The sequence below is a fragment of the Sphingopyxis sp. DBS4 genome, assembly GCF_024628865.1.
Classification (GTDB): Bacteria; Pseudomonadota; Alphaproteobacteria; order Sphingomonadales; family Sphingomonadaceae; genus Sphingopyxis.
The window spans coordinates 469,640-526,584 of the sequence record NZ_CP102384.1 but is presented as its reverse complement, the minus strand read 5'-3'; the positions used below and the strand labels follow the sequence as shown (position 1 = coordinate 526,584).

Genomic DNA, 56,945 nt, shown 5'->3' with positions numbered 1-56,945 from the left:
CGCGACCCCGTCGGCACCCTGCTGTCGCCGGCCTATTTCACCTCGCGCTCGGTGGTGAAGTCACTCGCCGAGATGGAAGAGATCGCCAATGCCAATCTGGCGACCGGCGCGGCTTTCAAGCTCGGCTACAAGCGTAACCGCGCGACCTTCAAGGCCGGGATCGACTATCGCCTGACCGACGATGTGATGGTCTATGCGGGCTATAGCCAGGGTTACAAGGGCGGCGGCTTCGGCGCCCGGTCGGCGACGCCGACGACCGCCGGTCCGACGCAGGACAACACGTCCGAACTGTTCGAGGCCGGGCTGAAGGGCGATTTCTTCGACCGGCTGCTTCGCCTCAACCTCACCGGCTTCATCACCAGGTTCAAGCAGCTCGAATTCGGCGTCTTCTTCTCCAATCCCAACGTCGCCTCTGGCCAGGAAACCGCGCAGCAGAATATCGGCGCGGCGACGAGCAAGGGGATCGAACTGGAGGCAACGCTGCGTCCGACGCAGAATTTCCGCCTGTCGGCCAATGTCGGTTATCTCGACGCCAAATACACCGATTTCTGCGCCGACCTCGACGGCCCCGCAAGCTATTCGACAACGCCGACCTCGACCTGTGGCGACGTGACGGCGCTGCCGGGCGGCAAATATCTGGTGGACGAGGATTATACGAGCCTCAAGCTGGTGCGTGCGCCGAAATGGCAGACGCAGGCGACCGCCGACTATACGGTTCCGCTGGGCAGCGCGGGCAATCTGACCTTCCGGGCGGCGATGCTGTACCGCAGCCATTTCGAATCGACCGTGGTCAACGACCCCTTCGGCAAGACCGGGGATTTCATCCTCGTCGACGGCTCGCTCGGCTGGGAAAGCCAGGACGGGCGGTTCCGCGCGATGCTGTGGGGCAAGAATCTGACGAACAAGACTTATGTGTCGGCGCTGACCCCCACGTCGAACTATTTCACCCAGCGCTTCTATGGCGCGCCGCGCACCTTCGGGCTGACCCTCGGCGCCTCCTTCTGATCGCCCGCAAGGCAGTCCCGCGCCCTCGCTCCGCAAGGAGCGGGGGCGTTTTCATGGGCCCTCGCCGACCGTAAAGCTGGTTGACAGATAAACTTAAATATCTAAGTATTTTCGACCGATAAGACTCGCGCATTCGGGGAGAGATATGACCGAGGCCACCGCCCTCCGGGATACCGCCGCGCCCGGTAGCGGGCTCGCACTGCACCGCAATGTCGCGCTGGCGATGCTGTTCGTGGTCGGAACGATCAACTTTGTCGACCGCCAGCTGCTTGCGATGCTGATCGAACCGATCCGCGCCGATATCGCGTTGAGCGATACCCAGTTCGGGCTGCTGACCGGCCTGGCCTTTGCCCTGTTCTACGCGGGAATGGGCGTCCCGGTCGCCATCCTCGCCGACCGCTGGAATCGGGTCAGGCTGATCGGCATCGCCTGCATCCTGTGGAGCGGCTTCACCGCGGCGTGCGGGCTGGTATCCAATTTCTGGCAACTGGCGCTGATGCGCTTCGGCGTCGGAGCCGGCGAGGCGGGCGGCACCGCGCCGTCGGTGTCGGTTCTGGCCGACTATTATCCGCCCGACCGGCGCCCCGTCGCGATGGCGCTCTTCACCTGCAACGGCCCCTTCGGCGTGTTCGTGGGCGCGGCCTTCGGTGCCTGGGCCGCGGCGGCCATCGGTTGGCGCAATGCCTTTCTGGTGATCGGCGCAGTCGGCATCCTCGTCGGGCCGCTGCTGATCTGGCTGGTGCACGAGCCGGCGCGCGGGCAGATGGACCAAAGCGCAAACGACGATCCCGTGCCGTTCGCCCGGGCGCTGGGGCTGTTCCGCGAGCGGCGGTCGCTGATGCTGGTTCTGCCCGCGACGGCCTTTGCCGCCTTCGTGAGCTATGGGATGCTCAACTGGATTCCGGCCTATCTGATGCGCGTCCAGGCGATGCCGCTCGCGGCGATGGGGACGTGGTTCGCGCCGGTCGCCGGCATCACCTTCGCCGCCGGGACGCTCGGCGGCGGGTGGCTGGTGGCGCGCCTGTCGCAGCGTTCGCCGCGCGCCTATGGCCGTGTCCCCGCGATCGCCACCGCGATCCTGATCCCGTCGCTGATCGCCGCGCTGACGATCGATGGCTGGCCGGCGGCGCTGGCGCTGATGATCGTGCCGCTGACCGCCTGCACTTTCTATATCGCGCCGTCGCTGGCGTTGGTACAGAATCTGACCCCGCCGCGCGCGCGCGCTACCGCGACCGCGATCCTGATGCTGATGTTCAACATCGTCGGCCTGGGTTTCGGCCCGCTGTTCGTGGGCTTCGTCAGCGACATGCTGAAACCCGATCACGGCATCGAAAGCCTGCGCTGGGGATTGATGGCGCTCATTCCCTTCGCGGTGGCGGCCTGCGCCGTCCAGATCGCGATGATGCGCCACCTCGACCGCGATTTCGCCGCATGACCGCAAGGAGACGATGATGGCAGAGCAGGACGATATCCGCGCGATGGCGCAGCGCTTCTTCGACGCGATCGAGGCCGGCGACATCGCGACGATGCAAAACAGCTTCACGCCCGAGGCCGAGATCTGGCACAATACCGATGAAGCGATCGTCACCCCGGCGCAGACCGCCGAGACGCTGACCGGCATGGTCGCGCGCATCAAGGACCGCGAATATGCCGAGCGCCGCCTGACCGTCTTTCCCGGCGGCTTCGTCCAGCAGCATGTGCTGAAGGGCCGCCGCGTCCATGACGACGGCGAAGTCCGCCTGCCCTGCGCGATCATCTGCAAGGTGGAGAACGGCAGGATCACCCGGCTCGACGAATATTTCGACAGCGCCCATGTCGCCGAGTTCCGCAAATTCGCCAATAGCTGAGGAGTAATCCATGCCCGTCCTGCGCCAGGTTCCCCGTTCGGAAGTCACCGACGCGGTCGTCACCGCCTATTATGATCGCCTGTTCGGCGACCGCGACCCGGTCGCCGAGCCGGGCACCGCGACCGGCACGCCCGGCGACTGGTGGACCGTTTTCGCGCTCGCGCCCGATATCTTCAAACATGCCGTCGACGGCTTCGCGGTGTATCGCCACCCGGCACGCAAGATCGATCCGGTGCTGCGCGAGCTCGGCCAGACCCGCGCCGGATGGGTCAAGAGCAGCCAATTCGTCTTTTCGCAGCACTGCAAGTCGCTGCGCGGTCTCGGCGTCAGCGAGGAGAAGATCGCCGGCATCGCCTATTGGCAGGTCGCCGATTGCTACGACGAACAGGAACGCGCCGTCCTCGCCTATGCCGACTGTCTGAGCCAGGCCGGCGGCCGCGTCCCGCTCGCGATATTCGAAAAGCTCAAGAGCTTCTGGGACGACGAGCAGATTTTCGAATTCACCTACATCACCTGCCTTTACGACATGCACGCGGTGATCACGCGCGCTCTGCGCATGGAATATGACGCGCGCGAGGATCCGATCGTCGAGGTCGCGGCCCCCGAGGGCTTCAGCGCCGCCGACTTCCTCAGCGCGGCGCGCCCGAAAGCCGAAGAGTGAACCGTCAACTAAGTTGACGATTCACTCGGAAGATGCTATGAGACTCGGGAGAGGATAGGATGAAATTCTATAACAGCGTTGGCCCCAACCCGCGTGTCGTGACGCTGTTCATGGCCGAAAAGGGTATCGAACTTCCCGAGGTCACCGTTGACCTGCGCGGCGGCGAGAACCGGCGCCCGCCCTACAGCAGCGACGTCAACCCCGCGGGTCAGACCCCGGCGCTCGAACTCGACGACGGGTCGGTGCTGGCCGAGATCACCGCGATCTGCGAATATCTGGAGGAGCGCTTCCCCGCCCCCCCGCTGATCGGCACCACCGCCGGGGAGCGCGCAAACACGCGCATGTGGACGCGCCGCGTCGACCTCAAGATCTGTGAGCCGCTCACCAACGGCTTTCGCTTCGCCGAGGGCCTGCCGCTGTTCGAATCGCGCATGCGCTGCCTGCCCGAGGCGGCGGCGGGACTGAAGGCGGTCGCGCAGGACGGCATCCGCTGGCTCGACCCGTTGATCGCACGACGCGACTTCATCGCCGGCGACAGGGTGACGCTCGCCGACCTGATGCTCTTCGCCTTTCTCGATTTCGGCGCGGGCGTCGGCCAGCCCATCGATCCCGCGGCCACCAACGTTACGGCCTGGTACGACCGCATGAAGGCGCGCCCGAGCGCCACCCCCAATTGAACTGCGACAAAGGAGACGGATCATGACTGCATCCAACAAGGAGTTCGAGTTTCTCGGCGTCAATCACCTGGCGCTCGTGTGCAAGGACATGGCGAAGACGGTCGAATTCTACCGCGACGTCCTCGGCATGCCGCTGACCAAGACGATCGACCTGCCCGGTGGGCGCGGCCAGCATTTCTTCTTCGACATCGGCAACGGCGACAGCCTCGCCTTTTTCTGGTTCCCGAACGCGCCCGAGGCCGTCCCCGGCATCTCGGCCCCTGCGGCGCTGCCGACGAAGGGCAGCTTCGTGTCGGCGCACGGATCGATGAACCATATCGCGATCAACGTCCGCGCCGAGAAGTTCGATGACTATTACCAGCGCCTGGTCGCCAAGGGGGTCGAGGTCACGCCGATCCTCAACCACGACAATTCGCCGACCCAGTCGTCGGCCGAGCTGAACGACGACGTCTATGTCCGCTCGGTCTATTTCTTCGACCCCGACGGCGTCTGCCTCGAATTCGCGGCGTGGACGCGCGCACTCGACGAACGCGACATCGCGCACGACCCGGTACAGGCCGACGGCACCAAGCGCGAGGGCATGATCATGGGCCGGACGCCGGTGCCGGCCGAATAGACATTCCCAAGGGTACCACTGGGAACTCCTCTTGGCCCGGCTTTATGCCGGGCCTTTTTTTTTGGGGGGGGGGACGATTGATGGTCGGCAGGGACGGTCGACAGCCCGTCTCTTCATCGCCGTGCCGAGCCCGGCGCCTGCCCGATGATCCGGAGAGCTTCGTCCAATACGGTATCGCCGTCCGCCGTCACGGCAGGGCGTCCGATCGGAACGTCGGGCCGGACCCCGACGATCTCATCCTTGCCGTTCGGCCGGATGAAATGGCTTTTCGGATAGGTCACGACGATCCCGGTTCGCGGCAAGGTGAAATGTTGGACGGAAGCATAGTTGGACGCAACGTCGGCGGTTTCCTCGCCGAGGATCGTGCCAAAGCCATAGTCCTGCACCAGCGCCGCGACCGACGCGGCGTTCGAATAGCTGTGCCGGTCGACGAGTATCCAGACATGCCCGTGGAAACGGGGCTCGGCGCGCGGCGGGACCATCGGAAGATCGTAGCGATAGCGCGTCCCATTGGGCTGGCGGCCCTCCTCGTCCATCTGGCGGCGAAAGCCTGCGTCGATCGGAGCACCCGCCGCGCGCTGTCGGGCATAGTCGGCCTTCGTCGCGGCACTGGCCTTCAGCATGAAGGAAGAGGCGAAACGGAAAGGGCGATCGGCGAACCATGCCACCATCGGATCGCTGAAACTATTGTCCCCGCCCGGATTGCCCCGCAAATCGATCAAAAGATCGGTGGCCCCGCTGGCGAGAATCTTGTGAAAACTGTCGTCGATAAAGGCTCGAAACGATGAGGCTTCATATGAGGGTGCGGCTCCATCGGCGGGTTGCTCGATGTTGAAAAACGGGCCGGGACGCAGATAGGCGATGCCATCGGCCAAGGGACGATATTCCCTGGTCGCGAAATCAACCGGCGGTTTTGGCACGGGAAATTTGGTCCGGATCGCGGCGCGCTCGGCAAGCGTCAGGGCGCGGACCGGCGCGCTGACGATACGTCCGTCTCGTCTGGCCGTGACCGTCACCATGGGAAGATTCCCATGCTCGATCCAGAAAAGCGCGGGGAAACTCGCCTCCATCTGGGCATGCGCCATATAGGGGCGTTCGGCCGAGACATAAGCGGAAAGCCGTTCGAGCAGGTCATCGACCGGAACATCGTCGATCGCGAGAATTTCCGTTCCGGCGCGCAGCCTCCCCTCGCTGTCCGCGGTTTCGGTAAGCACCACCCGGCCCTCGTCGACGCGCAAAAACAGCGGAAGGAAGGTGCCGCCACCGCGCACATAGGCGACGAATGCGGCGACCGGTGCATCAATTCGGGCATGGCCGATCCGGCCATAGGCAACGAATTTCTGGAACAGGATCGCCACCGCCGCCGCGTCCATCGGTTCCTTCGTCGCGGCGAGCAAGGTGCGATAGAAGGCGTCGTAATCCGATCGGGAGCGGTGCGCATAAAGGTCGAAATGCGCTTCCCGCAAGGTTCGATAGAGAAAGACGAAATCGGATCGAACGTCTTCGGGGGTCAAGGCGGCCGGGGATACCGCTTGGGGCGCTTCCTCCGCGCGCAGTTGCAGCGGCGACCCCAGACCAGACAAGGCGGTCGAAAACAATGCCAGCAGAAGCCGCGTCTTCATCGCGGCGGTGAACCATGAATGCGCGCGCGGCGCAAGCCGAAGCGAACCGCCGCGGGCATCGCGGCCCTAGGGTCCTGACCCTATCCCACCGCGCGGTCGCGGCCTTCCCAATAGGGTGCGCGGAGCTCACGGCGAAGCACCTTGCCCGACGGGTTGCGCGGCAGCGCGTCGATGACGTCGACGCTCTTTGGCGCCTTGTAGGCGGCGATGCGCTCGCGCGCCCAGCCGATCACGGCGGCGGCGTCGATCTCGGCGCCGGGTGCGGGTACGACCAGCGCCTTGACCGCTTCGCCCCATTTGTCGTCGGGGACGCCGATCACCGCGACGTCGGCGATGCCGGGGCAGCCCATGATCGCGCTCTCGACCTCGGCCGGATAGACATTCTCGCCCCCCGACACGATCATGTCCTTGATCCGGTCGTGGACGAAGTAAAAGCCGTCGGCGTCGCGATAGCCGACGTCGCCGGTACGCAGCCAGCCTTCCACCACCGTCTCGGCGGTCGCTTCGGGGCGATGCCAATATTCCTTCATCACGATATCGCCGCGGATCGCGATCTCGCCGATCTCGCCGTCACCGAGCGGCCGGCCATCAGCGCCCAGGATCGCCATTTCGGTCTGCGGCCACGGCTGACCGCACGAAGTGAGCTTACCCGGCAGGTCGTGCGCGGTCGGCGAGAGATAGGAACCGCCGCCCGAACTTTCGGTCATCCCATAGAATTGCACGAAGTCGCAGCCGAAGACCGCGCGCGCGCGGCGCAGCACGTCCTCGGCGATCGGCGAGGCGCCATAGGCGATCGAACGGAGCTGCGAATAATCGCCCGCCTCCGCCCCCGGCTGCTGGAGCATCATCTGGATCATCGCCGGAGCGAGGAAGGCGTGCGCGACGCGCTCGTCGGTCATCATCCGGATAGCATCGGCGGCGGCGAAATCCTTGACCAGCACGAGCCGCCCGCCCTGCGCGAGGCCCGAAAAGCTGACATTGGTACCCGCGACGTGGAACAGCGGCATGACGATCATCACCGTCTCGTCCTCGCCATAAGCGAAGCCGTCGACTTCGGTCGCCATCTCGAGGAAGCGGCGGTAATTTTTGTTCGCAAGCACCACGCCCTTCGGCCGCCCCGTCGTGCCGCTGGTGTAGAGCTGAAGCACGTCGTCGCTGAGCTGCGGTTCGTCGGCGGGCGCGGTCGCCGCCGCCTCGCCGAGCCACGCATCGAGGCTCTCGAACGCCGGATGTTCGCCATAGAGCGCGACCAGCCGCGGCGGCGCGGCGAGATCGGCGACCGCCGCAAGCGCGAGGTCGAAGAAATCCTCCCCGACGAACAGCAGTTTCGGCGCGGCATCGCCGAGGATGAAGGCAATCTCCCCGGCCGCGAGCCGGCAGTTGACGGGGGCAAGGCAGGCGCGCGCCCGCGCGGTGCCGAAGAAGAGCGGATACCATCCGTCGTAATTCTTGCTCAGCACCGAAACACGGTCGCCGGGCACGACCCCCGAGGCGAGCAGCGCGTTCGCCACGCGGTTCGACCGCGCGTCGAGCTCGGCAAAGCTCGTTTCGCGTGTCCCGAATTTCACCGCGACCGCATCGCCGCGCTTCCGGGCCTGCGCCGCCGGAATGTCCGCCAAGGTCCGGATCGCGTCCAGATCGATCATTTCGCTCTCCCTCGCCGCTGTTTCGCTTGAATTAGATAGAATACTAAGTAAATATAGGCCAGCCCAAAAATCGAGAGGATTGGCCTTGTTCGACCACCCCATATTGCCCACGACGATCGTCGGAAGCTACCCCCAGCCCGACTGGCTGATCGACCGCGAGCGATTGAAGGCCAGCCTGCCCCCGCGCGTCCGCGCCGAGACGCTGTGGCGCATCCCCGAACCGTGGCTCGCGGATGCGCAGGAGGCCGCGACGCTGATGGCGATCCGCGATCAGGAAGAGGTCGGCATCGACATCGTCGGTGACGGCGAGATGCGCCGCGAAAGCTATTCGAACCGGCTCGCGACCGCCTTGTCGGGGATCGACACCGAGAAGCACGGCACCGCGATCGACCGCACCGGCAATGCCAATCCGGTGCCGCTCGTCTCGGGCCCGATCCGCCGCATCGCGCCGATCGAGGCGCAGGATGCCGCTTTCCTCCGCCGCCATTCGACCAAGCCGGTGAAGCTCACGCTGCCCGGCCCGTTCACGATGACGCAGCAGGCGGAGAACGGCTATTATCCCGACGCGCGGTCGCTCGCGATGGACTATGCCGACGCGGTCAATGCCGAGGTCAAGGATCTGTTCGCGGCGGGCGTCGATGTCGTCCAGCTCGACGAACCCTATCTTCAGGCGCGCGCGGCCGAAGCGAACAGCTATGCGATCGAGGCGATCAACCGCGCGCTCGACGGCGTGGGCGGCACGACGGCGCTGCACATCTGCTTCGGCTATGCGATGGTCCACCACGGCGCGGGCGCTACGGGGCCGAAACCCAAGGCCTATGACTTCCTCGCCGAGCTCGAGGCGTCGGCCATCGACGTGATCTCGATCGAGGCGGCGCAGCCGGGGCTCGACCCCGCGATCCTCGCCGAACTGCCGACCAAGACGATCATGTACGGCGTGCTTGACCTGTCGATCCCCGAGGTGGAAACGCCCGAGGTGGTCGCGGGCCGCATCCGCGAGGCGCTGCGCTACGTCGACGCCGAACGCCTGTGGATCGCCCCCGACTGCGGCATGAAATACCACAGCCGCGAACATTCGCAGGCAAAGCTGAAAGCGATGGTCGATGGCGCGGCGATTGTGCGGGCGGAGCTGAAGTAGCCGACGGCGGACCTAAAAAATTGCTTTGTCATCCCCGCGAAAGCGGGGACCCAGGGCTGGGTCAGCCGACGCACGCTCTGGGTCCCCGCTTTCGCGGGGATGACAAAGTTTATTCGTCGATAAAATCCGTCAGCAACGGCACCACCACCTCAGGCGCCTCGACCGTCGGCAGATGCCCGGCCCCCGGCACGAGCTCAAGCCGCGATCCCGGAATCGCTTCCAATATCTCGTCATGGTGCGCGCGGCTGGTGATGCCGTCCTTTTCGCCCCAAACCAGTAAGGTCGGCACCGCGATCTCGCTGAGCCGCGGGCGGCTGTCGATGCGCGCCATGATCGCGCGCTGCTGCGCCAGGAAAGTGTCCGCGCCGGTGTCGGCCGCCATAGCCCTCGCGATACCGAGCAGCCTCTCGTCCCCGCGCTTTTCCTCGGGGAAGAGGATCGGGATGCGCTCCTCGACGACCTGATCAAAGCGGCCGCTTTCGACCAGGTCGATATAGCCCTGCCGCCGCGCGGTCTGTGCGGGGCCGTCGGCCGAAGCGAGCGTCGCGATGAGCGCGAGCTTCGCGACCCGCTCGGGCGCGCGGCGCATCACCTCGAAAGCGACAAAGCCGCCCATCGCGTGACCGATCAGGACGAATTTCGGGGGGGCATTGTCGAGCAGGCGCTGCGCGAAGCCTTCGATGCTGTCATCGCTGCGATTGTCGGCAACGATCACCTCGCGGTCGCCCCACACATCGAGCAACGGTTGCCACACGGCGTCGGTCAGAAGTTGACCGGTGATGAGGACGATGGGGAGGGACATTAAACCACCTGATGCAACAGCGCTTCGCCTGCTCTCAGGCGACGACAATTTTCGTGCGCGACCGATAGGCTGCGCGCGAGCGTTTCGGGGGTCAGCCAGGCGATATGCGGCGCGAGCACCGCACCCGGCAGGCCGAGCAACGGGTTGCCGCGCGGCAGCGGCTCTTCGGCGAACACGTCGAGCCCGGCACCGCGCAGATGGCCCGACCCCAGCGCCTCGACCAGCCGCTCCTGATCGACGAGTTCGCCGCGCGCGGTGTTCACCAGCACCGCGCCTTTCTTCATCGCAAACGGATCGATCGACGCACGCGTCTCGTCGGTGAGGGGGATGTGGAGCGAGACGATATCGCTCTCCGCCAGCAGGCGATCGAGCGGCCAAAATTCATAAGGAACCTCGCGCACGCTCCGCGCGGTATAGACGACCCGCGCGCCCAGCGCGGCGAGCACCGGCGCGAGCAACTGCGCCGAATGGCCGAAACCGACGAGCCCGACGGTGCGCCCCGCCACCTCGCCCACGCTGTCGAGTTCGGACGGGTCGGCGGTCCATCCCTCCCCGGCTCGCGTCCGCGCGTCGAAGAAGCAGGTCCGGCGGAGCACCGCCATCATCAGCGACAGCGCCATTTCGGCGACCGCCTGGCTGTTGGTGCCGGGCATGTTGCACACCGCGACACCGTGCCCCTGCGCCGCGTCGAGCGCGATCGTGTTCACCCCGACGCCGAGCTTCTGGATCAGCTTGAGCTTCGGCGCCGAAGCGATGAAATCGGCCGTCACCGGCGTCAGCACATGAAGCAGCGCGGTGATTTCGTCCGTGACGCCATCGAGCGGTGCCGCCTCGTCAACATGGACGACGACGCCGGGGCCGAAGATCGCATCGACCGCCTCGCGGAAGCCGGGGCTCGGGCGGGCGTGAAGGACGATCATGCGGCGACAGTGCCGATCGGCGCGGCAAAGGCCGAGAAGCCCGCATATTCAGCATCGGCGCCCATCGCTTCCTCGATCCGCAGCATCTCGTTCCACTTCGCCATGCGCTCCGAGCGGGTGAAGCTGCCGACCTTCAATTGCCCCGCGTCCCAGCCGGTGGCGAGGTGCGCTATGGTGACATCCTCGCTCTCGCCCGAGCGCGCCGAGACGATCGCGCCCCAGCCCCGCGCCACCGCGGCGTCGAGCGCCGCCTTCGCCTCGGTGACGGTGCCGACCTGATTGACCTTGATCAGCGCCGCGTTGCACACCGCCGCCTCGCCTGCCCGTTCGACCCGCTCGGCATTTGTAACGAGCACGTCGTCGCCGATGATCTGCACCCGCTCGCCGATCGCCGCGGTGACCGCCGCCATCGCCGTCCAGTCGTCCTGACCCGCCGGATCCTCGATCGACAGGATCGGATAGGCCTTCGCCCATTCGACGATCCGCGCCGCCATCTCTTCGCTCGTGAGCTGGCCGTCGTCGAGCGCGAGGCTGTAGCCCGAGGCGTCGCCGAACTCGTTCGCCGCGATGTCGAGCGAGATGAACACCTCCTCGCCCGCGCGGTGTCCGCTCGCCTCGATCGCCTTGGTCAGCGTATCCAGCGCATCCTCGTTCGAGGCGAAATTCGGCCACCAGCCGCCCTCGTCGGCGACCCCCGACAGCGGCCCCTTCGCTTCCATCAATTTGCCCGCGGCGCGATACACATCGTCGGTGATTTCGAGCGCGCGGCGAAAACTGCCCGCCTTCGGGCACATGACCATGAAATCCTGCACGTCGGTGCGCCGCCCGGCGTGCGCGCCGCCGCCGAAAATCTGGATTTCGGGAAGCGGCACGCGCACTCTGCGTCCCCCCGCGAGATAGCGCCACAGCGGCTCGCGGACGTCCGCAGCGGCGGCGTGGAGCACCGCCATCGACACCGCAACAACCGCATTCGCGCCGAGCCGCGCCTTGTTCGGCGTATTGTCGAGCGCGCAGAGCGCCGCATCGACCGCCGCCTGCTCGCGCGCGTCCATCCCGGCGATCGCGCTGGCGATCTCCGATCCGATCCCGGCGACCGCGCGATTGACACCATAGCCGCCGAACGCCTCGCCACCGTCGCGGAGGTCGATCGCCTCATGCGCGCCGCGCGAGGCGCCCGCGGGCGCGATAGCGCGGCCGACCGCGCCCGATTCGAGCACGACCTCGGCCTCGACCGTGGGCCGACCGCGCGAATCCCAGAGCTGGCGACCGGTAACGGAAGCGATGCGCGAAGTCATGGAAGAGTCCTTTGCCAATGGGAAACGAGCGCGTCGAGCGGCGTCGGCGCGCGCAGCAGCGCGCGCGCCTGATCGCGCACGATGCGCCGATGGTCGGGGTCGGTCAGATAAGGAGCGGGAGATTTCCCCTCGACCCGCGCGAGCAACAGCGCGGCGGTCAAATGGCCGGACCGCAGCAGCAACGCCTCGGCATCCTCCCAGTCGATACCCCTTCGATAGGCGGCGACCAATGCAGCTGCGGCTTCCTGCAGGCGGGCATCGCCCGACCACACCGCCTTGAGCAGCAGATGGGTGGTACAGAAGGCCAGATCGAACGCGGGATCACCATAAACCGCGCATTCGGCATCGAGGAAGACAGGGCCGTCGGCGCTGACCAATATGTTCTTCGGACTGACATCGCCGTGGACGAGCGCGATCTTGCGCGCGGTCAGATCGTCGGCGAGCGCGTACAGGATCGGCGCCAGTTCCGCATCCCTCTGCGCGACATAAAGGAGGAAGGGATCGACGCGGAGCGCGCGAAACATCGCATCGTTGGGGAAATCGGCGCGGTCGCTGTCGCTATGCGCCGTGGCGGCGTGAACCGCCGCGATCCCCTGCCCCACTTGTGCGGCAAAGACCGGGTCGACCCGGCCCGCCATCAATTCATCCTTCCACACCGGGCAGCCGGGCAGGAAGCGCATCGCGAAAGCGTGTCCGACCGGCAGTTCGGCGAGCACTTCGGGCGCGATGCGCGCATCGACGCCGCGCGCGCGCCGCAGCCAGCGCACTTCGCTCTGCCCGCGCTCGACCGGCGCGTGCCATTCGGCAGCGACGCGCAATTGTTCGAGCGGGCGCTTGACGACGATCGGCCCGCCCGGCGTCTCGACCTTCCAGACATCGCATGACACGCCGCCGGTCAGCGGCTCGAGGACGACATCGCCCGCACCCACCAGACCGGCGTCGCGCAGCCCTGCAACAATCTCGGCATCCGCCGTCACGTCAGAGCTTCTCCCGGATCCACGCGCCGACGAGATCGGCGGCATTCTGGCGCTCTGCGATCGAATCCTCGAAATAATGCGCGCCGGTAATCAGTTCGAGTTTCTTGTCCTTCGACCCGAGGAAGTCGAATATTTTCCGCGCATCGCTGGGGAAGACGCCGGTGTCGGCCAGCCCCTGCACGACCAGCGCCGGCGTGTCGTGCTTGGCGAGATGCGGCTGGCCCTGGCACGGCGAGGTTTCGAGGCTCCACATATTGAGCCAGGTCTTGATCGTGTTGGCGCGCCCGATGCTCGGCGTGCGGTTCGCGATCTTGGGGTCGCCGCGATAGCACCAGTTGGGCTTGCGCTCCGACGGATCGATCGCCGGATCGACGCAGCGAATGTCGCCCCAGCAGCGGAACATCGGAAAGATGCGGTCGGGGATACCCGCCGCGTTCAGACGCTGAAGCTCGGCCTTCGCCCAGTCGGTGATGCGCTGGTTGCGGGCGCGCTGCGCGGCGCGATATTTGGCAATGAAGGCTTCCGAATAGGGTGGTCCGTTGTCGGGGTTGAACGGGTCGAGTTCGGGATCGGTCAGCGTCGGGTCATTCTCGTCGATCACCGATGCGTCCATCCAGTCGGTCAGCACTTCGGGGCGCCCCTGATGCGCGTTGAAGCTGATATAGAGGTCGCCCTTCACCAACCCGGCCAGCGCATCCTGCCCGACCGAAGGCAGGCGATCGGTCAGCGTCGGCGCGATCGCCTCGGCCTGATAGGCGCCCATCAGCGAGCCGCCGCCCGAATTGCCGAGAATGACGATCTGTTCGACCCCGGCCTCTTCCTTCAGCCATTTCATGCCGACGCCGATGTCGAGCACCGCATGTTCGAGGAGAAACTGGTCCTCGACCCCGCGATAACGCGTGTTCCAGCCGAGAAAACCGAAGCCCTGCCGCGCGAAATAGGGCGCGATATAATGTTCGGAGAAATCGACGTTGTAATGGGTGGCGATGATCGCGACCTTCGGGCGCTTGCCCGCCTCGGTCCAGTAAATGCCCTGGCACGGATGCCCGCCCGCCTGGATGCGCGGCGCGGTCGGCGACACGCGTCCGATGAATTCTGCGTCCAGTGCTTCGATCCCGTTCGGGTCCACCATCATCGTCTCTCCTGATATGAATATTGTCAGCGGGTCACTTCGAAAGGCGGCGTGTAGCCGTCGAGCCCCGCGCGGATCGCCTTCTTGTCGATCTTGCCGGTCGGGCCGAGCGGGATGCTGTCGACGAACAGCACGTCGTCGGGCATCCACCATTTGGCGATCTTGCCGTCGAGCCAGGTCTTGAGGTCGTCGGCGGACGCACTCGCGCCGGGTTTCAGCTCGCACAGCAGGATCGGCCGCTCGTCCCATTTGGGGTGCGCGATGCCGACGACCGCCGCGTTGGCGACCGCGTCATGCCCCATCGCGATATTCTCGATCTCGATCGAACTGATCCACTCGCCGCCCGACTTCACCACATCCTTGGCGCGGTCGGTGATCTGCATATAGCCTTCGGCGTCGATCGTGCTGACGTCGCCGGTGTCGAAGAAACCTTCGGCATCGAGCACGTCGCCGCCTTCGCCCCCGAAATAGCCGCGCGCGATCGTGGCCCCCTTGATCATCAGCCGTCCGGGCGTCTTGCCGTCGTGCGGCAGACGATTCCCGGCGTCATCGACCAGCTTCATCTCCAGCCCGCAGAGCAGCCGGCCCTGCTTCAGCTTGTATGCCATCTGCTCGTCGTCGCCCTTCGCCGCGACCGACGCATTGGGCACCGACACGGTGCCGAGCGGCGAGGTTTCGGTCATGCCCCAGCCCTGGATGACGTCGACGCCATAATCGTCGCGAAAGGTGCGGATCAGCGATTCGGGACACGCCGAGCCGCCGATGGTGACACGTTCCAGCGTCGTGAAACGCTTGCCGTTTTCCTGCATATAGGTGAGCAGCATCTGCCACACCGTCGGCACCGCGGCGGAATAAGTGACGCCTTCTCCCTCGATCAGATTGTAGATCGATTCGCCGTCCATCCGCTGCCCCGGCAGCACCAGCTTCGCGCCGACCGCGGGCGCCGAATAGACGACACCCCAGGCATTGGCATGATACATCGGCACGACGAGCAGCACCGTGTCGCGCGCAGACAGCGCGAGCGCGTCGCGCTGCAAGGTCATCAGCGCATGGATGTAATTGGAGCGATGCGAATAGAGCACGCCCTTGGGATTGCCCGTCGTCCCGCTGGTATAGCAGAGCCCGCAGGCGGCATTTTCATCGAAGCCGCCCCATGCATAATCGGCCGGATGATTCGCGATCCAGTCGTCGAACGCGATCGCATCGAAACTCGTCTTCGGCAGCGAAGCGGCGTCGCAGAAGAAAATGACTTTCTCGATCGACGGCACCTGCGGCAGCAGCTCCTCGACCAGATCGGCGGTCGCGGGATCGGCAATCAGCAGCCGGTCGCCGGCATGACCCGCGATATAGGCGATCTGCTCCAGGAACAGCCGCGGGTTGAGCGTGTGGAGCACCACCCCCATTCCCGCCGCGCCGTACCAGGCGGCCAGATGCCGCGCGCTGTTCCAGCCCATCGTCGCGACGCGGTCGCCGGGCTTCATTCCCGCCGCCGCGAGCGCGTTCGATACCCGTTTCGCATCCTCGCGGACATCGGCATAGGTCGTGCGGGTGACGCGCCCTTCGGCGTCGCGCGACACGATCTCGCGCGTGCCGTGCCAGTTCGCGGCATGGTCGATGATCCGGTCGACCGTCAGCGGCACATTCTGCATCAAACCGTCCATGCGGTGCATCTCTCCCTCGGCTCTAAAAAGATAGTATACTAAGTATTTTGTTTTGGCAACGCCGCCCTGCCTTGCCTCGCGTCTCCCGCTCTTCTAGCGTGATCCTGTCGGCGCCCGCCGGCAACCAGGGGTATATCGTCAGCGTCGCATGCGCACCAATCAGCTTATCATCGCTCTGTTCCAGCGCTTCTGCTGGCTCGACGAGGGCCTTCAATCGCGGCTTCACGATCGCGGTTGGCCCGACGTCAGCCGGCCGCAGTCGATGGTCATGACCAATATCGTCAGCGGCATCGTGCGCCCGTCGGACATCGCCCGCAACCTCGGCGTATCGCGCCAGGCGATCCACAGCACGATCAATCAGATGATCAAGCTCGGCATGGTCGAACTCGCCCCCGACCCGGACGATCGGCGGCACATGATCGTATCGCTGACCCCGACGGGCGCGCGGATGCGGCAGGATGCGCAGCAGGCGATGGACGCGCTATCCGATCAACTCGCCGAACGGCTCGGCCACGAACGGTTCGACGCGCTGCTCGCCACGCTCGAGGCCGATTGGGGCGACAATATCGAGCGCAAGAGCTAGACGGCGAGAGCCTTTGCCACCGCGACCAACCGCGCCGCGGTCATGCCGACCAGTGTCGCGGGCAGCGCTTCGACGAGGTTGCCGTCGGCATCGAAGGCGGCATGGGCGTTGGGCACCAGCACCTGTTCGGGGATGACCAATGTCTGGATCGTCGACAGGATCTGACGCAGGTGCATCAGGCCGCGCAGTCCGCCGAACGGGCTGATCGACGCCGCCATGACCGCGCTCGCTTTGCCGCGATAGGCACTCAATGCGACGAGCGATTCGTCCCCGGTCGGGCGCGACGCCCAGTCGATCGCATTCTTGAGCAACGGCGATACCGAGCCATTATATTCGGGCGACACGAACAACAGGCCGTCCTGCGCCGCAAAGAGCGCTTTCAGCCGTTCGGCGTCGGCGGGGAAGGCATCGGCCTCGAGCGCCGCCGAATAGAGCGGCAGATCGAAAGCCGCGAGATCGATATCGGCGACGGTGGCGCCCTCCGCCTCCAGCGCCCGGATGGCGAGCCTTCCGAGCATCCGGTTGAACGAACCTTCGCGCGTGCTTCCGACGACAACCGCAATCCTGGTCAATCTTCCCTCCCCGACAAAATGATTAGAATACTAATCTGTTTCGGGACGGGACCGCAACCGCTTTGACGCAGCGATCAGGCCTTGACGTCCGACAGCGTCGACAGCTTGGCGGTTTCGTCGGCCAGATTCTCGATGACGCGCCGCATCAGAAGCCGCAGCGTCTCGACCTCCTCGTCGGTCATGCCGCGGGTCGCGACCTTGTGAACCTCGGCGTTCAACGGCGCGAGAATCAGTTCGAGCTTCTTGGCGTGCGGCGTCAGATAGATGAAGGTCTTGCGCCGGTCCTCCGCCGTCTTGGTGCGCGTGATGAAGCCCGCCTTTTCGAGTCCCTTCAGCGCCACCACCGTCGTCGGCTCGCGCATCCCCACCCGTTCGCTGAGCTCGCGCTGGGTGATGCCGTCCTCACGCCAGAGCTGGCGCAGGAAACGCCATTGCCCCGCCGACACGTCATAGGCCAGCGTGCTGCGTTCGAGCAGGCGCGAAAAGGATCGGAAAACGATGCGCGCGAGATAGCCGATGCTGTTTTCCGGGTTGGTGTAATATTCCGCCGGATACCGGAAAGACTGGTTCTTCTTTGCCAAGGACTGTCCCCTTTGCGCGAACCTTAGGGGTCTATGATTCGCGCGGCAATAGCTTCGGAGCATCGATAAGGTTGGACAAAGGCGCTGCCGTAATATACTTAGTATGCTAAGTTATAGAGAGAGATTCGTGGATAAATTCACTCGGCTGACCGCGGTAGCCGCGCCGCTGCCGCTCGCCAATGTCGATACCGACATGATCATTCCCGCGCGCTTCATGAAGGCGCTCTCGCGCAGCGGCCTCGGCCGGCATCTGTTTCAGGAGCTTCGCTACGCGTCGGACGGTTCCGAACGCGGCGCTTTCATTCTGAACGCCGCCGCATGCCGGAAGGCGAAAATCCTGATCGGCGACCGCAATTTCGGCTGCGGATCGTCGCGCGAACATGCGGTGTGGGCGCTCGCCGATTTCGGCATCCGCTGCATCATCGCGCCGAGTTTCGGCGACATTTTCTCGAACAATGCGCGCAAGAACGGGCTGCTGCTGATTCGATTGCCCGACGCGATATGCGAACGGCTGCGCGAAGAGGTCGCGCTCGCGCAATTCGCGCCGATGACCGTCGATCTCGTCGAGCAGCGGATCACGCTCGCATCGGGTGAAAGCATCGCGTTCGACGTCGATCCCGATGACCGGCGGACGCTGATCGAGGGGCTCGACGACATCGCGCGGACGATGCGGCACGAAGCGGCGATCACGCGGTTCGAGGCGATCGCCTAGGGCTGATCGACATTCAGAAGATGGCGAGTCGAAAATGGTGGATTTTCGTGACCCGGAGCGCAGCGTGCTCATGGCACGTGAGCACCGGAAGCACGAAAAGCCGCCATTTGTAGGCCGCCAGAGCTGAATGTCGATCGGCCCTAGGCGAGACTTGCGGGGTCGGCGATACACCCCGTGATCGCGCTCGCGGCAGCGAGTGCCGGGCTCATCAGATGCGTGCGCCCGCCGCGCCCCTGCCGGTTCTCGAAATTGCGGTTCGAGGTCGCGGCGCAGCGTTCGCCGGGCTGCAGCCGGTCGGGGTTCATGCCGACGCACATCGAGCATCCGGGCTCGCGCCAGTCGAAACCCGCCGCGCGCAGCACGGCATCGATCCCCTCTGCCTCGGCCGCGCGCTTGACCAGCCCCGACCCCGGCACGACCATCGCGCGAACATGCGGCGCGACGCGGCGTCCGCGCACGATGTCGGCGACGATGCGCAGATCCTCGATCCGGCTGTTGGTGCAACTGCCGATGAACACCCGGTCGAGCGGCGTCCCGGCGATCGGCTGCCCCGGCGACAGCGCCATATAGGCGAGCGCGCGCTCGGCGGCGTCGCGGGCATCGACGCCGGACAGCATCGCGGGGTCGGGAATCCGTCCGTCGATGCCGATCACCTGCGACGGGTTCGTGCCCCAACTCACCATCGGCGCCACATCGGCGGCGTCGACCCGTATCTCACGGTCGAAAACGGCGTCGGCGTCGCTGGGGAGCGCCCGCCAGCGCGCCAGCGCCGCGACCCACGCATCGCCCGCCGGCGCCGCCGCACGCCCTTCGAGATAGGCAAAGGTCGTCGCGTCGGGCGCGACCAGCCCGGCGCGCGCGCCCATCTCGATGCTGAGGTTGCACAGCGTCATCCGGCCTTCCATCGACAGTCCGCGCACCGCGCGTCCCGCATATTCGATGACATGCCCGGTCGCCCCGTCGACCCCGACCAGCCCGAGCAGGTGCAGCGCCAGATCCTTGGCATGGACATGCGGCGCGAGGCATCCCTCGACGCTGATCCGCATGTTGCGCGACTTGCGCTGACGGATCGTCTGCGTCGCGAGCACATGCTCGACCTCCGACGTGCCGATCCCGAAGGCGAGCGCCCCGAATGCCCCGTGGGTCGAGGTGTGGCTGTCGCCGCAGACGATCGTCATTCCCGGCTGCGAGCGCCCCTGTTCGGGGCCCACGACATGGACGATGCCGCCGCGCGGATCGCCCATCGGAAAATTCTCTATCCCGAAACGGCGCGTGTTGGCGACAAGGGCCTCGAGTTGCGCCCGCGCCGCGGCGTCGGCGACACCGGCCGGTCCCGCGGCCTGCCCCGTCGTCGGAACATTATGATCGGACAGTCCCAGCGCGCGCTCGGGCCGCCGCACCGTCCGCCCCGTCGCCGCGAGTCCCGCGAAGGCTTGCGGCGATGTTACCTCGTGGAGCAGGTGCAGATCGATATAAAGCAGGGTCTCGCCGTCATCCTCGGCGACAGCATGCGCATCCCAGAGCTTGTCATAGAGCGTGCGGGGGCCGCGCGAACTCATCGCGTCTCCGCGCCTGCACAGCCTGACCGATAAGCCCGATTCATGTCGCCTCACCCTTCCGTCGACGGCCTCTCCGCGAGGACCAAAAATGCTTAGAGTTCTAACTTATACAGAATCCCATACCGGTTGCACAAGCGCTTTTCCGCCATTTCATGCCGCTTCAAAAGCATAATACTTAGTACTTGAAGTATTTTTGACGCCTGCTACAATTGGGATGAGAACGGAGGAGGCCCACACCGCCGGCATGAGTCGAGGGACGCGTCAGACGTCCGCGCCGTTGGAAAAACGGCATCTGTCGATCACCCCCGTTCCGAATGAAGAGACGAGGTCGAATGCGTATCCGCATTTTCGCCGCGATGGCGTTTGCGGAAAAGGTCGTGCTCGGCCGCAACCTGGGAGGATTTATGAAGACGGCTTTCCTGTTCCTTTCGACCGCGCTTGCTACGCTGGCGACCGCGCCCGCCCACGCGCAGGACGCGGCCCCCGCCGATGCAGCCCCCGCCGATGCAAGCGCCGATGGCGCGGCATCGGACGCCGACAACAGCTATGGCGACATCCTCGTCACCGCGCAGCGCCGGTCGGAGAGCATCCAGAATGTTCCGATCGCCATTTCGGCCTTCAACGCCGAAATGGTCGAATCGAGCGGCAGCACCAACATCACCAGCCTCAACGGCATCGCGCCCAACGTCGTCCTTCAGACGCAGGGCCTGGTCGCCAACGTGCCGATGATCTCGATCCGTGGCATGAGCACCTCCGACCCCGATCCCAACGCCGATCCCAAGGTCAGCACGATCATCGACGGCGTCTATATCCCCTTCGTGTCGAGCACGATGCTCGACCTGTTCGACATCGAACGCGTCGAGGTGCTGAAGGGACCGCAGGGCGTGCTGTTCGGCAAGAATAATCTCGCGGGCACGCTGAACGTCATCACCGCGCGCCCGGCCGAGGATTTCGGCGGCGAGGTGCGCGTGACGCTCGGTTCGTTCGGCCTCAAGCAGTTCCGCGGCAAGCTCAATTCGGGCCGTTTCGCCGATGGTGCGCTTGCAGCAAAGGTCTCGGTCAATTTCCGCGACTATAACGGCTATTCCCGCAACGTGATCACCGGCAACCGCTTGAACGGCGCCAATGTGAAATCGGTGCGCGGCGCGCTCAACTACGACCAGGGCGGCGCCTTCAACTCGACGATCGTCGCCGACTGGCTGAAGCAGAAGACGACCGGCCCGGCGCCGCACGTCCTCGACAACGGCGACCCGAACTGGGATCTGCTGCCAAAGGCCGCCCGCGACGACGTCCGCAAGTCGGCGGTCCTGTTCGATCCCTATGCCAATACCGAAACCTATGGTGGTTCGTGGACCTCGAATCTCGACGTCGGTTATGGCACGATCACGTCGGTGCTCGGCTATCGCCACTTGTCCTATGTCACCCGCGGCGACTTCGACGGGCTGATCACCCCCGCGCCGAATCTCGACGTGATCCGCGACTTCTCGGGCGAATCAAAGAGCGGCGAACTGCGCTACGTTTCACCCGCCGGCGAGCCGGTCGATTTCGTCGTCGGCCTCTATTACCAGGCCGACAAGTGGCGCCAGTTCAACACCGTGTTCGCAAGCCCCGCCCTGACGACGCTCGCTCAGCTTCATCAGGACACCGAAAGCTATGCGATGTTCGCGCTGGTCAACGCGCATCCGGCCGAGGGGCTGACGCTGTCGCTCGGCGGCCGCTACAGCCATGACCGCAAGAAATACAGCATCGCGACGCAGGTGCGCACCAACACCACGTCGGTCGGCAATCTGACCGGGGACGCCTATACCCAGGCGGTGATGGATTCGCTGCTCAGCGGCGCGCAAATCTCGTCCTTCGCCGCCGACCTCAAGGCGTCATGGGCCGAGTTCACCCCCCGTCTGACCGTCGAATATCGCATGTCGCCGAGCGCGATGATCTATGCCAATTATTCGCAGGGCTACAAGGCCGGTGGCTTCAACTCGCGCGGCACCATCGCCGAGAATGTCGGCCCCTATGATCCCGAGCGCGTCAATGCGTTCGAGGTCGGCGCCAAGACCGACCTGTTCGACCGGCTGCTGCGCCTGAACGTCGCGGGCTTCGTCAACAACTACCGCAACCTGCAGGGGTCGGTGACCAAGATGGGCGCTGTCCGTGCCGAGAATATCACCACCAATATCGCCGCGGCGAAAATCTATGGCTTTGAGGTCGAGACGCTGCTTCGTCCGGCCGACGGCTTCACCATCGGCGCGAACCTCGCTTACCTCCACGCGCGCTACACCGACTTCTGTGCGGACACGAACGGGGTCTTCACCAACGGCGCGCCCGAGGTCGGCCAGTGCGGGCCCGCCGAACCGATCCTGATCAACGGCGTGCCCAACGGCACCTTCGCGGTCCCGACCGATTCGACCGGCCTCGACCTCGCCAATGCGCCGAAGTGGAGCGGGAGCCTGTCGGTCGACTATGCGATCCCGGTGTCGTTCGGCGAGGTGAAGCTGCATAGCGACGCGCGCTATTCGTCGCGCTTCAACACCTGGGGCCGCAGCAACAATCCCGGCTATTACCGCGACGAGGTCGTACTGCTCAACGCGAGCATCGCGGTCGCGGGCGAGGACGACCGCTGGAAGGTCACCGTCTACGGCTCGAACCTCACCGATCAGAAGGTGATTTCGGGCGCGACCAACGCCGGCGCGACCCCGATCTCGCAATTCTATCAGCCGCCGCGCGAATTCGGGGTCGACTTCGCGGTCAAATTCTGACGGCTATGTCCCGCGGCGCTTCGCAAGCGGCGCCGCGGGATTCCATGACAAGGACAAATACGGGAGAGTGTGATGAGTTGGGATCTGGATCGCCGGTCATTCGTCGGCATGGGCGCGCTCGCGGCCGCGGGGCTGGGGATGCCGGCCTATGCGAAGAATGGCAAGAAATTCAACGTCCTGATGATCGTTACCGATCAGGAACAGGGGCTTGCCAGCTATCCCAAGGGCCTGCTCGAAAAGCTGCCCGCGCATCGCGAACTGCTCGAACGCGGGATGCTCGTCGAAAATTATCACGTCCACACGACCCCCTGCACCCCGTCGCGCTCGACGATCTTTCAGGGGCATCACACCCAGCAGACAGGGCTGTTCCTCAACAGCGACAATGCCCCCTATCCGGTCGCGGCGGAGACGATGCCGACGCTCGGCCACATGATGCAGGCTGCGGGCTATTATACCAGCTACAAGGGCAAATGGCATTTAAGCCGCCTGAACTATGAACGTAACTGGACGCGCATCCCCGGCGGCATCTATCCGACCACCGAAAATGCGATGGAGAAATACGGCTTCCACGATTACGGCTTCGACGGCGAGGAAGTCGGGCTGACGTGGGACGGATACAAGGCCGACATGTATGTCGCGGGCGACGCGGCGCGCCAGATCTTCGACTATGCCCGCAACGACAAGGCCGGCGGCAAGCCGTGGTTCCAGGTCGTCGGGCTCGTCAATCCGCACGACATCATGTTCTATGACGCGACGGGCAAGCAGGCCGAAAGCCGCCCCGATCCCAATATCCTGGGCCCGCTGCGCCGCGAGCCGGGCGATCCGCTCTACGAGGAAGACAATAAGTTCGACCTGCCGGAGAGCTTCCACAAGGACGATCTGTCGACCAAACCCGAGGCACACAGCGCGATCGTTCGTCTGAACGACGTCTTCTACGGCAAGATGGCGCACGACGACGAGGCATCGTGGCATCGCTTCATCAACTATTATTACAACTGCCTGCGCGACGTCGATCGCCGGCTCGGCCAGCTCCTCTGGGCGCTCAAGGCAAGCGGCCAGATCGACAACACGATCATCATCTACACCAGCGACCACGGCGAGCGCGGAGGGGCGCACGGTATGCGTCAGAAAGGCGCAACCATGTACCGCGAGGAAACCAACGTCCCGATGATCATCGCACATCCCGACTTTCCGGGCGGGCGTTCGACCAAGGGGCTGATGGGCGCGGTCGATCTCGCCCCGACGCTGATGAGCCTCGCCGGACTATCCGCCGACGAGGCGGCGAACCGCTTCCCGGGCCTGCCCGGCCTCGACGTGTCCGCGCTGCTGGCTTCGCCGACGCTGCCGACGCAGCGCGACAGGATCGGCCACCTCTTCGACTATGCCGTGGTCCATTATTGGGAGCCGACGACGGTGAAGGCCGATCGAGGCGCGAAACTGCCGTCGGGCGAGCCCGACTATAGCAGGCAGTTCGACTTGTCGAAGCGCCGCCTGCACCGCGGCGTCCACGACGGTCAGTACAAGTTCGCGCGCTATTTTGCGCCGGCGCATTACAACCGCCCGACCGACTGGAAGTCGCTGAGCGCGATGAACGATCTCGAACTCTACGACACCCACGCCGACCCGAAAGAGATCGTCAACCTTGCGGGCGATCCGAAGCATCGAAAGACGGTGCTGCGCCTCAACGCGATGACCAATGCGCTCTGCGACCGCGAGATCGGCAAGGGGCTCGACGACGGACGCGAATATCCGGGTCCGACCGAGATGTACAACCAGCCCGTCTGACGCCCGATGTCCCCGCCGTAAGGCAGAAGCACCACAGGCCGGCTCCCGGCACGTCCATGATTTCACTCGGCACCGGAAGGGTCGCGGCATAAATCCGATCTGGCTTCCCGCCTCCCTGTTCGGAGGACTGTTCCAGGCGTGGCGCACCGCGCTCCAGCAGCGGCTACGCGCCGAGCTCAGCGTCAGCGGCGCCGGGCTCGTGCGCTATCTTTATGGCCTGCCCTTTGCGGCGCTGTTTGCGGCTATCTGGCTCTGGGCGCACCCCGTTACGCTGCCCGCGCCGAGCGCCGCCTTTCTGGGGTTCGCGCTGATCGGCGCGGTCACGCAGATGGCGGGGACGATCCTGCTGATCCTCGCCTTCGGGCATCGCGGCTTCGTGGTCGGCACCGCCTTTTCCAAGACCGAGGCGATTCAGGCGGCGCTGGTGACCGCGCTCTTTTTCGGCGAGCGATTGCCGCTGCTTGCCTGGATGGGGATCGTCGCCGGCGTCGCGGGCGTGCTGGTGCTCGCGCTGATCGGGCGCGGAATCACCGCGCGCCAGATCCTCGCATCGCTGGGACAGCCCGCGGCACTCCATGGCCTGGGGGCGGGGTCGATGTTCGCCTTCGCGGCGGTCGCGATCAAATTCGCCACCGCCGAATTGCCGGGCCTCGACGTCGTCGCGTCGGCGCTTGTCACGCTGGTCGTCGTGATGGCGATGCAAAGCCTCCTTCATCTCGCATGGATCGTCGCCCGCGATCGCGACACGCTTCGCGCCGTCGGGCGAACATGGCGCTCGTCAAGCCAGGTCGGCCTGTTGTCGGCGCTCGGTTCGGCCTGCTGGTATACCGGCTTCGCCGCCGCCCCCGCCGCACTCGTGCGGATCGTCGGGCAGGTCGAGGTCGTCTTCACCATCGGCTTCGCGCATTTCTATCTGCGCGAACCGGTTCGCTGGCAGGAGGCGGCGGGGCTGTTCCTGGTCGTCATCGGCGTGGTCCTGGCGCTTATCGCCACCCACTGACGCGCGCAGAAGCGCGCAGACGCGCCGTACCTAGCCTGCGCGCAGGCCGTGCAGGAACAGGTTGGAGACCTCGAAAGCGACGAAGCGGGGCGACAGGACACGATCGCGCGGAAGCCAGCGCGCGACGAAGTTGAAAGTGCCGGCCGACGCGAGTGCGGTGGGTTCGGCTTCGAAGGGCCGTAGCGTGCCGTCAGCGTTACCAAGCTCCATCATTGCAATCGAACGGTCGAGCAGTGCGCTGGTCATCGCGCTGAAGCGCTGCTGTTGTTCGACGCCGAGCTTGTGATAGGAGGCGGCCGACAGCGACATTGGACCCATCGGATCAAGCTGCGCCTGGACGTTGAGCGCGAGGCCGGCGCGCGACCGTTCGACCCCCGTCGCATGCTCTTCGGCGCGGTCGAGCAGCCTGCGATAGAGCGCGAACGCCCGCTCGAGGCAGGCCGCGACGAGGTCGGCCTTGCTGCCGAAATGATGATAGACGAGCCCCTTGGTCGCGCCGAGGTTCGCCGCGATATCGTCGAGCGATACGCCCTCGACTCCGCGCGCGTTGAAGAGGGCGGAGGCGCTGGTCACGATCTCCCCCGCGCGGTCGGTCGGCGGTGGCGGTGCAAGCGCCGACCAGCTTTCGATCGCGGCCGCTTCTATCGTTTCGGGGGCGCGACCGGTGCCGACGCCGCTTTCGACGATCGCGGGCAATTCCACCGACAGGCGGCCAGGACCATCGCGCTCCGCGCGGCGTGCCCAGATATCGCCGAGCGGTGCCCATGCGATCATTCCCCAGATCGTGCGGGCGGCGATGCCGGGATCGCAGGACCGGACCGATCCGTCGGCGATCCCCCGCGCGATGAGCGCTGCCAGCGTCTCGAACGCCGCGTGCTGACGCGTGGAGATTTCGCGACGCCCTTCGTCGGGCAGGGCCTCCAGTTCCGCGGCGATGATGGCGTGCGTATGGTCGCGGTCGCGAGCGGCGGCGAGAAATGCGAGCACCGCGTCGAGCCCGCTGCCCCCCTCTTCGGCGGCGCGGCCAAGATCCTGATCGAGTGGATCGAGCAGGTGGAGATAGCATTGCCGCGCGAGGTCGGTGCGGTCCGAGCCATAATTATAGAGGCTCGACCGGGTCAGCCCGACGCTTTGCGCGATTCGGACGAGATCGGCGCCCGCAACGCCGTTTCGCCGAAACTCGTGCGCCGCCTCGTCGAGCAGCAACGCGCGGCGCGCGGCGCGCGCGGCGCTGAGCAAGGGCCTGCTCTCCTTCGCTAATCCCATGTCCGCCATCGATCCTGCCTGCCCGTTCGCAACCCAATTGACAAGTCGGTATGTTGCAACATACTCTAATGTCAGAATCATAAACGTTAAAGAATGTATGAGGGAGGACGATGATGAAGGCAGCCGGCACGCGTGGTGCGCAAACCTCTTCTGTCGCGGTCGCGCTGGCGATGTTCGCGACGATCCCGGGCGCATATGCGCAAGAGGCCGGCGGCGGCGAAACCGCGAACGAAGGTGATATCGTCGTCACGGCGATGAAGCGCGAGGAACGCCTTCAGGATGTCGGAGCGACGATCCAGGCGCTGTCCGCCGAAAATATCCGCACCGCGCGCGTCGCCGAAATCAAGGATCTCGCGGCCCAGCTTCCCAATGTCGACATCAAGGAAACCGTTCCCGGCGCGCTTCCGACCGTCACTATTCGCGGAATCGGCCTTGACGATTTCAGCACCGTTTCAAGCCCCGCCGCGGGCATTTACGTCGATGAAGTCCCCCTCGCCTCTCCCGGTCTCATGAGCGGCAATTTCTTCGACCTTGGCCGCATCGAAGTCCTCAAGGGGCCGCAGGGCACGCTTTATGGACGCAATACCACGGCGGGCGCGGTAAACATCGTGTCGGCGACGCCAGGCGACAGCTTCGCCGCTTTCGCAAAGGCGGGATATGGCAATTTCGACACGTTCGACGCCGAGGCAATGCTCAACATCCCGCTATCCGATCGCGCCCAGCTCCGCCTCGGCGGCAAGACGATCCAGCAAGGTCGCGGCTATTGGACCAGTTCGCTGCTGGAGGACGGGGCGCCCGGCCGCCGCGATCTCGGGACACGCGACATCTGGCTCGGCCGCATCCAGCTGGCGCTACAGCCCGCCGACGGGCTCGACATACTGCTCAAGGCCGAAGGCGAGCGCTCGCGATCCGAAATGGGCGTTCCTCAGTTCAACGGCACCTATGGCAAGGGGACACCCTTCGTCCCCTGCGCCCCGGTGCTTCAGGGCCGGCTCGACAACAAGGATTGCGTCGATGCCTATGGCTACCAGAACAGCCACGACAATCCCTATCAGGGCGACTGGGTCGGCCGCTTCCCCTACAATGTCGATCAGGTCAGCCTGACGGGGAAGATCCGCTACAGCGCCGGCGCGGTCGATATCACTTCGATCACCGGCTATATCGATTTTTCGCGCCTCTATCATATCGACGTCGACGCTACGCCCCTGCAGCAGTTCGATTATGACGAGAAGGAGGATGTCCGGCAGTTCACGCAGGAGCTTCGGATCGGTTATCGCAACGATCTGATCGATCTCGTCGGCGGCGCTTTCTATTCGTGGGACCGGGTGGTCGGCGACAACAGCAATTACGGCGACGACTGGCCGCTCCTTTTCCTGGGGGCCGCCAGCGGATCGGGCAAGACAAACTATGACCAGGTCACGCGGTCGGCGGCACTCTATGCCGATGGCACCTGGCACCTTGCCGACAAGATCGACCTGATAACCGGCATCCGCTTCACGCGCGAGCGGCGCCATTATGCGGGCGGGACGAGCTTCATCACCGCGTCGCCGCTCGTCGGCGTCGACGACACGTTCATCGACGACACCATTCGCGACAGCAATGTCACCGGACGAATCGGCCTCAACATCCGCCCGCGCGACGGCCTGCTCCTTTTCGCATCGGTATCGCGCGGTCGGAAAAGCGGTGGTTTCTTCAGCGGCTTCACCAACAACGAGAGCCAGCTCCTGCCCTATCGACCCGAAACCATCACCGCCTATGAAGTCGGCGTGAAGAGCGAGTTCGGTCGCGCGGTCACTCTCAATATCGCGGGCTTTTATTACGACTATAAGGATCCGCAGACCTTCGTCCGCTTCATCGACCCCGCGACCGACCTGTCGGTGCAGAAGGTCGGCAATGTCGACAGCGCTCGCGTGTTCGGGACCGACATCGACCTCATCCTCCGCCCTGTCCGGGGCCTGACCCTGTCGGGCGGCCTCGGACTTCTCGATACGCGCCTGTCGTCCTTCGCCACCGCCGCGGGCGTGATCCCGGCCGGCAACCGTCTTCCCAATGCTCCGGCAACCTCCTTTTCGGGCAAGGCACGCTATGAGTTCGATCTGACGCCCGGTCTGCGCGCGGCGATCCAGGGCGATACCCGCTATGCGTCGTCGGCGTTCAAGGAAGCGTCGAACGATCCGCTGATCGCCTCGAAATCCTATTGGCTGTTCAATGCACGCCTGTCGGTCGCGGGAGAGAAGGACGGATGGGAAGTCGCCCTGTGGGGCCGTAACCTCACCAAGGAACGCTATGTCGTGTCGGGCGTGAACCTCGCCTCGCTCGGCATCGTCAACCGCATCTACAACGCCCCGCGGACTTATGGCGTCGAACTCAGCTTCCGCTATTGAGGAAAGAGAAAATGGTCACGAACCTTCAGATTTCCGGCCATGGCGACGCGCGTTTCGTCGCCGTGCAGAAGGCTTTCGAGCAGAATTTCACCGAACGCGGCGATATCGGCGCGGCGTTCTGCCTGATCATCGGCGACCAGGTGGCCGTCGACCTTCGAGGCGGCTGGCGCGATGCCGCGCGCACCCGTCCATGGGAAGCCGATACCGTCGTCAACCTGTGGTCGACGACCAAGGGCATCGGGGCGATCTGCTTTGCCATTCTCGCCGACCGGGGCCTCATGGCCTATGACGACCTCGTCGCGGACCACTGGCCCGCCTTTGCGGCGAACGGCAAGCAGCATGTGACGATCGCGATGCTGCTGTCGCATCAGGCGGGCCTCAGCGGCTTCGCGTCGGCCGCGAGCGTCGCCGACCTGCTGGCGGGGTCCGCGGCGGCCGACCGGCTCGCGGCGCAAGCCCCCTTATGGGCGCCCGGATCGGGGTCGGGCTATCATGCGATCAGCATCGGCATCCTCGCCACCGAGCTTTTCCGGCGCATCGAGGGCCGTTCGCTCAAGGCCTTCGTTCGGGACGAAATCGCCGACGGGCTCGGCCTGGATATTGCGATCGGCCTTGCCCCCGCCGAAGAGGGCCGCCGCGCCGAGATCATCGCGCCTCCCGAACTCAGCTCGGCCGACATCGGCCAGCTCACGGCGCCGCAGATCGCCGCGCTGGCGAATCCGCCACTCGATCCACTGCTCCCCAACTCCCCCGCCTGGCGCGAGGCGGACCTCGTGTCGGCAAACGGTCATTCCAACGCCGCCGCACTCGCCCGGCTCTATGCGCGCTTCGCGAGCGGTCAGGTGAGCGCCCGCACGCTCGCGGCGGCGACCGCGCCGCAAATCGAGGGCGTCGACCTGGTGCTGGGCGTGCCGGCCCGCTGGGCCGCGGGCTTCCTTCTCAATGCCGACGGCATCTATGGCCCGAACCAGGCCGCATTCGGCCACTCGGGCTGGGGCGGCTCGTTCGCCTTCGCCGATCCGACGGCCGGTCTCGCGATGAGCTATACGATGAACCGCATGGGCACGCTGCTTCGCGACGACCCACGCGATCTGGCGCTGATCGAGGCGGTCTATTCCTGCCTGTGAGACGCGCCACCGTCGGACCACCGTTCAGGCCATGCCGATATTTCCCCTGATCCCGTCGAAACAGGCGGCGACATGCCGGGCGTATGGCAGGCCGCAATCGCGGATCACCAGCGCTTCGCCGTCCCATTCAATCACGCCCTTCTGCTCGAAATCCGACAGGGCGCCGCGGGCCGAAGCAATCTCGGCGGCGTCCAGATGCGCCCGTCCGTTGCACAGCAGGTCGCGGATATGCCGCGCGCGCCGTTGTTCCGCCGCATCGACCCGGACGCCGCGCACCGCCGCGAGCCGGCCTTCGCCGACGAGGTCGCGATAGGGGCCCGATTTTTTCTCGTTCTGGACGATCAGGTCGGGGAATTTGCTGATCGCGCTGGCGCCAAAGCCGAGCAGGACGGGGGCGTCATCCTCGGTAAAGCCCTGGAAATTGCGGTTCACCCGCCCCTCGCGCGCCGCGATCGCGAGGGAATCGTCGGGCCGCGCGAAATGATCGAAGCCGACGGGGACGTAGCCGGCGGCGGTCAGCCGCCGATAGCCGAGCTGGGCCTGCTCGAAGCGCAGCCGCTGGTCGGGCAGCCGGCTGGCGTCGATCCGCCGCTGGCGCGCGATCATCTGCGGCAGATGGGCATAGCCGAAAAAGGCGATGCGGCTCGGCGCCAGCGCCAGCGCCTCGTCGATCGTCGCGTCGACATCGGCGAGGTCCTGCCCCGGAAGTCCGTACATGAGGTCGAAGTTGATCGCGTCGATGTCGCGCAGGCGCAGCGCGGCGACGACGCGCTCGATATGCGACAGCGGCTGGATGCGCCCGATCGCCTGCTGAACGTGCGGCGCGAAGGTCTGGACGCCCAGGCTGACCCGCGTCACATGCGCCGCCGCGAGCACGAGCGCCCATTCGGATGAAAAGCCGCGCGGATCGAGCTCGATCGAAACATCGGGCCGATGCGCGTCGAAGACGGTAAGCAGCAGGTCGAGCAGCCGTACCAGTTCGACCGGCGCGATCGCGTTCGGGCTGCCACCGCCGAAGGCGATGCGGCGAATGCGCCCACGCCCGCCAAGCCGCTTCGCGACGAGCGCGATCTCGGACCGGAGCGCGGTCAGATAATCGTCGAGCCGCTGCTTGCGGCTGGCGGCGCCAGTGTTGCAGCCGCAATACCAGCAGATATTCTCGCAAAAGGGGATGTGGACATAGAGCGATACGGGTGTCGCCGAATCCACCGCTTCGAGCGCGCGCGCATAATCGTCGGCACCGACGTCTTCGACGAACTCCATCGCGGTCGGATAGCTGGTGTAGCGCGGCACCGGCTTTGCGAGCAGATCGGGGTGATAGGACCACATGCCCGCATCCTATGGGCAAACTTCCGCTACGACATTGACCGGGATCAACGGCGAGGGATTTCCCCGTTCGCCCTTGCGTGATCATTCAAGATGGAACCGTCATCCCGGCGAAGGCCGGGATCTCGCCGGTGCGTTACCGAGCGAGGGAAAGATCCCGGCCTTCGCCGGGATGACGAAAACAGGGAGCAGCGGTTCGGCGCCCCGACGCTAGCGGCAGCCCTTCTTGCCCCGCCGGTCGCCGATCGCGTGGCAGGCCTTGGCGCAGTCGCGGCGCTGTTCGGGGTCGGCGGGATCACCGGGGACGATGATCCGGTGCGTCGGACCGCCGCACGCCGGGATTGCCAGCACCCGCGCTTCCGCTACGGGCGGCTGCATCAGCGCCGCCGCGCCCAACATCAGGACAATCTGGCGCGCGGTCATGATGCATCCTCTTCCTCATCCTCGACGAAGATGCGCAGCGCCGCGCCGTCGAGATCGTCGTACTGACCGCCACGCAGCGACCAGAAGAAGGCGACAAGGCCGATAAGCCCGAGGCCGAGCGCGACCGGGATCAGGACGAGCAGGCCGTTCACCGCGCGGCGCCCTTCAGCCGCAGCGCGTTGCCGACGACGATCAGCGACGATCCCGACATGGCGATGGCGGCGACCAGCGGCGTCACATAGCCAAGGAAGGCGAGCGGCACCGCGACGACATTATAGCCGATCGCGAGCATGAAATTCTGCCGCACGATCGCCTGCGTCCGCCGCGCGACGCGGATCGCCTGCACCACCGGCATCAGCCGGTCGCCGAGGAAGATGCAGTCGGCGGCATTCTTGCCCGCGTCGCTCGCCGAGCCCGGTGCGATCGAGGCATGGCCCGCAGCGAGCGCGGGACCGTCGTTGAGCCCGTCGCCGATCATCAGCACCTTGTGCCCCGCCACCGCCTGCCGCGCGATGGCGGCGAGCTTGTCCTGCGGACTCATGCCGGTCTGGGCGGTGAGGCCGAGCGCGCGCGCGACCGGCGCGACGGCGGCGGCGCGGTCGCCCGACAAGATGGTCGGCGCGACGCCCGCCTGGTCCAGCGCGGCGATCGTTTCGGCGGCGTCGGGGCGCAGCGCGTCGGCGAAGCGGACGGTGATCGCCGGAACCCCGTCGACCGCCAGTTCGGTCGCAAGCGCGCTGTCGGCGGCGGGCTGCGCCGGGCGGCCGAGCGTCACCCGGTGCCCTTCCCACAGGGCCTCGACCCCGAAGCCGGGAGTCTCGTGGATCGCCTCGACCGCGACCGGCGCCACCTCCATCGCGGTCAGGTCGCGGGTCAGCGCTTCGCTGAGCGGATGACGGCTGGCGCGTGCGAGCGCGAGCAGCAAAGCGCGAACGCTGGCGTCGGTCTCGGCCAGATTGGTCGCGACCGGGCGGCCGAGCGTCAGCGTTCCCGTCTTGTCGATCATCGCGCGGTCGACCTCGGCCAGCCGTTCGAGCGCCGATCCGTCCTTCACCAGCACCCCGACGCGCATCAGCGTGCCCGCCGCGACGATCTGCGCCGCGGGCACCGCAAGGCCGAGGGCGCAGGGACAGGTGATGATCAGCACCGCGACCGCGATCAGCAGGCTGTGGTGCCAGCCCGCGCCCGCGATCATCCAGCCGGCGAAGGCGAGCAGCGCCAGCGTGTGGACGGCGGGCGCGTAGTAACGCGCCGCGCGGTCGGCGATGCGGACATAGCGCGACTTGCCCTGCGCCGCCTCGCCCATCAGCCGCGCGATGTCGGCGATCGCGGTGTCGGCGCCCGCTGCGGTCACCCGGACGCGGATCGGCGCCTCGACGTTCAGCGTCCCGGCATGGACCGGATCGCCGAGCCTGACATCCTGCGGTGCGCTCTCGCCGGTCAGCAGCGACAGGTCGATCCGGCTGGCGCCGCCGGTGATGACGCCGTCGGCCGACAGGCGCTCGCCCGCCGCGACGAGCATCACCATGCCGGGCTGGAGCGCGGTGGCATCGACCCAGCGGCTCGTCTCGTCGGCCCCGACGACCATCGCGCCGGTCCCCATGTTGCGGAGCAGCGCGGTCACCCCGCCCCGCGCGCGGTCGCGCATCACGCTATCGAGCCAGCGGCCGCAGAGCAGGAAAAAGAGCAGCATCACGACGCCGTCGAAATAGGCGTGGGGGCCGTGCGTCGCGGTTTCATAGAGGCTGAGCGCGGTCGCGATCAGCACCCCGATGCTGATCGGTACGTCCATGTTGGTCCGGCCGTGGCGCACCGCGCGCCACGCCGAGCGGAAGAAACTGCGCCCGGCATAGGCCACCGTAGGCAGCGCGATCGCCGCCGACAGCCAGTGGAAGAGGTCGCGCGTCGCGCCGCTCGCGCCCGACCAGACCGACACCGACAGCAGCATGATGTTCATCATCGCAAAGCCGGAGACCGCGACCGCGCGCAACAGTGCGCGGCTGTCGGACGCGCCGCCATCGACCTCGGCGGGACCGTCACCGATCGGATGCGCCTCGAACCCCAGCAGCGAAAAGGCGCCGATCAGTTCGGGCGTGTCCGCATCGGGGGTGCAGGAGATATGCACGCGCTTTTCGGTGAAATTGACCCGCGCCGCGGCGATCCGCCGGTCGCGCACCAGCCCCTGCTCCAGCTTGGCGATGCAGCCCGCGCAGCGGATGTCGGGCACCGCGAAATCGCGTTCGACGAGCAGGGCGGCAGCGTCGGTCACTGGAGGTCGACCCGGTAGCGCGCCTCATCGGCGCCGCGATGCACCGACAGGTCGATCTGCCAGCGCCCGGCGGGCAGCGCACCCAGCGAACGCAGCGTGCCGTCTGCCACCGGGGCGAAGCGCAGTGCGCGCGGGGGCGTCTGGCCGAGCGGATGGCGGAGCGTCGCGACGATGCGCAGCCCCTCCACCGGGGCGCCGTCCTTGCGGACGGCCAGCCGGACGTGGCGGCTCTCGTCGACCGTGACGCTCTTGTCCCAGCCGAGCTGGTCCTGCGCGTCGGCGCGCGCGAGCCATTCGTTGTAATGCTGGCTCGCGACATAGCTGTTGTCGACGACGGTGCCGCCGAAGGTCGACAGCGCGAAGCTCGCCATCACGATGTTGACGCTGATGACGACGCCGAAGAAGGCGACGAGGATCATCGCCGCATGGCGCCCGGTGAAGGGCCCCCGCTCCCGCTTGTCGCTCATGGCTCGGTCCCCGGACGGTCGAACTGGATGGTCTCGCGGTCGCCGCGCGGATCGTCGTCGAGCGCACGCACCGCGATGGTGAAGTCCTGCCGCGCCGGTCCCGCGCCGGGAGCGACGACGAACAGCTTCGCGCTCGTCACGCTGTCGGGCGCCAGCGGCAGGCGCAGGCTCTGGCCCGCGGTTTCGCGCGCGCCGTCCTCGGTCCACAACCGGGCACCGGGCAGGCCGCTCAGCGTCACCTCGACGTCACGCGGGCGAAGCTCCATGTTGCGCAGCTTCAGCGTGTAATTGTTGCGGATCGCGCCATCGGACAGCTGGACGTAGAGCGGGCTGCGCTCGTGCTGGACGGCGAGGTCGAGCCGGGTACGCTGGCCGAGCGCGAAAAGCATCGCGAGGCCGATCGCGCCCCACAGGCCGAAATATATCAGGGTGCGCGGCCGGAATAGCGTCTTGCGGATCGGCGGCGCGACCCCGCCCGCCTTTTCGGTCGCGGCGTCGTCGAGGGTGCAATAGTCGATCAGCCCGCGCGGCCGCCCGACCTGCGCCATCACGCTGTCGCAGGCGTCGATGCAGAGCGCACAGGTAATGCAGCCGATCTGCGGCCCCTCGCGGATGTCGATGCCGGTTGGACAGACCGCGACGCACTGGTTGCAATCGACGCAGTCACCGAAGGCGCCGGGGTTCTTCTCGGCCTTCTTGACACTGCCGCGCGGCTCGCCGCGCCAGTCCTTGTAGGTGACGAGCAAAGATTTCTCGTCCATCATCGCGGTCTGGATGCGCGGCCAGGGGCACATATAGATGCACACCTGTTCGCGCAGGAAGCCGCCGAGGACAAAGGTCGTCGCGGTCAGCACCGCCACAGTGACATAGGCGACCGGCGCCGCCTGCCCGCTCCAGAAATCCTGCGTCAGCGTCGGCGCGTCGGCGAAATACATGATCCACGCGCCGCCGGTCCAGAAGGCGACGGTCAGATAGATCGCATATTTGAGCGTCCGCTTCGCGATCTTCTCCGCCGTCCACGGGCCGTTCGCGAGGCGGATCTGCGCGTTGCGGTCGCCGTCGATCAGCCGGTCGACATGCTGGAACAGGTCGGTCCACACCGTCTGCGGACAGGCATAGCCGCACCATGCGCGCCCGACCGCGCTGGTGACGAGGAACAGCCCGATCCCCGCCATGATGAGCAGGCCCGCGACATAATAGAATTCATGCGGCCAGATTTCGATCTGGAACATGTAGAAGCGCCGATTCGCCAGATCGACGAGCACCGCCTGATCGGGCGCGTGCGGCCCGCGATCCCAGCGAATCCACGGCGTCCCGTAATAGATCGCCAGCGTGACCGCCATGATCGCCCATTTGAAGCGCCGGAAAGGGCCGTCGACCTTCTTGGGGTAGACGCCCTTGCGCGCCGCATAGAGCGATCCATGCTCGCCGGTCAGATCCTCAGGGCTGGCCATCGGCTCCCCGTCCTTCGGTTCCCGGCCCTTCCGCCGTCGCGGCCGCCATGGCCGGCGTCGGCGCCTTTTCGCCGCCGCCGAGCGAATAGACATAGGCGGCGAGCATCTTGATCGTTACCGGATCAAGCCGGCTGTTCCAGCGCGGCATCACGCCGTTGCGCGGCTGGGTCACCGTCGCGGTGATGCTCGCGCGGTCGCCGCCATAGAGCCAGATAGCGTCGGTCAGCTTCGGCGCGCCGACCTCGCGCCCGCCGTTGCCGGCGGGGCCATGGCACACCGCGCAATTCGCCTCGAACAGCACCGCGCCGCGCGCCGACGACGCGCTCGGCTTTTCCTGATGGCTGATGACGCGGACATGGCTGACGACATCGGCAATCTGCGCGGGCTCGAGGATGCCGTCGTGCCCGAAGGCAGGCATCTGGCTGGTCCGCGTTTCCTTGTGATCGGGGTTCCGGATGCCGTGGGTGATCGTATATTCGATCGTCGACAGGTCACCGCCCCACAGCCAGTCGTCGTCGGTCAGGCTGGGATAGAGTTTCTTCACTCCCGCGCCGCCCGCGCCGTGGCACTGGACGCAATGGACGCGAAAGGCCGCCGCCCCGCCCTGCACCGCCGCCTGCATCAACTCGGGCTTCGCGGGCAGGTCGGCGATCGCGGTCGCGGCGATCGCGTTCATCACCGGGGCGCGGCGCTGCGCGTCGGCCTGCATCTCCTGTTCGAGCTGGCCGCGGCTGCTCCAGCCGAGCACGCCCTCGGTCGCGCCGTGGATCATCGGCCACGCGGGATAAAGGATGACATAGACGATGCCCCAGACGATCGTCGCATAGAGCGACCACAGCCACCAGCGCGGCATCGGCGTGTCGAGTTCCTCGATGCCGTCCCATTCGTGGCCCGACGTCGCCGTCCCCGTTACGTCATCGATGCGCTTATGATCGGCCATTATCGTCTTCCTTGAAGATCATGTTTGCGGCTTCGTCATGGTGACGGCGGGCGCCCTTGCGGAACGGCCAGGCGATGAAGAGAAGGAACATCGCCACCATGACGATCAGGCCCCAGCTATCGGCGAAATGCCGGACTTCGTCATAGGTCATCGCGCCGCTCCCGCTGCCGTGTCGGGCGCATGCGCCTGTTCCTGCGGCGCTGCCTTCTCGACATCGACGAGCGTGCCAAGCATCTGGAGATAGGCGATCAGCGCATCCATTTCGGTCACCCGCGACGGGTCGCCATCGAAATCACGCACCTGCGCCTTGGGGTAGCGCTTGACGAGATCGCCAGCGCCCGCATCCGGGTCGGCCTGCGCGCGGATGTCGGCGTTCGCGTTGGCGATGTCGGTCTTGGTATAGGGAACGCCGACGCGATAGAGCGCGGTCAGGTCGCGCGCCATGTCGCCCGCATCGAGATCGCGGTCGGCGAGGAAAGCATAGCCGGGCATGATCGATTCGGGGACGACGCTGCGCGGATCGATCAGATGCGCCTTGTGCCATTCGTCCGAATAGCGTCCACCGACGCGCGCGAGGTCGGGCCCGGTGCGCTTCGACCCCCACTGGAACGGGTGATCATACATGCTCTCGGCGGCGAGGCTATAGTGGCCATAGCGTTCGACCTCGTCGCGGAACGGGCGGATCATCTGGCTGTGACAGGTATAGCAACCCTCGCGCATATAGATGTTGCGCCCCGCGAGTTCGAGCGGCGTATAGGGCCGCATCCCGTCGACCTTCTCGATCGTGTTGTCGATCCAGAACAGGGGCGCGATCTCGACGATGCCGCCGATCGCGACCGCGATCAGCGCGAAGAAGCCGAGCAGGCTGACGTTGCGTTCGAGCTTCTTGTGGCTGAAGCGCTTTTCGGCAGGTTGGGTCGCCATGGCCTGTGGCTCCTTATTCGGCGGGAACGGGCGCCAGCGGGCGATCCGCGGCGGCGTTGTAGGGGGTCTCGGTCATCGGCTTTTCCTCGCGGACCTTGCCCGCGAGCGTCGCCCAGACGTTGACGATCAGGATGACGAAACCGGCGAGATACATCGCCCCGCCCGCAGCGCGGATCAGATACATCGGATGCATCGCCGCAACGGTCTCGGCAAAGCTGTAGACGAGGTAGCCGTCGGCGCCATACTCACGCCACATCAGCCCCTGCATGATCCCCGCGACCCACATCGAGGCGGCGTAGAAGACGATCCCCAGCGTCGCGAGCCAGAAGTGCCAGTTGACCATGCGCAGCGAATAGAGCCGCGGACGTCCCCACAGGCGCGGCACCAGATAATAGACCGCGGCGAAGGTGATCATGCCGTTCCAGCCGAGCGCGCCGGCGTGGACGTGCGCGATCGTCCATTCGGTATAGTGGCTGAGGCTGTTGAACGCCTTCACCGACAGCATCGGCCCCTCGAAGGTCGCCATGCCGTAGAAGGCGAGCGCGACGACCATCATGCGGATGATCGGATCGGTGCGGATCTTGTCCCACGCGCCGTTCAGCGTCATCAGCCCGTTGATCATGCCGCCCCAGCTCGGCATCCATAGCACGACCGAAAACACCATGCCCAGCGTCTGCGCCCAGTCGGGCAGCGCCGTATAGTGCAGGTGGTGCGGCCCCGCCCAGATATAGAGGAAGATCAGCGACCAGAAGTGGAGGATCGACAGGCGATAGCTGTAGATCGGCCGCTCGGCCTGTTTCGGCACGAAATAATACATCATCGCGAGGAAGGGCACGGTCAGGAAGAAGGCGACCGCATTATGCCCGTACCACCATTGCGTCAGCGCATCCTGCACCCCGGCAAAGGCCGAATAGCTCTTCGACCCGAAGATCGTCGCGGGCACCGACAGATTGTTGACGATGTGCAGCATTGCGATGGTGACGATGAAGCTGAGGTAAAACCAGTTGGCGACATAGATATGCGGCTCGCGGCGTTTGACGATTGTGCCGACGAAGACGACGAAATAGACGACCCAGACGATCGTCAGCCACAGGTCGACATACCATTCGGGCTCGGCATATTCGCGCGCCTCGGTGACGCCCATCAGATAGCCTGTGGCCGCGAGAACCAGGAAGAGCTGATAGCCCCAGAAGACGAAACGCGCGGCGCCCGGAAAGGCAAGCCGCGCGCGGCAGGTGCGCTGGACGACATAGAAGCTCGTCGCGATCAGCGCATTGCCGCCGAACGCAAAGACCACCGCGGAGGTGTGCAGCGGGCGCAGCCGCCCGAAGCTGGTATATTCGATGCCGAGGTTAAGCGCCGGAAAGGCAAGTTGCAGCGCGATATAGAGGCCGACGGCCAGTCCCGCGAGTCCCCAGAAGATGGTAGCGATGACGCCCCAGCGCACCGGATCGTCGTCATAGACGCCCTCGTCGGGCGGCATCTTCAAAAGGCCCCGCGCCATCCCGCCATAATCGGCGGCCGAAAGGCGCGTCCACAGGACGATCAGGCAGGCGACCGCCACGATGACCATATGCACGGCAAAGGGTGTGTCGACCGCCAGCGCCGCAAAGACAAGCGCCAGCAGGGCAAGGCCCATCCAGCCGCCCGCCTTGAAAACCAGATCGTCCATATCATTTGCCCCTGTTCGGCGCGGCTCTTCATCGGACCGCGTGGCTTTCGGCCGCCTTGGACTCGCGGCGGGGCGAAAACATTGACATGGATCAACCAACGCCTTGCGCTTCGTCAATGCGTTATGATGCGCGCGGGCGCAGACCGGCTCCGTCAACAAAGGAGCCGATCATGAAACGCATCCCTCTCTCCCTCGCCGCGCTGTCCGCGCTCGCCCTGTTGCCGGGGCAGGCGGCCGCAAAGGCCGGCGATGTGCGGGTCAAACTGCTCGCGACACTCGTCGCCCCCGACGGCAAGATCCGCGACGTCAAGACCGACCTGATCGGCCTGCCCGCGGGATCGCAGGCCAAGGCCGACGACAATGTCACCCCGACGATCGCGATCGAATATTTCGTCGCCGACCATGTCTCGCTCGAAACGATCGCGGGCGTCACCCAGCACGACGTGAACGGCCGCGGCGCGCTGGCCGGGGCGGAACTGGTCTCCAACGCGAAGATCGTGCCCGCGACTCTGACGGTCAAATATCATTTCGGCGAAGACGGCGGCGTGCAGCCCTATGTCGGCGCCGGACCCAGCTATTTCATCTTCATCGACGAAAAGCCGGGCGCGGCGACGCGCGCGCTCGGCGCGACGCGGCAGAAGATGGGCGACAAGTTCGGCGTCGCGGTGCAGGCGGGGATCGACATTCCGGTGAACGACCGGGGGCTCTCGCTCTCCTTCGACGCCAAGCGCTATATCCTGCGCCCGACAGCGCACTGGTATGCCGGCACGACCGAAGTGCTGGCGACGAAACACCGGCTCGATCCCTGGGTGATCAGCGCCGGGGTCGGTTTTCGGTTTTAAGAGCTCCCCACTGGCGCCGATGGCCTGTCAGCCCGCCATGTCCTCCATCGCCGCGCGGTCGTTGATGACGATCTCGCGGCGCGAGGGCAGGTCGAGCAGGCCGTCGGCGCGCATTTTGGTGAGCTGGCGGCTCGTCGTCTCGATCGTCAGGCCCAATATGTCGGCGATCTGCTGACGGCCGAACGGCAGTTCGAACCCGCTTCGCGTCCCGGCATCGCAGCCCTGCCCCGACAAACGCTCGGACATTTCGAGCAGGAAGGAGGCGACCTTCTCCGACGCCGACTTGCGGCCGAGCAGCATCATCCAGTGCCGCGCGCGGTCGAGTTCGTCGAGCGTGCGGCGTAGCAGCTTGTGCTGCAGATCGGGATGCGCGCTCGCGAATTCGTCGAAGCTCTTGCGGTTGAAGATGCAGACCTCGGCATCGGTCATCGCGGTGGCGCTGTAGGGGCTTTCCTTGCCGAACGGACGGCCGATGAAATCGGAGGGAAAGACGATACCGACGATCTGCTCGCGCCCGTCGGCGGCCGCGACGACCAGCTTGAGAACGCCGTCGAGGACATTGGCGACGACCGGCGCGTCATCGCCTTCCCACAGCAAGGTATGCCCCGCCTTCACCCGCTGGCGGCGGCCCAATTTCCCGAGCAGCGCCAATTCGTCGGCGTCAAGGCTCGCACAGATGGCCCGGTTGCGGACGACGCAGGATGCACAATCGGTCACCCATCCGCCATAGTCGACTGCGGCGCTGCTGGGAAGGGAGGATGGTTCCAAAAGCGCTCCGGTCATGCCGCCCGCGCCGGCCGCACCGCCATCGGGACATAGACGAGCAGGAACAGCAGGAAAGCCGCCGCCCACAGCCCGCCCGCGACCGCGATGACCGACACATAGTCGAACGGCAGGAGCGGCGCGACCACGCGCAGCAGCGCGCCGGAATGGACAAGGACATATATAAGGACGGTCGCGCGGTCGGCCTCGAGCGGGCGGCCGGTGTGGCCGCGCGTCGCACGCGTCATCACCGCCAGCGTCATCGCCCCCATCGCCCCGGCACCAAGCGCGTGCACCGCGCTCGACACCGGCAGGAAAGGATGCAGTGTCGCGCAGCCGAGCAGGATCAACCCCGCCGGAAGCCACGCGTAGGAGAGGTGGAGAACGAAGACGAGCGGATCGCTGAGCGCTTTCACTCCCGCCCAGCGCGCGAGGCGAACGATCTGGAGCACGCCCGCCGCGATCAGCAATCCGGCCGTGACGGGGCTGGCGGGCCCTGCGACCCACGCCGCGAGCGCGACCGCGGTGGCGCCGATGACCGCCATGTCGAAGCGGTTCGGCAAGGACGGCAGTCCCTCGCTGCTCCCCTGCCGCATCAGCCAGTTGCGCGTGAAGGCGGGGGTGATGCGGCCGCCGATCAGGGAGATCAGCAGCAGGATCAGCGCAAAGCCCATATGCACCCCGAGCATCGGATCGGCGAGCACGCCCATCATCGCGGCATGATCGAACGCGCAGGCGACGGCGAACAGGAAGAGGATGATCAGGATCGGCTTGTTGCGGTTGCCCGAGGCGAAAATCTCGCGCGCCGCATAGGCGAGCAGGATCAGCAGATAGACGACATCGAGCGCCGCGCCGACGAACGGCGGCACCGTCGCCGAAAAGAGGATCGCCAGCCGCGCCGCGAGCCATAGCCCGCCAACCGCCGCGACCCGCCAGCCGGTCACCGTCGGCCGCCCGGTCCAGTTGGGCATGGCGGCGCTGACGAAACCGCCGATGATCGCGCCGAGATAGCCGAACAGCATCTCGTGCTGGTGCCAGGCGAGCGGGTCCATCACGATCGGCAGCGTCCAGCGCCCGCCGAGCGCACCGACCCACAACGTCACGACGATGACCGCCCACAGCGCGCCGCATCCGAAGAGCAGGCGATAGCCGCCGCGCAGCCAGAGCGGCGAGCGCGCGTCGGTGCCCGGCGCGCCGGCGGCCATCATCACCATGCTCATGCCCGCGCACCCTTTCGCCACAGGCCGAGGATCACGACCTGCCACGCGACCGCGACCCCGCCGAGGATGAACACGACATCGCCGAAGGTTCGGATCCAGCGCAAGGTTTCGAGGAAGCCCTGCTGCAGGAATTCGTCGCTGCGCGCATACCACATGCCGGTGGTCACGCTCGCCTCGAACTGGAACAGGCCGACCGGCAGCAGGCTGGTGAAGATCATCAGCACCAGCCCCGCATTGAGCCCCCAGAAGCCGACGCGCATCAGCCGCTCGTTGAACGCGATCTCGGGCCGGATATAGCGCAGCACCAGCAGGGTGAAGCCCAATGCCAGGAAGCCATAGACCCCGAACAGCGCCGCATGGGCATGGACCGCAGTGGTGTTGAGCCCCTGGAGATAGAAGAGCGCAACGGGGGTGTTGATCATGAAGCCGAAGACCCCGGCGCCGAGCATGTTCCAGAAGGTGACCGCGACGAAGCAGATCAGCGGCCAGCGCAGCGAACGCATCCACGGCGCACGGTCGCGCAGGCTCCAATGCTCCCACGCCTCGTAACCGAGCACGATCAGCGGCACGACCTCGAGCGCGCTGAACGCCGCGCCGACCGCCATCACCGGGGTCGTCGTCCCCGAGAAATAGAGGTGGTGGAAGGTTCCCGGCACCCCGCCGACCATGAACAGCGACGCCGAGGCAAGGCTGGCCGCGGTCGCGATCCGCTTCGACACCAGCCCCATCGACGCGAAGATGAAGGCGATGGCGGCGGTCGCGAACACTTCGAAAATGCCCTCGACCCACAGGTGAACGACCCACCAGCGCCAATATTCCATGATCGTGATGTGAGTGCGCTCGCCATAGAAGAGGCCCGAGCCGTAGAAGAGCCCGATCGCGACCGTCGAGACGGTGAGCAGCAGAAGCAGGCTGCGGTCGCCGCCCTTCTCGCGCCGCAGCGCGGGCATCATGCAGCGCAGCATCAGCACCAGCCAGAAGAGCAGCCCCGCGAACAGCGCAAGCTGCCAGACGCGGCCGAGGTCGAGGAATTCATAGCCCTGATGCCCGAGCCAGAAACCCAGCCCGTCGGGCATTTCCTGCGCAATGGCGAAATAATTGCCCGCGAACGACCCGACGACGACCAGGATCAGCGCCCAGAAGAGCAGGTCGACCCCCAGCTTCTGATGCTTGGGATCGCCGCCGTGGATCACCGGCGCAAGGAACAGCCCGGCGGCGAGAAACGCCGTCGCGATCCACAGCACCGCGCTCTGCACATGCCAGGTCCGGGTCAGCGCATAGGGAAAATATTGCGAGACATCGATGCCGTAAAAGCTCTGCCCCTCGATCGTGTAATGCGCGGTGAAGCCGCCGATGAATATCTGGAAGATGAACAGCGCGAGCACCACGAACAGATATTTGCCGAGCGCCCGCTGCGACGGCGTCAGCGCCGCGAGCGTCAGCGGATCCTTGTCGGCGGCGACCAGCGGCGTGTCGTCATGGCGGCGCAGAAAAGCCCAGCCCCAGATCAGCGCGCCGACGCCCGCGATCAGGATGACGACGCAGGCGAGCGACCAGAGGATATTCTCCGGCGTCGGCTGGTTGCCGATCAGCGGCTCGGGCGGCCAGTTGTTGGTGTAGGTCGCCACCGTCCCCGGCCGCTCGGTCGAGGCGGCCCACGCGGTCCAGAAGAAGAAATCGGTCAGCTTCTGCCTTTTCTCCGCGCTCGGCAGCGTATCTTCCTTCATCGCATAATTGTCGCGCATTTCGTGCAGCGCCGGGTCGTTGCCGTAGAGCCCCTCATAGTGAGCCGCGACGAGAGCGATCGCGCGGGCGCGGCGATCCGACACGGTGACGATGCCCGTCGCCGGATCGAGGGCGTTATGCCGATATTCCTGCTTGAGCTGATAGGTCAGCGCCGCTTTCTGCTCGACGGCAAGATGGTCGAACGGCTTGCCATAGCCGTCCTCGGCCGCAAGGCTCAGCCAGGCGGTGAGTTCGCGGTGCAGCCAGTCGGCCGACCAGTCGGGCGCCTGATAGGCGCCGTGGCCCCAGATCGAACCGAGCTGCATCCCGCCGGTGCTCTGCCACGCCGCCTGCCCGGCCATGATGTCCTCGCGGGTCATCAGGACCTCGCCCGAGGCAGCGACGACCTCTGCCGGGATCGGCGGCGCCTTGCGATAAACCTCGACCCCCGAAATGCCGAGGATCGCGAAGGTCACCGTCAGGACCGCGATCAATGTCCACCAGAGCTTGCGATATTCGCCCATGGAAACCCCCTGTCGTTTCAAGAAATCCGTGTCAGCCTGCGGTCCCGCCGCCTTCGTCGAACAGGATCGTCAGCAACAGCGACGTGTCGGCGACCGCCTTGACCGCGTGCGGCGTCCCCGGTTCGAGGAACAGCCAATCGCCGGTCTTGAGTTCGGCCGAAACCTCGCTCTCGATCCGCGCGTGCCCCGCGATGCAATAGAGCGTCAGAGATCCCGCAACGCGGTGCGGCGCGATCGACTGACCGGCGCGCACCACCAGATGAATGGCCTCGAAGGACGGGGTGCGGGCCAGCGCCGCCGTCGTGGTCGCCCGAAGGTCGATCGCGCCAAGATGCGCCACTTCGCCTGGACCGCAATGGTGCAGCGCCATGCTCAACGCTCCCGAAGTCGGGCGCGGCGGACCAGGGCGCGAAACCATCGACCGACACGGTTCGCGGGGCGGTCGCCACTGGCATGACGCGCGCGCCGCATATCGAGCGGTCCCGATCCGATCACTTCACCGCATTCCGGGCAGAACATCGTCCATCCTCCATCCGCGGCCCCTTCGCCCCTGCCCCGCACGATAGCAGAAACGGCGGTGAAGAATTTGCGCTGGCGCAAACTTCTCCCCTTTGCGCCAAGCCGCGCCTAGAAGGCCATCATGACTGCCCCGATTCCCATCGATGCCAGGACGCTCGCCGAGGTCGCCCTGCTGGCAGCGCTGCCGCCTGCCGTGCTGGATGAAGTGGCCGGGCTGGCGCGTGCGCGGTCACTCGCGCGGGGCATGCGGATATTCGATCAGGGCGAGCGCGCCGGCCGCGCGCACGCCCTGTTGTCGGGCTGCGTACGCATCACGCAGGCCGGCAGCGACGGCGAGGAGATTCTCGTCCGCTTGATCGGCCCCGGCGAAATCTTCGGCTGCGTCCCCGTTCTGACCGACGGCCTCTATCCCGCCGACGCGACCGCGATGGCCGATTCGCTGGAGGTGAGCTGGGATCCCGCCGACCTGCTCGCGCTGATGCAGCGTCATTCGCAGGTCGCGATCGCCATGGTCGGCATCGTCGGTAAACGATTGGGCGAAGCGCAGGAGCGGCTGCGCGAACTGGCGACACAAAGCGCCGAGCGCCGCGTCGCGCGCACGCTGCTACGGCTGCTCGACCAGGCCGGGCGCCGGACCGTTGACGGCATAAGGATCGAATTTCCGCTGCGGCGCAAGGACATCGCCGATATCGCCGGGACCACGCTCCACACCGCCAGCCGGCTTGTCGCAGGCTGGGGGCGCCAGGGCCTGCTCGTCACCCGCCATGGTCATATCATCATCAGATCGCCGGATAAGCTCCGCGCGATCGCCGAGGAAGTGCTGGATTGAGGGACTGGCAATGGTGCGCCCGGCGGGATTCGAACCCACGGCCCCCAGATTAGGAATCTGATGCTCTATCCTGCTGAGCTACGGGCGCGCCGGGCGCTCGTTTAGCGGCGGGGAGCGCGCAGCGTCAATCGCGATCAATTGATCGCATCGGGTGGAGCAATCGGCACCAGCAAAGGCATCGCCGCGATGCCGTCGTCGTGCAGCGCCTGCGCCTCCTGGGGCGAGGCTTGGCCGTGGATCAGATCCTCCGCCGCGCGCCCTTCGTGCATCGCCCGCGCCGCCGCGGCGAAATCGCGGCCGACCCAGCGCGACTGCGGCAGCATCTCGGCCTGCTTCGCCGCAATCTCGGCCAGCACCTTGCGTACCAGTTCGGGTGATGGCTCAGCGGAATCGGCGGGCGGAGCCACAGGTGCCGCGACCGTCTGGTTCGACTTCGCTCCGACGCGCGGCGCCATCACCGCCTTGCGGATATCGGCGTCGCCGCAGACCGGGCAGCCGATCAACCCGCGCGCCTGCTGGTCGGCGAAGCTGTCGCTGCTCGCGAACCACGCCTCGAACCGGTGCTCGCCGGCGGCGCAGCAGAGGTCGAAGACGATCATCTCAATCGGCTTTCAGCAGCGCGTCGAGTTCGCCCTTCGCCTCGAGCGCGGCGAGGTCGTCGCTGCCGCCGACATGCCGGTCGTCGATGAAGATCTGGGGCACCGTGCGCCCGCCGTTCGCGCGCGCGACCATCGCCTCCTGGCCGGCGCGATCCATCGTCACGTCGATTTCGCGATAGACGGCGCCCTTGCGGTCGAGCAGCGCCTTGGCGCGCGCGCAATAGCCGCAAAAGGCCTTCGTATAGATTTCAATCGTCGCCATATGGCTATCCTGCCGTCCTTCCATCCCCGATATCGGAATCCAACGACGCAAAGTCAAATATGTTGCTCGTCATCAGCGCATCGGGGACGACGCGCGCCCAGCTTAGCGCCGAAATGCGCACCGCGCCGCTGCGCCGAAGCGTCCGCGCCGCCGCGCGCAGCGTCGCGCCGCTCGCGTGGACGTCATCGATCAGCACCAGATGCCGCCCCGCCGCCCGTGTCCGCGCATCGGGGGCGAGCGCGAAGGCGCCCGCGACGATCCGCTCGCGCTCGCGCCGCCCCTTGCCGCGCAGCGCCGCCGTGGCCTTCGGCCGAACGAGCAGGTGCGGATCGTGCGCGACCCCGGTGAGCAGCGCCAGCGCGTCGGCGACCATCGCCGCCTGGTTGAAGCCGCGCGACCAGAGCCGCCAGCGGTGGAGCGGCACCGGCACCAACAGCATCTCCCCGCTGTTGCCGAGCGTCGCCAGCGGGCGCGCCATCAATTGCGCCATCAGCCGCGCATGCCCGGTCCGCCGCCCATATTTGAGGCGCAGCGCGACCGTGCGCGCGACGGGACCATAAGCAACCGCTGCGGGGGCGCCGTCGAACGGCGGCGCATCGGCCATGCACGCGCCGCATTCGACCGCGCCGCCGGGGAGCGCCGTCGGCAGCGGAATTGAGCAGCGCGCGCAGGCGGGACCGTCGAGGAAGTGCAGCGACGACCAGCACGACAGGCAGAATTGGCGGTCGTCGCCGACGATCACCCCGCATCCGGGGCAACGCGGCGGCAGCGCATAATCGACGGCAGCGCGCCCAGCGGTTCGCAGAAGGCGAAGCAGCGCCCGCCCTGCCCCTGCGTCCGCCGCTGGCGGGCCGATTTCCGCATCTCCGGCGGCCATCGTCCTATCGTCCCCCATGTCGCGACTTGTGCAGCATCGCCGGGAGAGGCACAAGCGCGCGCATGTCGCAGCCCCCGCCGCTTTTTTCCCCCGCCCGCGACGCCGCGCAGCGCGACCGCGCGGCGCTCCTGCCCGCCGACGCCAATTTCCTCGCGCCGATCGTCGCCGACACCTTGCTCGACCGCCTGTCGATGGTCACACGGGCCTTTTCCCGCACCCTGCTGATCGGAGCGCACGACGCGGCGCTGGCCGAGCATCTCCACGCGACCGGAACTCACCTCACCCTGTTCGAAGCCGGGCCGCGGCTGGCCGCAGCGACGGGCGCGATCGTCGGTGAGGTCGATGCGATCGACCTGCCGCTGGCGAGCTTCGACCTCATCGTCTGGCCGGGCGGGCTCGAAGCGGTGAACGACGTTCCCGGCGCGCTCGTCCGCCTTCGCGCGCTGCTCGCACCCGACGGCCTGCTCCTCGGCGTCTTCGTCGGCGACGGCAGCCTGCCGCGCCAGCGCCGCGCGGTGATGAGCGAGGGCGTGCGGCCGATCGCGCGGCTGCATCCGCAGGTTGACCTGGCGTCGATGGGCAATCTGCTCCAGCGCACCGGCTTCGCGCTGCCGGTGGTCGACGTCGATGCGCTGACCGTGCGCTATGGCGACTGGTTCGCGCTCGTCCGCGACTTGCGCGCCGCCGGCCTGTCGAGCCGCCTCTCGCCCGCGCCGCCACCGCTGACGCGCGACGAAGTGGTGCGGATCGCCGCCGCCTTCGCCGCGCAGGCCGATCCCGACGGGCGCATCGCCGAAACTTTCCGCCTGATCCACTTCAGCGGCTGGGCGCCGCACCCCGACCAGCCAAAACCCGCGCGGCGCGGCAGCGGGTCGGCTTCGCTCGCGGAAGCGCTGAAGCCGAAGACGTGACCGTCGCCCTGCAAATCTAGATCAACGCCTCGATCAGCCCGATCAGCGGCAGGTCGGCGGGCGGCATGGCAAGGCCGTGCAGTTCGACCGGCCGCACCCAGCGCAGCGCGCTAGCGTGCATCGCCTGCGGCGTCCCGCGCCATTTGCGGCAGACGTAGAGCAACAGCAGCAGGTGCCGGTCGCCCAGCGTGTCGCTTGCGAAACAGGCGGGCGCGAGGCAGCTATGATCGACGTCGATCGCCAGCTCCTCGGCCAGCTCGCGGATCAGCGCACGTTCGGGGGTTTCGCCGGATTCGAGCTTGCCGCCGGGAAATTCCCACAATCCCGCCATCGGCTTGCCGTCCGGCCGTTGCTGGACGAGCAGCCGCCCGTCGCGATCGACGAGCGCCGCCGCGACGACGGTGAGGATGGAAACTGCGGCATTTCCCGCCTTGAACACGGACAAATTATTAACCCTCCTGTGCGACCCTCGAAAGCCTCGGGAACTATAACTTCAGTCAGGGGCGGAACAATGAACAAGATTCAGAGGCTGCTGCGGTCGACCAGAGCCGCGACAGCCGTCGAATACGGGCTGATATTGGCCCTGATCTTTATCGTTGCGCTGAGCGCGATGAGCGCCGTCGGAACATCGACCATCACCATGTGGAACAAGGTGTCCTCGAACACAACCAGCGTCCTATAAACGGCGACCTGTCCAATAGCGGGACTTGATCGCACCCGTTTACGCAGACCCGCCATTAAGATTTTCAAAACTTATTTCACCTAGACCCGAACCGTTGACCCAGACCAGACCGTCAACAGGGTAAGTGAAGCATCAGGAGACCAGTCATGAAATTCATCAAGAAATTCGCCCGCGACACCAAGGCCGCGACCGCCATCGAATATGGCCTGATCGCCGCTCTGATCGCCGTCGCCGGCATCACCGCGATGAGCGCCGTCGGCAGCGGCGTGAAGGGTGCGTTCACGGACGTCGCGACCAACCTCGGTCAGACCGTTCCGTAATAGCCGAAAGGCTTCTCGCGCTTTATCGCGCGAGCATCGGAATCGGGGGCGGTGGCTCAGGCCACTCGCCCCCTTTTCGCGTCAGCGGCTGGCGTAAACGACGATCTTGACCTTCTGTCCCGGCACCAGCCGGCTCGACGCGGTCAGGCGGTTGAGCACCTGGAACCGCTCGGTCTGATAATCCTGATAGGCCATGCGCCGTGCCAGCGTCGCGACGGTGTCGCCGCGACCCACGGTGACGACATCGACCCGCCGCGGCCGGATCGCGGCCGCTTCGCTCGCATTCAGGCGCCGGACGCTGTTGAACATCGGATTGAAGACGCCCGAACCGCCCGCCTTGGTCAGCGTCACGAAGTGAAAGGCACTGCTGCGCGAAAATTCATAGGCGAAGACGGTGACGTCGACCTGCCCCGACTGGGTGTTGGCGCGCGCGACCGAATAATATGCGGGAATCCCGTTCACCGTCGTGCGCTGGACGCTGCTCGGGCTCAGCGACGCATTGCCCGCCACCGCCTTGAACGCCGCCGCGATATAGGCGTTCATGTCGCCGTTATAGGCCGCGGTCGTGAATTGCGCCTGGCCGCCGTTGCCGCTCACAGAAACCGCGTCGGTGGCGTTCTGCATGCCATAGCCGTTCGGCACGGTGAATTTGAGCCGGAGAGCGGGGTGCAGGAAGTCGCGCCCCTCGATCACCCCCTGCGCGGGATCGTCGCCATAGAGCACGCCATCGACCGACGCGAGAAAAGCATCGGCGTTGCGCACGCCGCCGCGCCCGACCTTCGCCGCCAGGCTTTCGGCGTTGCGGACGCGCGAGGCGGGATCGGGGTGGGTGCTCGCCCATTCGGGGATCGACCGCGCGTCGCCGCCCGATAGCCGCGCCTCGAGATCGGTCTGGTTGGCAAGGCTCGCGAGCATCGTCGACAGCGCGAGCGGGTCGTAGCCCGCCTTCTTGAGATATTGAACGCCGAGTTGATCGGCCTCGAGTTCCTGCCCGCGCGAAAAGCCGAGCGTCGCGAGCTGCGCCGCCTGCATCGCATTGTTCTGGAGCAGGCCGCCGAGGCCGCCGAGCAACCCGCCATTGTCGCCGATCGCACCGCCGATCACCGCGCCGAGCACGCCGAGAATCGTGTTCCGCGTCGCCGCCTTCTGCCTTTTCTTGCTGTGCTGCGCGGCGACATGGCCGACCTCGTGCCCCAGCACGCCCGCGAGCTCGGCCTCGTCGTTCATCAGCGCCATGAGCTGGCGCGTGACATAGACATAACCGCCGGGGATCGCGAAGGCGTTGTTCACCGGCGAATTGAGCAAGGTGACCGTGAAGTCCGTCGGCGAGCGCGACAGGCCCGACTGGACCGCGATATTCTGCCCGATCCGGTTCACATAGGCCGCCTGCGGACCGGCATAGGCGCCGCCGAATTCGGCGAGAAGCTGCGGATGCGCCTCGTCACCCTGCTTGCGTTCGGCGGGCGTGATGTTGGTCTGGGTCCGGATCGCCTTCAATTGCGCGTCGGCGGCGCCGGTGAAAGCGAACGCCGAAAGCGCGAATGCCGCCGCCAGCCTGTATTTCGTCTTCCGCATCGTCAACGACCTCCCTCATACACCTCGTCATTGCGAGCGGAGCGAAGCAATCCAGAGCGGTTTACGCCTGCTGTGGATTGCCGCGTCGCCTTCGGCCCCTCGCAATGACGATTCCAACCAACGACATCTCGTTCCGGTTCCGCCGCTCAGACCCGCCCCATTGCGAGGAACTTCTCCTCGCGCGCATCAAGCAGTGCTTCTCGCGACAATCCGGCCAGCGAATCGAGCTCTTCGGCGATCGCATCGCCGAGCGACTGGATCGCGGCCTCGGGCGCACGGTGGGCGCCGCCGACGGGCTCGGGAACGATGCGGTCGATAATTTTCAGCCCCAGCAGGTCCTGCGCCGACATCTTCATCGCGGTCGCGGCATCGGCCGCCTTGTCCGACGTGCGCCACAGGATCGACGCACAGCCTTCGGGCGAGATCACCGAATAGACGGCGTGTTCGAACATCAGCACGCGGTTCGCCGCAGCCAGCGCGATCGCGCCGCCCGATCCGCCCTCGCCGACGATCGCCGCGACCATCGGCACGCCCAGGGCAAGGCATTGCTCGGTCGAGCGCGCGATTGCCTCGGCCTGTCCGCGCTCCTCGGCCTGGATGCCGGGAAAAGCGCCCGACGTGTCGACCAGCGTCACCACCGGCAGCCCGAAGCGGTCGGCGAGCTGCATCAGGCGGATCGCTTTCCGATAGCCCTCGGGCTTCGCCATGCCGAAATTATGCTTCATGCGCGACGGGATGTCGTCGCCCTTTTCATGGCCGATCACCATCACGCGGCGGCCGCGAAAGCGCGCGAGCCCGCCCAGAATCGCCTGATCGTCGCCGAAATTGCGGTCGCCCGCCAACGGCATCCAGTCGTCGAACATATCCGCGACATAATGTTTGAAATGCGGCCGGTCGGGATGGCGCGCGACCTGCGTCTTTTGCCACGGGGTCAACTTCGAATAGATGTCGCGCAGCAATTTCGAGGACTTGTCCTCCAGCCGCGCGATGTCGCCGTCGATGTTGAGCGAGGGGTCGTCCCCCATCTCGCGCAATTCGGCAATCTGCCGATCGAGCGCCGCGACCTGTTTCTCGAAATCCAGAAAGGCTGTCATAGGGGAGCGCTAGTGCGAAGGCCGGGCGAGGTCAACGCCGGAACAAATCTGATTGAACCCGACTCCCCGAGCGAAGCCGAGGGGCTCGTTCGAGCGTAGCGAGAACCCGCACCGTCGCAGCCTCGACTACGCTCGGAATGGCCCCTCGGCTTCGGCCAAAGGCCGAAGTTTATCCTGAGCGCCCGCCAGGGCAGTCGAAGGGCTCGGGGAATCGGATCTCTTTGTCGAGGATGGATCATTTCATCCGCGCCAGCGGATGCCGCCGGTTCACCAGCTCGACCAGCCGCCTGCTGTCGACGTGCGTATAGATTTCGGTCGTCGCGATGTCGGCATGGCCGAGCATCAGTTGCAGCGCGCGCAAATCCGCCCCGCCCTCCAGCAGGTGTGTCGCGAAGGCGTGGCGCAGCACATGCGGGCTGATCGCGGTCGGGTCGATCCCGGCGCGTGCCGCGAGCTCGCGCAGCATCTGGAACAGCCGCACGCGCGACAGATGCGCCTTTCCCGATGGAAAGAGCCACGGCGAACCATCCGCGACCAACGGCAGCCAGCGGTCGATTCCTTCGCGCGTGCGTTCGGACAGAGGTACCAGCCGCTCCTTGTCGCCCTTCCCCCGAATGATCAGGAACTCGCGCCCGCCCGAAGCCGCGCGGCGGGGCAGCGATACGAGTTCGCTCGCGCGCAGCCCCGATCCATAGAGAAGTTCGAGCAGCAGCAGCATCCGTACCGCCTGCGCGGGCGGCGCTTCGCCTGCCGCTTCCTCGCCCGCCTGCGCGAACAGCCGCTCGACATCGTCGTGCGTCAATATGCGCGGCAAAGGCCGCCGCGTCGCCGGGCGCGCGATGTCGAGCGCGGGATTGTCGGCGCGCTCGCCCTCGTCGAGCAGGAAAGCGAAGAATTGCCGCAACGCCGACAATTTGCGCGCCGCGCTGCTCGCCGCAAGCGAGGCGTAGCCCGCCATCAGCGCGCGCAGATCGTCGGCCCCCGCCTCGCCCAGCGAACCGCGCACCCTCTCCGCCGCCTGCTCCAGATCGCGCTTGTAGGCCGCGAGCGTGTTGCGCGATGCCCCGCGCTCGGCCGCCATCATCTCCAGAAAGCGGTCGATCAGGATGCCGTCACTCACTTCAAGCTCATTGGTCTGGAGCTTATCACATTGAGCCGATTCCCCGAGCGAAGCCGAGGGGCCCTGCCGAGCGAAGTCGAGGCAGCGACGGTGCAGGTTCTCGCTTCGCTCGAACGAGCCCCTCGGCTTCGCTCGGGGAATCGGACTATGTCAGACACGCACCAGCGCTTCGGCGGCGATCATCCGCGCTTCGGCCTCGAGCCCGACGTCGCGCAGCGCGCGGGTGATGTAATAGAGGTGATAGGGCGGAATCTTCGACCAATCGCCCTGCATCCCTGCCGCCGCGATCAACGCGACCATCCCCGGCTCGCGCCGTTCGGCGGCCGCCATGATCGCGCGCGACCAGCGCGTCTGCTTACCGAGATCGACGTCGAGGTCGCCCGCCGCCGATGCCGCCTGGTCGGGGTCTATGCGTCCGAGGCCCGCCAGCCCCGCGACGAGGAATTTCGAGCGCAGAGAATCGGCGCTGTCGTCATTGCCCGAGAAATTGCCGATGCTGCCCGCGCTCACTCCGGTCAGCGCGCGCGGCGATCCGACCGCCATCACGCCCCACGCGCGGCTGCCGACGTCGAGTTTCTGAACCCACGCCATCGCGTTGGCGTCGTACCCCGCGGCGAGCATCGACCCCAGAAGCTGCCACGGATCGTCGCCGACGTTGGTGCCGGTCGGCAGCCCCGCCGCGGCGCGCGCGGTCGCGACGAGCGCGGCATAGCGCTGCGCCGGGTTCGATCCCGCGCCCCACAGCCCCTGCATCGCGGCATAGCGTTCGGCGCCGGTCGCCGATCCGAAGGCATCGCGCAGCTCGCCGAGCTGCGCCGCGATCGCTTCGGGCGGCTCCTCCTCGCTCGACGCCGCGCTGAGCAGCGAGACATAGGCCTCGCTCGACAGCACGCCGCGCGCCGCCGCGTCGGGCGCCGCGGCGACGCGGTCGGCCATCTCGGTCATCGGCGCCAGCACCGTCCAGCCGCGCATATATCCGGGCTCGCCGGCGCGAAGCTCGGCGGGAATGCCAATCGCGGTCGCGGTCGCGAGGCCGAAGCGCCAGCTCGTCAGCCGGTCGACCTTGTCCCATTCGATCGTCGTCGAGCGGCGGCCCGCGCCGGTCGCGCCGAGCACGCGTTCGGCGAGCAGGATGTCGAAATTGCTGATCTTGCCGCTCGACCGGACGCGCCCGATCGCCCAGCCGGCCGGACCGGCCTCGCCCGACAGCCCGGCGCAGATCGCCGCCGCCAGCCGCCACGACTGCTCCTCGCCATGCGCGAGGCCGGCGGGGACATAGGGGCAGAGCCCGGCCGGATCGGCGTTGGCAAGGAAGGTCTGTTGCGCGACCTGCACCAGCCGCGGGCTCGCGCGATCATAGTCAACCGACTGGACGATCCAGCGCGCTGCGGTCGATTCGCCCATGCGCAGCAGCAGCCCGGCGCGATCGGCGGCGAGGTCGGCGCCGTTGATCGTGTCGGGGGTGTCGATCGCCGACGACAGCGCACGGCGCAGCAAGATCTGCCCCCAGCGCGAAGCCAGTGCGCCACTGGTCTTGCGCATGATCGCCGCCGCATATTGGCCGCGCACGCCAAAAGCATCGGGCGCAAGGCCGCCCGTTTCGGGAGTCAGCGGCCCGATCCGCGTCAGCAGCCGCCGCGCGCCGGGCGGCAGGTCGTATTTCAGCCCGCCCGAGGCGATCTCTTCCTCGTCGCCGCTCTCGTCGCCGTCTTCGCTCGTCGCATCGCTCAGGGTCGGGGCGACAGCGGGCGGCAGGGCGCTGGCCGATGGCGACGACGGCGACGCGGACGAAGGCGCGGGCGATTTCGGCGTCGCGGTCGAACTGGGCGATGGCGTCGGCGAAGGTTTCGGCGCGGGCGTATCGGCCGGATTGCCGAATCCCTCGGGCAGCAGCGATTCCTGCGCGATCGCGGGCAGCACCAGCGCCGCCGCCATCGCGGTACCCGACAGGGCCAAAGTCAGCGTCAGCAGCTTTTTCGTCATCACCTATCCTTGGGGGCTGTGCTCGGGCCGCTTTGGGCGATTGTGTCGGTCACGTCCACCTTGGTCATTCGGGGCGCGATCGGCCGCCCCAGATAAAAGAGCAACAGCAGGAAGGCCAGCAGCACCAGCGCCAAGCCCGCCAGCCACGCCCTCCATCGACCTTTTCCCGATCTCATCGCCTCGCGCAATATCCAATGCCCGCCGTTCGTCCCATTCGTGCCCTCCGCGCAAACTCCGGCGAAACCATGGCCAAGCGCGACCTTTACCGCAGAGCCGGAGCCAACGGAAGACGATCAACCATCAGAGGGTGTAAGGCGGCAAACGAGGAGACCGATAATCTCCCGGTTTACAGAGCATAACGCTCACAGGCTGATGCGAGGGTATCGAGCCGGTATTTTGGCATCGCCACGCTGAGGACGGCGTCAATCTGGCTGGTCACTTTCTCCGGCGACGTCAGGTCATATCTGGTTGACCATTCCGCTCCATTGGAAGCCCGTAGCAGATTCGACATATTCTCATATTTGCTGACGAGCGCTTGCTGCCCCGCTTCGCTGGCTATCCCCTTCAGAACCCCGGCAGCGCCAAAGCAGGTGAAACGGAATTCAGCCATATCAGCCGGTGGCGCACCAAATTCAGCGCCTTTGCGCGAGTCCGGAAATTTCTCTTCGCACCTTTCCATGAACCGGGGCAGCTTATCGTCCGGAACGGCACCGAATGACGCTTTCTTCAAAAGCTCGTTGTTGGACGCACTGCTCAGCTTCGCCATAAAGGGTCGATTGCTGTTGTCGGCCTGAGCGACCCGCGCCGTATAGTACATCGCCTGCATGAAATTATCGAACGACTGCCCCGTGCGAGCCGCGCCAACCATGCACATGCGGGCAGCATGATCGTCATCATCAAGCAACGGCAGTTCCCGCGCCGATTCAGGCTGGAGGGCAGCATCAGTAGCCGTCGCAGGGCCTTGCGCTTCGTCCGTCGCGGCCGCGGCTTCATCGTCCGCGGCGATTGAGGCGACGATCCTATTGCTGTTTGAGGTGTAGTCATAGGCAAGGACACCTGCACCGACGACGGCCACGGCTATCAAACCAACCCCTGCATAAACAGCCAGCTTGTTCGATCTTGGTTCTTCCCGATAATCCCCGTCACCGTCCGTGGTCGATGCCGGTGCCGTCGCCAGCAGCTTCCCCTTCTGAGCTTCAAACTCAGCGTCACTCAGCGCACCGTCTTTCCAGAGTTTCGTCAGTCGCTCAAGATCGTCCAGCATATACACCCCCCGCTATGAACCCGATTGACGCTTCCGTA

At 66.2% G+C, this 56,945-nt stretch carries 55 protein-coding genes and 1 tRNA gene (1 of these 56 cut by a window edge); 18 read left to right on the top strand and 38 right to left on the bottom strand.

From position 1 onward, the window contains the following. The 6 genes from NP825_RS02530 to NP825_RS02505 all read left to right on the top strand — a co-directional run. Positions 1-1,005 carry the end of a TonB-dependent receptor gene (locus NP825_RS02530; protein WP_257548122.1) on the top strand. It extends 1,344 nt beyond the left edge of the window, so only the last 1,005 of its 2,349 coding nucleotides appear in the window; its start codon lies off the left edge, out of view; the stop codon is at positions 1,003-1,005. Between the two features lie 145 nt (positions 1,006-1,150). Then, positions 1,151-2,440 carry an MFS transporter gene (locus NP825_RS02525; protein ID WP_257548121.1) on the top strand — a complete coding sequence of 430 codons (1,290 nt, stop codon included), beginning with the start codon at positions 1,151-1,153 and terminating at the stop codon, positions 2,438-2,440. A gap of 16 nt (positions 2,441-2,456) precedes the next feature. Further along, on the top strand, positions 2,457-2,852 hold the full coding sequence (locus tag NP825_RS02520; protein WP_257548120.1) for a nuclear transport factor 2 family protein: 396 nt from the start codon (positions 2,457-2,459) through the stop codon (positions 2,850-2,852). A 10-nt stretch (positions 2,853-2,862) separates the two neighbouring features. Next, entirely contained in the window at positions 2,863-3,513 is a 651-nt protein-coding gene (locus NP825_RS02515; protein ID WP_257548119.1) for a carboxymuconolactone decarboxylase family protein, read from the top strand. Positions 3,514-3,572: 59 nt separating this feature from the next. Beyond that, the gene (locus NP825_RS02510) at positions 3,573-4,190 is read left to right on the top strand and encodes a glutathione S-transferase family protein (RefSeq protein WP_257548118.1); all 618 of its coding nucleotides are present in this window, start codon (positions 3,573-3,575) and stop codon (positions 4,188-4,190) included. 22 nt (positions 4,191-4,212) lie between these two features. Next, entirely contained in the window at positions 4,213-4,806 is a 594-nt protein-coding gene (locus NP825_RS02505) for a VOC family protein (protein ID WP_257548117.1), read from the top strand. A 113-nt stretch (positions 4,807-4,919) separates the two neighbouring features. On the opposite strand, the gene NP825_RS02500 is transcribed toward NP825_RS02505, so the two are convergent. Then, positions 4,920-6,428 (bottom strand): S41 family peptidase, encoded by a 1,509-nt coding sequence (locus NP825_RS02500; protein ID WP_257548116.1) that lies wholly within the window; start codon positions 6,426-6,428, stop codon positions 4,920-4,922. A gap of 80 nt (positions 6,429-6,508) precedes the next feature. Further along, a complete protein-coding gene (locus NP825_RS02495; RefSeq protein ID WP_257548115.1) occupies positions 6,509-8,074 on the bottom strand; it encodes a long-chain-fatty-acid--CoA ligase in 1,566 nt (521 codons plus the stop codon). Here NP825_RS02495 and NP825_RS02490 point away from each other — a divergent pair. Continuing rightward, positions 8,037-9,212, top strand: coding sequence for a 5-methyltetrahydropteroyltriglutamate--homocysteine methyltransferase (locus NP825_RS02490; RefSeq protein WP_374046520.1), 1,176 nt, complete (start codon positions 8,037-8,039; stop codon positions 9,210-9,212). The two genes, NP825_RS02495 and NP825_RS02490, sit on opposite strands and share 38 nt — an antisense overlap. 109 nt (positions 9,213-9,321) lie before the next feature. Here the strand turns inward: NP825_RS02490 and NP825_RS02485 are convergent, their stop codons facing one another. The 6 genes from NP825_RS02485 to NP825_RS02460 are packed head-to-tail and all read right to left on the bottom strand — an operon-like array spanning position 9,322 to position 15,999. Beyond that, positions 9,322-10,014: an alpha/beta fold hydrolase gene (locus tag NP825_RS02485; RefSeq protein ID WP_257548112.1), complete on the bottom strand. Its 693-nt coding sequence runs from the start codon at positions 10,012-10,014 to the stop codon at positions 9,322-9,324. Beyond that, on the bottom strand, positions 10,014-10,934 hold the full coding sequence (locus NP825_RS02480) for an NAD(P)-dependent oxidoreductase (protein ID WP_257548110.1): 921 nt from the start codon (positions 10,932-10,934) through the stop codon (positions 10,014-10,016). The genes NP825_RS02485 and NP825_RS02480 overlap by 1 nt, the downstream gene beginning before the upstream one ends. Beyond that, positions 10,931-12,229, bottom strand: coding sequence for a phosphopyruvate hydratase (gene eno / locus NP825_RS02475; RefSeq protein WP_257548108.1), 1,299 nt, complete (start codon positions 12,227-12,229; stop codon positions 10,931-10,933). Before eno ends, NP825_RS02480 begins: the two co-directional genes overlap by 4 nt. Further along, on the bottom strand, positions 12,226-13,206 hold the full coding sequence (locus tag NP825_RS02470) for a phosphotransferase family protein (RefSeq protein WP_257548106.1): 981 nt from the start codon (positions 13,204-13,206) through the stop codon (positions 12,226-12,228). Before NP825_RS02470 ends, eno begins: the two co-directional genes overlap by 4 nt. Position 13,207: 1 nt before the next feature. After that, positions 13,208-14,341 (bottom strand): lysophospholipase, encoded by a 1,134-nt coding sequence (locus tag NP825_RS02465; RefSeq protein WP_257548105.1) that lies wholly within the window; start codon positions 14,339-14,341, stop codon positions 13,208-13,210. Positions 14,342-14,364: 23 nt separating this feature from the next. Then, the gene (locus NP825_RS02460; RefSeq protein WP_257548104.1) at positions 14,365-15,999 is read right to left on the bottom strand and encodes a long-chain-fatty-acid--CoA ligase; all 1,635 of its coding nucleotides are present in this window, start codon (positions 15,997-15,999) and stop codon (positions 14,365-14,367) included. A gap of 148 nt (positions 16,000-16,147) precedes the next feature. Between NP825_RS02460 and NP825_RS02455 the strand changes: the two genes are divergently transcribed. Next, positions 16,148-16,582, top strand: coding sequence for a MarR family winged helix-turn-helix transcriptional regulator (locus tag NP825_RS02455; RefSeq protein WP_257548103.1), 435 nt, complete (start codon positions 16,148-16,150; stop codon positions 16,580-16,582). Here NP825_RS02455 and NP825_RS02450 read toward each other — a convergent pair. Both NP825_RS02450 and NP825_RS02445 read right to left on the bottom strand, forming a co-directional pair. Continuing rightward, complete coding sequence (locus NP825_RS02450) at positions 16,579-17,154, bottom strand: NADPH-dependent FMN reductase (protein WP_257548102.1); 576 nt, start codon at positions 17,152-17,154, stop codon at positions 16,579-16,581. The genes NP825_RS02455 and NP825_RS02450 overlap by 4 nt on opposite strands. Positions 17,155-17,228: 74 nt before the next feature. Then, positions 17,229-17,735, bottom strand: a complete 507-nt coding sequence (locus tag NP825_RS02445; RefSeq protein WP_257548101.1) for a MarR family winged helix-turn-helix transcriptional regulator — start codon at positions 17,733-17,735, stop codon at positions 17,229-17,231. 127 nt (positions 17,736-17,862) lie between these two features. Here NP825_RS02445 and leuD point away from each other — a divergent pair, with 127 nt between their 5' ends. Next, positions 17,863-18,447, top strand: coding sequence for a 3-isopropylmalate dehydratase small subunit (gene leuD, locus NP825_RS02440; protein ID WP_257548100.1), 585 nt, complete (start codon positions 17,863-17,865; stop codon positions 18,445-18,447). A gap of 140 nt (positions 18,448-18,587) precedes the next feature. On the opposite strand, the gene leuC is transcribed toward leuD, so the two are convergent. After that, positions 18,588-20,006: a 3-isopropylmalate dehydratase large subunit gene (leuC, locus tag NP825_RS02435; RefSeq protein WP_257548099.1), complete on the bottom strand. Its 1,419-nt coding sequence runs from the start codon at positions 20,004-20,006 to the stop codon at positions 18,588-18,590. A 332-nt stretch (positions 20,007-20,338) separates the two neighbouring features. Between leuC and NP825_RS02430 the strand changes: the two genes are divergently transcribed. From NP825_RS02430 to NP825_RS02420, 3 genes are all read left to right on the top strand, one after another. Continuing rightward, complete coding sequence (locus NP825_RS02430; RefSeq protein ID WP_257548098.1) at positions 20,339-22,762, top strand: TonB-dependent receptor; 2,424 nt, start codon at positions 20,339-20,341, stop codon at positions 22,760-22,762. 72 nt (positions 22,763-22,834) lie between these two features. Next, positions 22,835-24,547 (top strand): sulfatase-like hydrolase/transferase, encoded by a 1,713-nt coding sequence (locus NP825_RS02425; RefSeq protein ID WP_257548096.1) that lies wholly within the window; start codon positions 22,835-22,837, stop codon positions 24,545-24,547. An 88-nt stretch (positions 24,548-24,635) separates the two neighbouring features. Continuing rightward, positions 24,636-25,547, top strand: a complete 912-nt coding sequence (locus NP825_RS02420; protein ID WP_257551258.1) for a DMT family transporter — start codon at positions 24,636-24,638, stop codon at positions 25,545-25,547. A gap of 30 nt (positions 25,548-25,577) precedes the next feature. Here the strand turns inward: NP825_RS02420 and NP825_RS02415 are convergent, their stop codons facing one another. Next, positions 25,578-26,786, bottom strand: coding sequence for a TetR family transcriptional regulator (locus tag NP825_RS02415; RefSeq protein WP_257548094.1), 1,209 nt, complete (start codon positions 26,784-26,786; stop codon positions 25,578-25,580). Positions 26,787-26,926: 140 nt separating this feature from the next. Here NP825_RS02415 and NP825_RS02410 point away from each other — a divergent pair, with 140 nt between their 5' ends. Next, positions 26,927-29,197 (top strand): TonB-dependent receptor, encoded by a 2,271-nt coding sequence (locus tag NP825_RS02410; RefSeq protein WP_257548092.1) that lies wholly within the window; start codon positions 26,927-26,929, stop codon positions 29,195-29,197. Between the two features lie 11 nt (positions 29,198-29,208). Beyond that, on the top strand, positions 29,209-30,324 hold the full coding sequence (locus NP825_RS02405) for a serine hydrolase domain-containing protein (RefSeq protein ID WP_257548090.1): 1,116 nt from the start codon (positions 29,209-29,211) through the stop codon (positions 30,322-30,324). 24 nt (positions 30,325-30,348) lie between these two features. On the opposite strand, the gene hemN is transcribed toward NP825_RS02405, so the two are convergent. The 10 genes from hemN to ccoN all read right to left on the bottom strand — a co-directional run bounded on the left by hemN (position 30,349) and on the right by ccoN (position 39,799). Continuing rightward, entirely contained in the window at positions 30,349-31,653 is a 1,305-nt protein-coding gene (gene hemN / locus NP825_RS02400) for an oxygen-independent coproporphyrinogen III oxidase (protein ID WP_257548088.1), read from the bottom strand. Between the two features lie 207 nt (positions 31,654-31,860). After that, a complete protein-coding gene (locus NP825_RS02395; RefSeq protein ID WP_257548086.1) occupies positions 31,861-32,073 on the bottom strand; it encodes a hypothetical protein in 213 nt (70 codons plus the stop codon). Further along, positions 32,070-32,225 (bottom strand): cbb3-type cytochrome oxidase assembly protein CcoS, encoded by a 156-nt coding sequence (gene ccoS, locus NP825_RS02390; RefSeq protein WP_257548084.1) that lies wholly within the window; start codon positions 32,223-32,225, stop codon positions 32,070-32,072. Before ccoS ends, NP825_RS02395 begins: the two co-directional genes overlap by 4 nt. Then, complete coding sequence (locus NP825_RS02385) at positions 32,222-34,342, bottom strand: heavy metal translocating P-type ATPase (protein ID WP_257548082.1); 2,121 nt, start codon at positions 34,340-34,342, stop codon at positions 32,222-32,224. Before NP825_RS02385 ends, ccoS begins: the two co-directional genes overlap by 4 nt. Then, positions 34,339-34,809 carry a FixH family protein gene (locus tag NP825_RS02380; protein ID WP_257548080.1) on the bottom strand — a complete coding sequence of 157 codons (471 nt, stop codon included), beginning with the start codon at positions 34,807-34,809 and terminating at the stop codon, positions 34,339-34,341. The genes NP825_RS02385 and NP825_RS02380 overlap by 4 nt, the downstream gene beginning before the upstream one ends. Continuing rightward, a complete protein-coding gene (gene ccoG / locus NP825_RS02375; protein WP_257548079.1) occupies positions 34,806-36,263 on the bottom strand; it encodes a cytochrome c oxidase accessory protein CcoG in 1,458 nt (485 codons plus the stop codon). The genes NP825_RS02380 and ccoG overlap by 4 nt, the downstream gene beginning before the upstream one ends. Beyond that, positions 36,250-37,203, bottom strand: a complete 954-nt coding sequence (gene ccoP, locus NP825_RS02370) for a cytochrome-c oxidase, cbb3-type subunit III (RefSeq protein WP_257548078.1) — start codon at positions 37,201-37,203, stop codon at positions 36,250-36,252. The genes ccoG and ccoP overlap by 14 nt, the downstream gene beginning before the upstream one ends. Beyond that, complete coding sequence (locus tag NP825_RS02365; protein WP_053554515.1) at positions 37,190-37,354, bottom strand: cbb3-type cytochrome c oxidase subunit 3; 165 nt, start codon at positions 37,352-37,354, stop codon at positions 37,190-37,192. Before NP825_RS02365 ends, ccoP begins: the two co-directional genes overlap by 14 nt. Then, positions 37,351-38,127, bottom strand: a complete 777-nt coding sequence (gene ccoO / locus NP825_RS02360; RefSeq protein WP_257548077.1) for a cytochrome-c oxidase, cbb3-type subunit II — start codon at positions 38,125-38,127, stop codon at positions 37,351-37,353. The genes NP825_RS02365 and ccoO overlap by 4 nt, the downstream gene beginning before the upstream one ends. Before the next feature lie 13 nt (positions 38,128-38,140). Continuing rightward, on the bottom strand, positions 38,141-39,799 hold the full coding sequence (ccoN, locus tag NP825_RS02355; RefSeq protein ID WP_257548076.1) for a cytochrome-c oxidase, cbb3-type subunit I: 1,659 nt from the start codon (positions 39,797-39,799) through the stop codon (positions 38,141-38,143). A gap of 170 nt (positions 39,800-39,969) precedes the next feature. Here ccoN and NP825_RS02350 point away from each other — a divergent pair, with 170 nt between their 5' ends. Then, complete coding sequence (locus tag NP825_RS02350; protein ID WP_257548075.1) at positions 39,970-40,641, top strand: OmpW family protein; 672 nt, start codon at positions 39,970-39,972, stop codon at positions 40,639-40,641. 27 nt (positions 40,642-40,668) lie between these two features. Here the strand turns inward: NP825_RS02350 and NP825_RS02345 are convergent, their stop codons facing one another. The 4 genes from NP825_RS02345 to NP825_RS02330 form a co-directional block, all read right to left on the bottom strand. After that, positions 40,669-41,358: a Crp/Fnr family transcriptional regulator gene (locus NP825_RS02345; protein ID WP_257551256.1), complete on the bottom strand. Its 690-nt coding sequence runs from the start codon at positions 41,356-41,358 to the stop codon at positions 40,669-40,671. Between the two features lie 62 nt (positions 41,359-41,420). Next, positions 41,421-42,623, bottom strand: coding sequence for an NnrS family protein (locus NP825_RS02340; RefSeq protein WP_257548073.1), 1,203 nt, complete (start codon positions 42,621-42,623; stop codon positions 41,421-41,423). Beyond that, complete coding sequence (locus NP825_RS02335; RefSeq protein ID WP_257548071.1) at positions 42,620-44,872, bottom strand: nitric-oxide reductase large subunit; 2,253 nt, start codon at positions 44,870-44,872, stop codon at positions 42,620-42,622. Before NP825_RS02335 ends, NP825_RS02340 begins: the two co-directional genes overlap by 4 nt. 31 nt (positions 44,873-44,903) lie before the next feature. Next, entirely contained in the window at positions 44,904-45,242 is a 339-nt protein-coding gene (locus NP825_RS02330) for a cupin (protein WP_257548069.1), read from the bottom strand. Positions 45,243-45,512: 270 nt separating this feature from the next. On the opposite strand from NP825_RS02330, the gene NP825_RS02325 reads away from it, so the two are divergent. Beyond that, positions 45,513-46,220: a Crp/Fnr family transcriptional regulator gene (locus tag NP825_RS02325; protein ID WP_257548067.1), complete on the top strand. Its 708-nt coding sequence runs from the start codon at positions 45,513-45,515 to the stop codon at positions 46,218-46,220. Positions 46,221-46,231: 11 nt separating this feature from the next. Here NP825_RS02325 and NP825_RS02320 read toward each other — a convergent pair. The 4 genes from NP825_RS02320 to NP825_RS02305 all read right to left on the bottom strand — a co-directional run bounded on the left by NP825_RS02320 (position 46,232) and on the right by NP825_RS02305 (position 47,976). Further along, positions 46,232-46,308, bottom strand: a tRNA-Arg gene (locus NP825_RS02320). Between the two features lie 46 nt (positions 46,309-46,354). Continuing rightward, positions 46,355-46,819, bottom strand: coding sequence for a DUF1178 family protein (locus NP825_RS02315; protein WP_257548065.1), 465 nt, complete (start codon positions 46,817-46,819; stop codon positions 46,355-46,357). Position 46,820: 1 nt separating this feature from the next. Further along, a complete protein-coding gene (grxC, locus tag NP825_RS02310; protein ID WP_257548063.1) occupies positions 46,821-47,081 on the bottom strand; it encodes a glutaredoxin 3 in 261 nt (86 codons plus the stop codon). Between the two features lie 4 nt (positions 47,082-47,085). Further along, positions 47,086-47,976, bottom strand: coding sequence for a ComF family protein (locus NP825_RS02305; protein WP_257548061.1), 891 nt, complete (start codon positions 47,974-47,976; stop codon positions 47,086-47,088). A gap of 44 nt (positions 47,977-48,020) precedes the next feature. Between NP825_RS02305 and NP825_RS02300 the strand changes: the two genes are divergently transcribed. Beyond that, on the top strand, positions 48,021-48,869 hold the full coding sequence (locus NP825_RS02300; RefSeq protein WP_257548059.1) for a class I SAM-dependent methyltransferase: 849 nt from the start codon (positions 48,021-48,023) through the stop codon (positions 48,867-48,869). A 16-nt stretch (positions 48,870-48,885) separates the two neighbouring features. Here NP825_RS02300 and NP825_RS02295 read toward each other — a convergent pair whose 3' ends face one another. Next, positions 48,886-49,314 (bottom strand): (deoxy)nucleoside triphosphate pyrophosphohydrolase, encoded by a 429-nt coding sequence (locus tag NP825_RS02295; RefSeq protein WP_257548057.1) that lies wholly within the window; start codon positions 49,312-49,314, stop codon positions 48,886-48,888. Between the two features lie 77 nt (positions 49,315-49,391). Beyond that, positions 49,392-49,607, bottom strand: coding sequence for a hypothetical protein (locus NP825_RS23615; RefSeq protein WP_374046519.1), 216 nt, complete (start codon positions 49,605-49,607; stop codon positions 49,392-49,394). Positions 49,608-49,697: 90 nt separating this feature from the next. On the opposite strand from NP825_RS23615, the gene NP825_RS02285 reads away from it, so the two are divergent. Further along, a complete protein-coding gene (locus NP825_RS02285) occupies positions 49,698-49,871 on the top strand; it encodes a Flp family type IVb pilin (protein WP_257548054.1) in 174 nt (57 codons plus the stop codon). A gap of 81 nt (positions 49,872-49,952) precedes the next feature. Here NP825_RS02285 and NP825_RS02280 read toward each other — a convergent pair whose 3' ends face one another. From NP825_RS02280 to NP825_RS02255, 6 genes are all read right to left on the bottom strand, one after another. Beyond that, positions 49,953-51,446, bottom strand: a complete 1,494-nt coding sequence (locus tag NP825_RS02280) for a M48 family metalloprotease (protein WP_257548053.1) — start codon at positions 51,444-51,446, stop codon at positions 49,953-49,955. 146 nt (positions 51,447-51,592) lie between these two features. Beyond that, on the bottom strand, positions 51,593-52,540 hold the full coding sequence (locus NP825_RS02275) for an acetyl-CoA carboxylase carboxyltransferase subunit alpha (RefSeq protein WP_257548052.1): 948 nt from the start codon (positions 52,538-52,540) through the stop codon (positions 51,593-51,595). A gap of 235 nt (positions 52,541-52,775) precedes the next feature. Further along, on the bottom strand, positions 52,776-53,660 hold the full coding sequence (locus NP825_RS02270) for a tyrosine recombinase (RefSeq protein ID WP_257548051.1): 885 nt from the start codon (positions 53,658-53,660) through the stop codon (positions 52,776-52,778). A gap of 150 nt (positions 53,661-53,810) precedes the next feature. Then, positions 53,811-55,643, bottom strand: coding sequence for a hypothetical protein (locus tag NP825_RS02265; protein WP_257548050.1), 1,833 nt, complete (start codon positions 55,641-55,643; stop codon positions 53,811-53,813). Then, positions 55,643-55,777, bottom strand: coding sequence for a hypothetical protein (locus tag NP825_RS02260; RefSeq protein WP_257548049.1), 135 nt, complete (start codon positions 55,775-55,777; stop codon positions 55,643-55,645). Before NP825_RS02260 ends, NP825_RS02265 begins: the two co-directional genes overlap by 1 nt. Before the next feature lie 212 nt (positions 55,778-55,989). Then, entirely contained in the window at positions 55,990-56,907 is a 918-nt protein-coding gene (locus NP825_RS02255; RefSeq protein WP_257548048.1) for an SHOCT domain-containing protein, read from the bottom strand. Positions 56,908-56,945: the final 38 nt, after the last annotated feature.

Bases quoted from the DNA above. Each gene is read 5' to 3' on its own strand.
- leuC (WP_257548099.1), bottom strand. From the start codon at position 20,006: ATGAGTTCGCGCGGCCCCCGCACGCTCTATGACAAGCTCTGGGATGCG.
- NP825_RS02325 (WP_257548067.1), top strand. From the start codon at position 45,513: ATGACTGCCCCGATTCCCATCGATGCCAGGACGCTCGCCGAGGTCGCC.
- NP825_RS02300 (WP_257548059.1), top strand. From the start codon at position 48,021: ATGTCGCAGCCCCCGCCGCTTTTTTCCCCCGCCCGCGACGCCGCGCAG.
- NP825_RS02495 (WP_257548115.1), bottom strand. From the start codon at position 8,074: ATGATCGATCTGGACGCGATCCGGACCTTGGCGGACATTCCGGCGGCG.
- NP825_RS02460 (WP_257548104.1), bottom strand. From the start codon at position 15,999: ATGGACGGTTTGATGCAGAATGTGCCGCTGACGGTCGACCGGATCATC.
- eno (WP_257548108.1), bottom strand. From the start codon at position 12,229: ATGACTTCGCGCATCGCTTCCGTTACCGGTCGCCAGCTCTGGGATTCG.
- NP825_RS02465 (WP_257548105.1), bottom strand. From the start codon at position 14,341: ATGATGGTGGACCCGAACGGGATCGAAGCACTGGACGCAGAATTCATC.
- NP825_RS02335 (WP_257548071.1), bottom strand. From the start codon at position 44,872: ATGGGCGAATATCGCAAGCTCTGGTGGACATTGATCGCGGTCCTGACG.
- NP825_RS02305 (WP_257548061.1), bottom strand. From the start codon at position 47,976: ATGGGGGACGATAGGACGATGGCCGCCGGAGATGCGGAAATCGGCCCG.
- ccoN (WP_257548076.1), bottom strand. From the start codon at position 39,799: ATGGACGATCTGGTTTTCAAGGCGGGCGGCTGGATGGGCCTTGCCCTG.
- NP825_RS02485 (WP_257548112.1), bottom strand. From the start codon at position 10,014: ATGTCCCTCCCCATCGTCCTCATCACCGGTCAACTTCTGACCGACGCC.
- NP825_RS02350 (WP_257548075.1), top strand. From the start codon at position 39,970: ATGAAACGCATCCCTCTCTCCCTCGCCGCGCTGTCCGCGCTCGCCCTG.
- ccoP (WP_257548078.1), bottom strand. From the start codon at position 37,203: ATGGCCGATCATAAGCGCATCGATGACGTAACGGGGACGGCGACGTCG.
- NP825_RS02280 (WP_257548053.1), bottom strand. From the start codon at position 51,446: ATGCGGAAGACGAAATACAGGCTGGCGGCGGCATTCGCGCTTTCGGCG.
- NP825_RS02455 (WP_257548103.1), top strand. From the start codon at position 16,148: ATGCGCACCAATCAGCTTATCATCGCTCTGTTCCAGCGCTTCTGCTGG.
- NP825_RS02395 (WP_257548086.1), bottom strand. From the start codon at position 32,073: ATGACCGCGCGCCAGATTGTCCTGATGTTGGGCGCGGCGGCGCTGATG.
- NP825_RS02490 (WP_374046520.1), top strand. From the start codon at position 8,037: ATGTCCGCCAAGGTCCGGATCGCGTCCAGATCGATCATTTCGCTCTCC.
- NP825_RS02425 (WP_257548096.1), top strand. From the start codon at position 22,835: ATGAGTTGGGATCTGGATCGCCGGTCATTCGTCGGCATGGGCGCGCTC.
- NP825_RS02365 (WP_053554515.1), bottom strand. From the start codon at position 37,354: ATGACCTATGACGAAGTCCGGCATTTCGCCGATAGCTGGGGCCTGATC.
- NP825_RS02255 (WP_257548048.1), bottom strand. From the start codon at position 56,907: ATGCTGGACGATCTTGAGCGACTGACGAAACTCTGGAAAGACGGTGCG.
- NP825_RS02520 (WP_257548120.1), top strand. From the start codon at position 2,457: ATGGCAGAGCAGGACGATATCCGCGCGATGGCGCAGCGCTTCTTCGAC.
- NP825_RS02525 (WP_257548121.1), top strand. From the start codon at position 1,151: ATGACCGAGGCCACCGCCCTCCGGGATACCGCCGCGCCCGGTAGCGGG.
- ccoO (WP_257548077.1), bottom strand. From the start codon at position 38,127: ATGGCGACCCAACCTGCCGAAAAGCGCTTCAGCCACAAGAAGCTCGAA.
- NP825_RS02275 (WP_257548052.1), bottom strand. From the start codon at position 52,540: ATGACAGCCTTTCTGGATTTCGAGAAACAGGTCGCGGCGCTCGATCGG.
- hemN (WP_257548088.1), bottom strand. From the start codon at position 31,653: ATGTGGTCCTATCACCCCGATCTGCTCGCAAAGCCGGTGCCGCGCTAC.
- ccoG (WP_257548079.1), bottom strand. From the start codon at position 36,263: ATGGCCAGCCCTGAGGATCTGACCGGCGAGCATGGATCGCTCTATGCG.
- NP825_RS02505 (WP_257548117.1), top strand. From the start codon at position 4,213: ATGACTGCATCCAACAAGGAGTTCGAGTTTCTCGGCGTCAATCACCTG.
- NP825_RS02340 (WP_257548073.1), bottom strand. From the start codon at position 42,623: ATGAGCATGGTGATGATGGCCGCCGGCGCGCCGGGCACCGACGCGCGC.
- NP825_RS02410 (WP_257548092.1), top strand. From the start codon at position 26,927: ATGAAGGCAGCCGGCACGCGTGGTGCGCAAACCTCTTCTGTCGCGGTC.
- NP825_RS02430 (WP_257548098.1), top strand. From the start codon at position 20,339: ATGCGTATCCGCATTTTCGCCGCGATGGCGTTTGCGGAAAAGGTCGTG.
- grxC (WP_257548063.1), bottom strand. From the start codon at position 47,081: ATGGCGACGATTGAAATCTATACGAAGGCCTTTTGCGGCTATTGCGCG.
- NP825_RS02265 (WP_257548050.1), bottom strand. From the start codon at position 55,643: ATGACGAAAAAGCTGCTGACGCTGACTTTGGCCCTGTCGGGTACCGCG.
- NP825_RS02405 (WP_257548090.1), top strand. From the start codon at position 29,209: ATGGTCACGAACCTTCAGATTTCCGGCCATGGCGACGCGCGTTTCGTC.
- NP825_RS02380 (WP_257548080.1), bottom strand. From the start codon at position 34,809: ATGAGCGACAAGCGGGAGCGGGGGCCCTTCACCGGGCGCCATGCGGCG.
- NP825_RS02285 (WP_257548054.1), top strand. From the start codon at position 49,698: ATGAAATTCATCAAGAAATTCGCCCGCGACACCAAGGCCGCGACCGCC.
- NP825_RS02480 (WP_257548110.1), bottom strand. From the start codon at position 10,934: ATGATCGTCCTTCACGCCCGCCCGAGCCCCGGCTTCCGCGAGGCGGTC.
- NP825_RS02510 (WP_257548118.1), top strand. From the start codon at position 3,573: ATGAAATTCTATAACAGCGTTGGCCCCAACCCGCGTGTCGTGACGCTG.
- NP825_RS02315 (WP_257548065.1), bottom strand. From the start codon at position 46,819: ATGATCGTCTTCGACCTCTGCTGCGCCGCCGGCGAGCACCGGTTCGAG.
- NP825_RS23615 (WP_374046519.1), bottom strand. From the start codon at position 49,607: ATGGCGGGTCTGCGTAAACGGGTGCGATCAAGTCCCGCTATTGGACAG.
- NP825_RS02330 (WP_257548069.1), bottom strand. From the start codon at position 45,242: ATGGCGCTGCACCATTGCGGTCCAGGCGAAGTGGCGCATCTTGGCGCG.
- NP825_RS02500 (WP_257548116.1), bottom strand. From the start codon at position 6,428: ATGAAGACGCGGCTTCTGCTGGCATTGTTTTCGACCGCCTTGTCTGGT.
- NP825_RS02515 (WP_257548119.1), top strand. From the start codon at position 2,863: ATGCCCGTCCTGCGCCAGGTTCCCCGTTCGGAAGTCACCGACGCGGTC.